Here is a 57,137-nt window from a genome sequence, read left to right on the forward strand (position 1 = left end):
GATAAGATAATCCATACCACGATCCATCCGAGTGCTCCGATAATCATGGCACCGGCTAAGTCGGTGAGGCTGAGGAGGATGCTGTCCTGCACGAGACTGAGGGATTTCCGCATCCCTAGCTCCGGACGAATGCGGATCCATTCACCGATCGTCAGGAGTATCCATACCACAATCATTCCGATGGCAAACCCCTCTTGGGTCATGCCGGAATTTTGTGTACGACGCTCAACCCTTCGGAAGGTGCCGGTCGTTGTACCAGTAACTTTGCGGATCTGCGGAGTCAGGTCGTACCCACATTCGCAAGTGGAGGCGGAGTCGAAATTGGTAAATAAACAGCGGGGGCATTCGAGCGGCATATCGAGACTCAGTGCTTTCTGCTAGAATCCATCGCCGATGCGGCTCTCGGGATGTGGGTCAAGTCCGCCATCGGAGTTCTCTCTTGCCACAAGAGCGTTCTGGAAATCTGTTCAGAGGATCTCATGATCAGTCGGTCGCTCTCTCAACGTTTTCTGGTACTGGGAACGGTCTTCGCTGGATCTGCTGTAGCCGCAGGCGCCTTTGGCGCCCATGCACTCAAGGAGATTCTTGACGCACATAGCCTGCAAGTATTCGATACCGCCACCCGGTATCAAATGTATCATGCCTTTGGGCTTTGTATAGTGTCTTGGGCAATTGATCGCTACCCGGAACAGCGGCTTGAGCAGACAGGATGGCTCTTTACCCTCGGGATTCTTCTGTTTTCAGGCAGTCTGTATGTCGTGGCCCTGGCAGGGATACGATGGATGGGAGCGGTGACCCCGATCGGCGGATTGGCGTTTTTGGCAGGTTGGGTTCTTTTGGGCTGGAGAATCTGGCGGGATGCTGGTCTCAGGAGGTCCGTAAGTTAGGGCGTACAGCCGGCGGTTCTCTTCCCGCTGATGGATCCCCAGCCTCCTTGGGAATTCACAAAGGTCCCTTCGAGCCGCTTGCCTTCTTTGCTGAATTGCAGACTATCTTCTTGGACTCGGCCATCGATTTCCCACCGTAGGTAGACGTTCTCACCCAATACGATTGTTTCCACGAGTCCCGGCACCGTCGCCTGCATATGTCCAGTTGGCGGAAAGAGCAAGGACAGCTTTTGTTCTTGATGGTGTTGCTGATGGTTATGGATAATCCATTGCCAGGTTCCGCAGAGGCGGGCTTGCCCGCGGAGCTCGCGCACTCGATCTTTCCAGCTCCGTATCCGATCCCATTCCTGATAGCTGGCTTGCATGGCGTCTACTTCCAGGCGTGTGGCTCGTTCTAAGACCGTGACCAACAGGGGCGATGCAGATTCTCCCTGATTCGCCTTGGTCCATTCCGGGGAGGTCACCACCGTAGCGAGTTGATGGAGTGCCTCATGCCAGGAGGCATTGCCTTGTTGATTGAGCCAGGCGTGAGATGCGGTGGTTCCGGATAGTCGCTCGGGTATGGTAGTCAATTGCTGTTCTTTCACAGCCTGCCGGATGGTCGCCGCAAGTTGCCAGGCTGCCAGACTGCCCATCAGTCGCTGGGCCGCTGCGGTTAAGTCCGGCATCAGCAGCTCTTTCGCGAGCTTAGCAGGCAACGTGGTGGTTCCCACTGTCCGCGCTGCATCCACCATGTGAATGGCGGGACCGATCGTCGATACAAAGAGGGTGAGGGCTCCCTTATCAGACTCCAGTTTAAGCAGTTGCTCGGAATGAGCCTGCATGATCGACGAGAAACCCGGTATGGCAGTTGGAAGAGATTCGTCTGCCTTGGCATTCAGGCATGCCCCGAATACAGAGACGAGCAGGATGGTAATGACGAAGCCGATAGGAGATTGGGCTGGTCGAATGAACGGGATATTATGACGCATGACGTTACTGTACCCTGCCTCTATAGGTAGGCTCAAGCCTGGACTCTTCAGATTGTACGAAGTGGTATTTCGCTAAAGGCCCTGGTAGCAGGTCTTGAGAAAGGCCGCGGTTGCTTCCCAGGCTTCCGCTGTCGCATCGGCACGATAGCTCTCCACACGTTGTTCATTGCAAAACGCATGGGGGGCATTGGGGTAAGTCCGGATCTCGACCCGCTTCTTATGTTCAGTTGCAGCGGCACGTAACCGATCCACATGCGAAGCCGGCGCCCACTGATCCAGCCCGGCTTGATGATAGAGCAGGGGAGGATAGAGGCTGCTGATCTCTGTTTCCGATTGTGGCACTCGCCCGTAGTAGGAGACTGCGGCTCGAAGTCGTTTCCGTAGACAGGCGAACCGGATCGCGTACGATCCACCCATGCCGTAGCCGACGACGCCATGGATATTTTGCTTAATGTGGTCGCGCGTATTGAGAAACTCACAGCAGGAATTGATATCTTGGAGGACGAGCGTCTCATTCAGCTTGCTCATCAGGGCATCTGCAACTTCTGCATTGGCCGTGACCATGCCGCCTAGCCGCCCGTACAGGTTTGGGATGATGACGCCATATCCCTCACAAGCCAATCTGGCGCCGAGATCTTTGATTTGCGCGGTCAGTCCCCATTCTTCGTGCAAGAGCACAAGCCCGGGGTAGAGTCCTTTGGGTTGAGGCCAAAACTGGACGCATTCCACATGGACATGTTTCGAGACGCGTGTCTGGATATAGGGATCGACGGCGGCATCTGTCAGCGTAGGAATGGCGATGCCGCTCGGAAAGCGTGCTGTGCCGGTACCGATTTGATCTAACGTAAAGGGGGCGATGGTGGATATCATTGCGGCAATCTCTTTTCCGTCTAAGGCCATGCTGAGTGTTGTCGTGTTGAGACGGGATTCATGCGATGCGGGCGTACTATAGGGACCAGGTTGTCGGGTTGTCAATCTTCCAGCACGGGGTGAGGGGGAGTTGACCCCGCCTGTGCGGCCGACTACTGTTTTCACAGCGATTGGGTTTGGAGGACGACGATGTCACTGAAAATTGGTCTGATTGGTGTCGGTCGGCACGGCAGTCGGTATATCCATCATCTGCTCCATGATCTGCCAGAAGCGAGCCTCGTCGCTCTCTGCCGCAAACGAACCGGAGAGGGGTTGTCGTCACTTTCGACGAATGACATTCCTCTCTATGGGGACTATCGCGTCTTGATCGCCGATCCACGGGTAGAGGCGATCGTTGTGGTGACCCCTCCGTGGCTTTCGCCTGAGGTCTGTCTCGAGGCGGTGAAAGCGGGGAAGCCGATTCTTATCGAAAAGCCGTTAGCGCCGACAGGTGATGAAGCTAGGGCAATGGTGAGGGCAGCAGAAGAGGCCGGCGTGCTGCTGATGACCGCACAGACCATGCGTTTCGACTCAACGATTCTGTTGCTGAAAGATCACTTGCCGGAGATCGGCCGGCTCCGGTACGCCACCTTCACCAGTCGGATTGAAACGAAAGCCAGTGCTCAGGTCCAGGCACCGAAAGCAGGCCAACGCGGGGCGCTCTTGGAAGTTGGAATCCACCTGTTGGATTTGGTGCCTTTTCTCACCGGCGAGACAGTGGTCCATGTCCGGTGTGAATTGGACCAGCTCCCGACGATTGGACCCGAGACGATGGCGATCGTGCAGGTTCAGACGACGAACGGTCTACGATGCGTCATGGACATTGCACGAGTGTCAGCAGGGCGGGTGGCGAGAACGGAATGGGTGGGAACCCATGGGCAGCTTAGCGCCGATTGGTGTCACCATCGAGTGACCGCGGTCATCGGTGACCGCGGTCCTCAGGAATGGGAGGTTCAACCGCAGCAGACCATTCTTGCCACGCTCCGGGCTTTCGTCCATGCTATTGAGACGAAGACTCCTCCACCGATCACCGGGCGTGATGGCTGTCGAGCTGTCGAGGTGGCCGATGCCTGCTACCGTTCGGCAGAACAGGGCGGGGCCGTCGTCGGTCTCAACACTCGTGAAGCGTGAAGCGTCGTTTGCGAACGACGCATACTCTTGGGGCTCTGCTAGGCATCGGCGACGATGTGCGTATCGGTTTCTTCTACTCCCTCGATTTGGTGAATCTTCGTGATCACGACATCCGAGAGGGCGCGTTCGTCCGCAACACTGATGAACACAATGATGTCAGGACGCCCGAAACAGGAATGGGCCTGCTCGACGCCGGGCAGGCGTTTGAGTACCTGGAGCACATCTTTCGTTCGTCCTGCTTTGACCTTGATTAGGATATAAGCTTTCGTGGCCATTCTGTCCTCCTGTTGCGGTTACTGTGCGCCGCCCGGCATCTCCCGCCGTCGTTGCGCAAAGACCTGGTGAATATGCTGCCCGCGTTGCTCGAAGGTGATACGTGCCTTTGCGACGAGCTCCATTAACCAACCGAAATCCTCCAGGCTTACATTGAATTGACGAAAGCCTGGCGTTAACCGCTCACGCTGATCGATCGCCATGACGCTCCAGCTTTGATTGAGCGCCTCCAGTACCTCTGAAGTCCAGCCTGACGAACGGAATCGTAACAGGGTTTCGGCTGTAGGGCCTTTCTCTTGTGCCTCCAACGCCTGATTCAGAAATAGATACACGTTCGGATCGGTGCTCTTCATGAACACCGATTGAAATTGAATGACCACCTTGATGACGCGATTCGCCTCGGGAGTGCCTTCAGGTGGAAGGACCTCGGCATCCTGCAAGATCGCGAGTACGGCCATCGACGCGCCAATTGGTCCGGCGGCGGTGCCGGTTCGACCAGGCGTTTGGGCTTGGACTGGACTACCTGCCCCCATGATGATGGCACCAAGGAGCACACAGACAGGGAGGGAGCCAGGCAATATGATTGGTGAAGTAGGTTTCGATAGAAGCGACTGCAGGGAGTGGGAGGGGACTGGCATAGGAGGGATTATACAGAAGGGGAGGAGGGGGTACTAGAGTCTACATTGCTGTGATGACGCGTTTGTACAAGCTCAATGGAACCATATCCCGTGGTTTCTGGCTGTTTCGGTTGAAACAGGGGAAGAGGGTTTCTATAATCCATCAGCCTTCCGTCTTGCACCGGAGTCATCCATGCTCGCTAAGGTTCTGAGTGCGGCACTCGTTGGAATCGACGCACATCTGATCGATGTGGAAGTCGATATTGCCGGAGGGCTTCCGCAATTCTCGGTCGTTGGTCTTCCAGATGCCACCGTCAGAGAGAGCCGTGATCGGGTTCGCTCCGCGCTGAAGAATACGGGCTTCCATTTTCCCGCCAAGAAAATCACCGTCAATCTCGCTCCTGCCGGCATCAAGAAGGAAGGGTCCGGGATCGACCTGGCGATTGCTATTGGGATTCTTGTTGCGGAAGAAGTGATTCCGACCGAGCATGTACGGGGCTGCGTCTGCGTCGGTGAGCTCTCGCTGGACGGACAGATCAAGGCCATTACCGGGGCCTTATCCATTGGCATCGCCTGTCGGTCTGACCATCGCCTGCTCTTGCCGGCTGAGAATAGCCAAGAGGCCGCGATGGTGCAGGGCGTCATGGCCTATCCACTCCACACGCTCCCCGAGGCCGTAGCCTTTTTGAATGGTACGGTGAGGCTGACTCCGGCCCAGGTAGACCGGGACCGTTTCTTTACCACGCGTCCTGCGGAAGATGACGACTATGGCGATGTGAAGGGGCAGGATCACGCCAAGCGTGCCCTGGAAATTGCTGCGGCTGGAGGCCACAATCTCTTGATGGTAGGGCCTCCCGGTTCCGGCAAGACGATGTTGGCCAAACGCCTCCCGACGATTCTCCCCCTCATGGAGCAAGAAGAAGCGATCGAGACGACTCGCGTCCATAGCATATCGGGACAACTGACCGCTGATCGCCCGTTATTAACGGTCCGTCCCTTTCGCGCACCACACCATAGTATTTCTGATGCTGGTCTCATCGGAGGCGGGACCATTCCACGGCCTGGAGAGGTATCGCTCGCCCATAATGGTGTGTTGTTTTTAGACGAATCTCCCGAGTTTCGACGTCCCGTTTTAGACGGATTGCGACAGCCGCTGGAAGACGGGCATGTGACTTTGACTAGGGCCAGCGGCTCGCTTCGCTACCCGGCGCATTTCATGTTGATCGCGGCGATGAATCCCTGTCCTTGCGGTTATTATGGTGATCGGACGCGTGAATGTCTTTGCAGCCCGCAGCAAATCCGCCGTTATCGAGCCAAATTGTCGGGGCCGCTCCAGGACCGTATCGACATGCATATTGAGGTTCCCCCGGTCTCTGTGCGTGACTTGCACGATCGTGGGCCTATGCCGGAAAGTTCCGCCACCATTCGATCGCGCGTCCTGGCGGCACGTGATCGGCAACTCCACCGGTATCGTCAAGATGGGATCCACACAAATGCCCAGTTGAAGCCGCGGCTCCTGAAGCGGTATTGTGGCCTGTCGGTTCCGGCTCAGGAGCTTCTGGAGCAGGCACTCACGAAGCTTGGGTTATCTGCGCGAGCCCATGGGCGTATCGTGCGTGTGGCGAGGACCATTGCCGATCTCGCGGGTTCTGATACGATTGAGCCTGTACATCTGGCCGAGGCGATTCAATATCGCAGTCTCGACCGTCGAATGGATTTTTGAGGCCTAGATGGTATTGACCCTGAAAGTGTTTCTCTGGTGGTTTCTGGTCGGCTCGACCATGGCGCTCGCCGTGATCCTCCTGCAAGGCGGCATTCGGGAGGTCATGCAGGCGCAGGGATCGGTGTGGGAGCTGAAGTTAGTCGAGCTGCTGACGACCATCATGGGAGGAGGCCTGCTCGGGGGCTGTCTCGCATTGATCCTGGATCGAATTAAAAAGTCATAACCGATTCTTACTCACATTGAAGTGAAATGAGGCCAGACATGGACGTGGAAGTAGGTTCGAACCTGTATCGCAATACCGACGGTACGATTGAAGTCGAAGGGATTCCTCAGCTTCAGATCACCTTGAAACCGACCACGGGTGCATTGCTCGTAAATTTTGCGTTGTTCGATGCGAATGGGAAAGTGATGGCCAAGCTTATCGGTAGTACCTTGATGATCAATGTGAAGCGAGCCTACGAAGTGAGCAGGACCCCGAAGAGTCTGCTGCTCACACATCTGGACTCGGAAGCCATTATCCTTAAGCTGGAGCTCAAGGCACCGGATCTGGTAGCCTTCACGAACGGGTCATTCCATACGATTAAAGGGCACCTTTTCGAAGTCTCTCCCACAGAATGGAAAATCGACAAGCTTCGCGCCACCGGCACCACCCAGGATCTGAAGGGGGGATCTGTCGTCCTCGGCTGAGACGCAGGACGGCGGACCCGCTCTTAGGCTGTAACCGTCGGCACGATCACGATGTGCTGGTCTTTCAGGTCGACGGTCGCCGTATCGCCATCGCGCAACTCGCCCTTAATCAACTGACGCGCCATCGGCGTTTCTAATTCCTGTTGGATCAAGCGCTTCAAAGGCCTCGCTCCATAGACCGGGTCGTACCCCCGCTCACCCAAATGCCGTAAGGCCGCCGGTGTGATGGTGAGGGTGATCCGCCGTTCCGCCAACCGAGCCCGTAACCGCTCCAGCTGAATCTCCGCGATCTTCGCCAGTTGTTCTGCTTCCAGCGGATGAAAGACCACCGTCTCGTCGATGCGGTTCAAGAATTCAGGACGGAAATGTTCTCGGAGTTCCACCATAACGAGGGCGCAGACCTCGTCATAGGACGCACGCCGTTGCTGTGCCTCAAGGATCTGCGGGCTGCCGATGTTCGATGTCATGATCAAGACCGTGTTCTTGAAATCGACGGTTCGGCCCTGAGAATCGGTCAATCGACCGTCGTCCAAGACTTGAAGCAGGACATTGAAGACATCGTGATGGGCCTTTTCGATCTCGTCGAACAGGATGACCGAGAAGGGATGGCGCCGAACCGCTTCCGTCAGTTGGCCTCCTTCTTCATAGCCGATATACCCGGGCGGGGCTCCGATCAGACGGGCCACCGTATGTTTTTCCATGTACTCGGACATGTCGATCCGAATGAGATTGGCGTCGTCATCGAAGAGCGTCGCGGCGAGTGCCCGCGCCAATTCTGTCTTTCCCACTCCGGTCGGACCGAGAAAGAGAAATGAACCGATAGGCCGGTTCGGGTCTTTGATGCCGGAGCGTGCGCGGAGGACCGCATCGGCCACTGCGTCCACTGCCTCATTCTGGCCGACCACACGTTGATGCAGGAGTTCTCCCAGCTTGAGGAGCTTTTCCGTTTCGCCTTCGACCAGGCGGGAGACGGGGATTCCAGTCCAGCGGCTGACGATGGCCGCAATGTCGTCTTCATCCACCTCTTCTTTGAGCAACCGGCTTTCGCCCTGTTTCTGTCCGAGCTGTTCCTGTTCTAACGCCAGTTCGCGCTCAAGGCGTGGCAGCTCTCCGTAGCGCAGCTCCGCCACACGATTCAGATCGTATGCCCGTTCGGCACGCTCCATCGATTGCTTGACCTCTTCCATGGCCTCTCGCATTTTGCGCAGGCGGGCTACCGAGGCTTTCTCCGAGTCCCAGCGCGTTCTGAGCGCCTGCCGCTCTTCTTGCTTCTCGCTCAGTTCCAGCTCCAGCGTCGCCAATCGCGCCTGGCTGGCTTGATCCTGTTCTTTCTTCAGACCCTCCCGCTCGATCTCCAACTGCATCACCTTCCGGGAGACTTCATCGAGTTCTGCCGGCAAACTATCGATTTCCGTCCGCAGGCAGGCTGCCGATTCATCGACCAGATCGATGGCTTTGTCGGGAAGGAATCGATCGGAGATGTAGCGATTCGACAGTTTTGCCGCAGCGACCAGCGCGGCGTCTTTGATGCGCACCCCATGATGCACTTCGTAACGCTCTTTTAGTCCTCGCAGAATCGAGATGGTGTCTTCCACCGTCGGCTGATCGACCAGCACCGTCTGGAAGCGCCGTTCCAATGCAGCATCTTTCTCGATATGTTTCCGGTATTCATCCAACGTCGTCGCGCCGATCAAATGCAATTCGCCGCGAGCCAGCATGGGCTTGAGCAGGTTGGCGGCGTCCATCGCCCCTTCGGCTGCGCCCGCTCCTACGACCGTATGCAGCTCATCGATGAAGAGCAGAATTTGCCCTTCCGATGTCTGCACCTCCTTGAGGACGGCTTTCAATCGTTCTTCGAATTCTCCGCGAAACTTCGCGCCGGCAACCAACGATCCCATGTCGAGGGTGATCACGCGCTTGTTCTTCAGTCCTTCAGGCACGTCCCCTTTGATGATGCGAGAGGCGAGTCCTTCGACAATCGCGGTCTTGCCGACGCCCGGTTCGCCGATGAGTACGGGATTGTTCTTGGTTCGCCGCGAGAGAATCTGTACGACTCGGCGGATTTCTTCATCGCGCCCGATCACGGGGTCCAATTTCCCTTGTCCTGCCAACCGGGTCAGGTCGCGGCCATATTTTTCCAACGCCTGGTAGGTGCCTTCCGGATCCTGACTCGTGACACGTTGCGATCCTCGTACTTGTTGCAGGGCTCCCAACAACCGTTCCTTCGTCAGCCCCAGCTTTTTGAACACGCCTCCTTCTTGGACCATGGCGAGGATGACATGCTCGACACTGACATAGTCGTCTTTCAAGGCTCGTTGTTCGTCTTCGGCTTTGCTCAACACCTGGCTAAGCCGTGATGCGACATGCAGCTGTCCTGGCGCTGCCCCGGCACCCTGGACTTGCGGCAATTTGGCGAGTGCCTGCTCGACCGCTTGGCGAACGGATTGCACCGATGATCCTGCTTGTTCAAGGAGGGAGGAGGCGAGACCGCCTTCCTGCTCCATGAGCGCAAGGAGCAGATGCTCCACATCGATGCCTTGATGACTTCGCCTCGCGGCATGGGACGATGCAGCTTGGAGGGCTTCTTGTAATTTGATCGTCATGCGGTTCATGTCCATTGAATCACTCCTCTTCGCACATCGGTGTGTACTGCTTCTTCCCACATAATCATAGGATAGTGGAAGTCAACGGTCCAGGAGGGGCGCCGCGGCTTGACCCGAGAAGTTCTCACAGACTATTGTCTCTCATGTCGCGTATTGTAGCTGAAACCATTGAGCTCTATCGAAGCGCCTTCCGCAAAACCGGAGAATCTCTTGCCCGCGGATGGATGACGATGGTGGCGGTAGTTGGATTTGGACTGCTGCTGGTTCTCGCCAGCCAAATTGCTTCACCCCTCGGCATGATCGGCGGCTTTTTGCTTGGCGCGGTGAACGCGCTATTGGTCGGCGCCACTCTGAGCTTAGTCGAACAATCGATTACCCATTCACGCGTGCTCACGCTCCACGATATTGTTGCCAGCGTCGGCCACTATTTCTGGGATGTGATCGGTATCGGGTTTGTGCTCTGGTTGCCGCTCATGGCCCTCGATATGAGCCTGCAGGCGAATCCGTTCGGGCAACTCCTGTCCTACGCCGTCCTCCTGCTCATTTTTTTGCTGCTGAACCCGGCACCGGAAATTGTCTATCAAGTGCGGCATGATTCTCCACTCGACGTCTTCAAGACCTCGTACGAGTTTGTCCTGGAGAATTGGATTGAGTGGTTTCTTCCATTTGCTCTGATCCTCATCCCGATCGTCCTCTCGCCCATGGGCCTGCAATCGTTTTTCTCGCTCTCCAGCCGAGTGGGGAGAGGGGCGGGGTTGGATTTTTTCCAACTCCTCGTGTTGCCGTTCACGATTCTCGGCAGTTGGCTGGACTATGTGGGAATTCCTTCATGGATCAGCTGGTATCTCGGCCTGCTCCTCACCCCGCCGCTTGCCGTTGCCATGTTGCTGTTTCGTGGCCATCTCTTTGCATCACTCCATGGCATGTCGCGGCGCCAGCGCCGATTTGCCTCGCCATTCAAGTAGGGACAAGCATGTGGTAGGATATTTCAGCTTCCGCCACTCCTGATTCAGATGCTGCTCAGCTATTCCTGGCCCCTTTGCCTTCGCCAGGGTACATGACACTCCAAGAATTTGTTTGCCAGATCCCTTGAGTGGCATGGGGAAATAGTGTATGGAAATACCTACAGTTCCTACAGTTATCCTCGCTCCTCAAAGCCGAGAAAGAGCGTCACTCGTGCGGTTGTCTATTTTCTGGCGAATCGTTCTCACCTCTCTTGTCATCATTGTGATGATGGCAGGCGTGAATTTATATGCCCTGTTTCAGTTGCGCCAGCTGACGGCCTTGAGTGCCAATATGGCGGCACATCATTATCCGGCGATCGAGTCGGCTAAACGCCTGCTCACCGTGCTCTATGCCCAACTCAATAGCGAAAAGAAGTATCTGGCTGTACGCGATGCCACATTCTTGCAGCATTTTGATGAAGAGGTCGACGAGTTCCATCGGGGAATCCAGGGTCTCGAAATGCAGGAACTTGCGCCTCAAGGCCTGCAGCTGCTGAAGGAGGTCACACATCTCCAGCAAGCACGGCTCGCGATCTTTCATGAGGAATTACAATCGCATCACGTCCAGGCGTCTCCTGCGGCCCTATCCGTGGACTATGAACGGCGTCGAGACGCCTTGATGGACCGCATGAGCGCGACATTGCAACAGTTTATCGATCTGCACGAAACGGGCATCAGTGTCGGGGTCAGCCGGTCGCGGGAGAGTTCGGCGCAAGCCGAGGCCGTCACGGAGCAGCTGGTGCTGCTTGCGCTTGTGTTCGGGATTGCGCTCGCCGGCTTTGCCAGCTACACGGTGCTTCGCCCACTCCGTCAATTACAGAGCCATATCAAACAAATCGGGCAGGGGGATTTTCGCACATCGCTCAACATACGAGCCCCCAGCGAGTTGCGAGACCTCGTCGATGCGGTGAATTGGATGGGGGCCAAACTGCAAGAGCTCGACGATATGAAGGGGGAGTTTCTCGCCCACGTCTCCCATGAGTTGCGCACGCCGATGGCCTCTATCCAGGAAGGTACCCATTTGCTCTTGGATGAAATTCCCGGTCCCGTAACGCAAGAACAACGCACGACCTTGCGTATTATGGCGGACAGCAGCCGCAGGCTCATCACTCTCATCTCAACGATTCTCGACCTCTCCAAGATGGATGCCGGGATGATGGAATATCGAATTGTCCCTACGGATCTCAAACGCATCACGGACATCTCCGTCAATAAAGTCCGGCTGTTGGCCGATGCCAAACATGTGCAGCTGTTGGTCGAAGGGCCGGTACAGCGTGTGTGGGTGAAGGCCGATGCTCTTCGGATTGAACAGGTTCTGGACAATTTGCTCTCAAACGCCTTGAAGTTCAGCTCGGAAGGGGGCATTGTAAAGGTCGTGATGAAGCCTGACCCGAAAGCGGGAGTGCTGGAAGTGAGTGTGTCCGATGGCGGACCAGGCATTCAGGCCGAAGACCTGCCCTATATTTTTGAACGCTTCTATCAAGGACGTACCAAGGCCAAACATGCGACGCCGGGGAGCGGTCTCGGGTTGGCCCTGGCCAAAAAAGTGGTTGAAGCACACGGAGGACGAATTTGGATCGAAAGCGAAGCCAAGAAGGGGACGACCGTACGGTTTATTCTTCGGGTTGCAAAGCCGGAAGGGTCGGTGTGAAGGCTCTCCGGCACGGATGTATGGCTGTGATTCTGTCCTGTCTCTTTCTCACGGGATGTTCGACATGGCCTTCGCCCCCGCCCATGTCGCAGCCCTATTTCCTCGTCGATGCGGGAGAGGCGAAATCCCTCCATGCGCTGGCGAAAAAGCAGGATGCGCTCGCCCCAAAATGTGTCGAGCACAACTCCTGCGATCACGTCTATTTTTTACGGGCACTTCTGGGGCTCTATGAAAGCCGGGAGAGTGCCATCAGGTACTTTGAGAAAGTGGTCGCCGCCGCGCCCAAGAGCAATGCGGCTTCCACCAGTAAGGTCTGGCTACAATTGCTTCAGCATCGTGTCGTTCCCGTTGAGCAATCTTGGGTGCAATCGGTCCTGGCGGCACCGGCTATTTCAGAGAATCAGGCGATCCTGGCCCTGGCCTCAGATCGTCTGGTGCGGGACTTGCTTGATAGGGAGTTAGCGATCCAGCAATTGCGGACGATGAAGGATGCCGATGCCCAAACTTTGGAAAGTCTCCAGCGAGAGTTAGCCGAACGCGAACGGAAGTTGGACGCCGTGAGCGGCAAAAGGGATAGCGCAAAGGGTTCGGCTGAAGCCGGTATTCTGTCATCCTTGCAAAGGCAATTGACGGATCGAGATAAGAAAATAGATGAATTGACGAGCCAGTTGGAGGCGCTAAAGCGTATCGACCAGGAAATGCGGGATAAAGTTCGTCCGATTCGTCCCCCATCGACGGTTGCACCGCCTCCGACTGCGCCCGAACAGACGATACCGTAGAAGGAATGTCATGGAAAAAGAACATATTCTCGTAGTCGATGACGAAGAGGGCCTCCTGCATCTCGTGAAGATGCGGTTGACCGCCATGGGCTTTGCCGTGACCGGCTGCACCAGTGGGCGCGACGCGATCGCGTCAGCCAAGAGCAACCGGTTCGACCTGGTCATCACCGACCTCCGCCTGGGTAACGAAGACGGGTTAGATGTGACGGAGGAATTGTTGCGAATGCAGCCAGGTCTTCCGGTCATCATCCTGACGGCCCATGGCAGCATTCCCAATGCCGTGGAGGCGATGCAGCGCGGGGCCTTTGGCTATCTCACCAAGCCGTTCGATGATAAGGAGCTCAAGGCCAAGATCGAAGAGGGGCTTTCGCCGCAACGGATGCGAGGCGAAATCCAGCGCCTGAAGTCTCTCGTCAACGAGTTGTATGGCATGGAAAACATCGTCGCACGGAGTCCTGCGATGCAGCGTTTGCTTCAACAAGTGGTGCAGGTGGCAGACTCCGATGCCACCATTCTTCTCTTTGGCGAAACGGGGACGGGGAAAGAAGTCTTCGCCCGCGTGATCCATTCGAACAGCCGACGGAATAAGGGGCCCTTCATTGCGCTCAATTGCGCGGCCATTCCGGAAGCGCTCTTCGAGTCAGAACTCTTTGGACATGTACGTGGCGCCTTTACCAGTGCTCATGGCGCTAAGCGCGGCCTCTTTCAATGTGCCAACGGCGGGACGCTGTTTCTCGATGAGATCGGCGAGATGCCGCTGTCCATGCAGGTCAAGCTCTTGCGGGCGGTGCAGGAACGGGAAGTCCGCGAAGTGGGCTCTGAAACGACGACGAAGATCGATGTGCGGATCATTGCCGCGACCAATAAAGACCTCGGCGAAGCGGTGAAGAATGGTTCATTCAGAAACGATCTTTTCTATCGTATTTCCGTCGTCCCGTTGTTTATCCCGCCGCTGCGTGACCGACGAGATGATATTCCCTTGTTGGCCCAACATTTCCTGACCGCGAGCGCCAAACGAGCCAATAAAGATTTGCGCGGGTTTACACCGGCCGCGCTCAATCGGCTGCTCACGCATCCCTGGCCCGGCAATGTCCGTGAGCTGGAGAACGTCATTGAAAAGGCCTCTGTGATGACGCGCCAGGACATGATTACTCCGGACCTCTTGCCTTCGATGGGCAGCTCACCGGACGCGCCGCTGAAGCCACTGACCGAAGCCAAGGAAGAGTTCGAGAAGACCTATCTCAAGAACGTCCTGCAACTGACCGGCGGCAATATCTCACGCGCCGCCCAATTTGCCGGTCGTTATCGGGCAGACTTTTACAAAATGCTGAAGAAATATGGCCTGCATCCCTCGACCACGAAGGCGAAAGCGGAAGCCGACCTTGAAGATCTGGAAGAGGCAGGGGATCTCACGGAAGCCGAACGGTAGGTCGATATTCCATGCGCTGAACGATTCGACGGAATCGAACCGTCCATGAGTCATCTTGCCTCGACAGCCGCGATACCGGCAACTCAGTTGTGAGTGGAATGGAGGGGGTCTGTCAGGTGGAACGCGATCGAGTCGTCGGCGGAATCTGTGGAGCTGGCGAGAGGAATTGAACCCCCAACCTGCGGTTTACAAAACCGCTGCTCTGCCATTGAGCTACGCCAGCCTGAATGTACCGGACCAAACACCAACCCCGACAGTCGTGAGCGAAAACCTAACAACTGCGTGAGCACCTGTCAAGCACAGGTGTGGTATGACGCTGTGATCTAGGTCACTCCAGCCATCGTAGAAGAATGACGGTCGACGTCATTGGCGTGCCTATTTTCATTGATGGTTTAGGCCGGGAGAGCCATTGCACGGTCCAATTACAATGTCGCGCTTGGAGGGGGAGTGGCGTCGCCGGCTGGAATAGAATCGTGAGTTGCAATGGCTTCGTCGAGGACTCGGAGCGACTCGTTCAAGAGGTCTGTCGCACAACTGAGTGTGACGTGAATTTGTTGGAGTGCCTCCTCCCAGCGTCCTTCCTGCTGAAAGGTTTGAAAACGGCGATGATGATCTTCCATGATCGCTTGCTTCGCATCCAGCATCAGGCTATCAACAGCTGTCACAGGTGCCCCCCCCATTCATGTGATGGAGACCGCACGGTAACAGACCTGTGATTCACACAACAATGATACGAACGGGTAGATAATGTTATGGTTAATCTACTGACCGTAAATACATGAAAATATGTATATATATTGTCATGTATTCACGGATAGTTCAGGGCTAACCTACTTCTATCCATGACCGACAGGCTTGCCCGCCAGGTCTTGCATCTGCTGAGATACAACGCGGCTCTCTGGCTTGACGATTCCTCGATAACAGGTTTATCGTGCCTCGTATGATTCATTTATTGAGGAGGAGCTGATGCGTAAGACGTCAACCTGGATCCTGGTCGCGGCAGGATTCCTACTCACTGCTTGCGCCTCAACCGAATGGGTTCACCCCAACAAACCTTCGTCAGAATACACCAACGATTACAATAAATGCGGGATAGCTGTATCTCGCGATCCCAAGCTCCAGCAGGGCAGTCAGCTCCTCGTCATCAACGCCACCGAACGCTGCATCCAAAAAGAAGGCTGGCGGTTGATCGAGAAATAGAAGCCGTATCTCCCTCTCGTTCCCCTCCTCATCAAGGATCTTCTACTCAGACTTCTGTGTGTCTTCTGCCGACCATTACCACTCCGGCGTAAGCCGGAGTGGTAATGGTACGCGACCTCCTGAATAACCCACTGGCTCCTTTCACGACAGAGTTTACAGAGACGTTACGAGGAATTCACAGGACTGGAATGTCCCAGGGGTAAGGTAGAGCCACGTGATGATGCAGCGTGACACATACACCACCATGGAGCAGATCATGAAAAACACAGAAGCCTATTTGTTCGTGCTCACGATCTCTCTCTTGCTGGCCGTTCCGATCGTTCGGGCCATTCAAACATTATTGGCCATGCATGCACGAGTCATCTTCCCTGTGCTTCGGATGCAGACAGGGCAGAGCTTCAGCACGTTGATGATGTCCGTCAGAAGCATGGAGGTGGTCGTCTGCCCCCACTGCGCCTCGTCCTTTGATCGCCCTGTCGACTCGCGCCATATCGCATGGACACAACCAAGGGAGGCCCTATGATCACCGTCGATCGGCTCATGACTCGCAAAATGGTTAATATCGAAGCAGGCACCTCGGCGATTGAGGCGGCGAAGCTCATGACCACTCACAAAATAGGAAGTCTGTTCGTGACAAAGCAAGGCCGCATCGTCGGCATCGTGACCGAGCCGGACATTGTCAGGAAAGTCGTCGGGGCTGAGCGGGTGCCCTATTACATCCCCGTGGAAGAGATCATGAGCAGTCCGGTCATTGGCATTGACGGCCGCCGGTCCGTGACCGACGCCGCAGATCTCATGGAGCAGCATGGCACGCGTCATTTAGCCGTGCTCAAGGACGCGTCGATCGTGGGGATATTATCGGTGCGCGATCTACTCCATCCCGTTTCAATAGATGAGTTTTAAGCGTTCGCAGTTCCGGTCAGAAGGAAGGGGGAGTTACGACATGCCACTGGATCTCTTCACCCCACTCTTTGCAATGGGCATGCGCTGTGCGCTCGTCCTCGGTTTTATGCTCTTCATCATTGCGCTCGGACGGGATGCCTGGAACGGTTTCGCCAAACACGAATAGGACTATGACGCAAACCACCATGGAACAGACTCTGGACACAACCTGGCCTCGACGGTTCGTCACGACCTTGACGGCCTATGACATGACACGAGTTTGGGAAGCCGGCACGCGATTCATCCTGAGCCTGCTCACCCTGACGATTCTTCTTGGTCTCGCAGGCGGCGTGGTGAAAACGTTTCTCGACTTGCGGCTTCTCCTGACCGCCGATCTTGAGGTCGCGCTCCGGCATATTATTGTCGATGCACTCACGTTACTCGCCGTTGTGGAAGTGTTGCGAACCACGCTGACCTACTGCTCAGACGGACGAGTGCGCGTCACTTTTATCGTGGACACCGTGCTTGTCGTCATGCTGACGGAGATCATCTCTCGATGGTTTACAGGCGGGGAATGGCATCAATTCGCGATATTAGGCGGCATCGTCATCACCTTGGGGCTCATGCGTATTGTGGCGATCCAATACAGCCCGTCGCCAACGGGCGGTACGCAGCAGACCGGTCAATCAGGGCCATCATGTTCACAATCTCACTAGGAGGTGCCTATGTCGATCAGTGTTCTTCTTGAAGCAGATCTTGCCATCCATCCGCTGCGCGGAGCGCGGCACGATGCCGATGCGCTCACGGCAACCATTCTCGACCATCTGAGTGAGCAGACCGTGATCAGTCTGGACACGCTCATCTGTCTCATGCCTGAATATACCTGGAATCAAATCTTCCACTGCGTCGACCAACTCGCCAGATGTAACAGGGTCGTCCTGCGCCGACACCGATTCGTCTACACGCTCTTCTCGACAGACTTCTTGGCCTAGCCACACCGTTCACGGGCGAACACCTGCCAGCAGGCCTCATTCACATCACCGCGCAAGACACACCTCCCTCTCGCCTTTCTCTCATGCCTCGCCCTACGGTCCAAGCAAGGGTGCGGACCATTCTTGCGTTGTTCCTATGTGTATTGGGGGGCAACAATCACCGGGACTTGGCTCGGCAAGAAAAAAGTAAGATATATTACTGCTGTGAGAGGCCGTTGGTGGAAGGTGCTGGTGGGGTGGTGTGGCGAATAATTTTCCCTTCGACGAGATAGACCACCAGTTCAGCGATATTGGTGGCATGGTCGGCCATCCGTTCAAGGTATTTGGCGATGAAGCTCAAGCGAATGGCACGTGACGTCGTGTGAGGATTTTCGAGCATGAACGACAGCAGTTCACGGAATAGTTGCTCCATGAGATCGTCGACGAAGTCATCGTCCGTCAGCACTTTCCGAGCGAGGGTGGCATCGTCCTTCACGAACGCATCGATACTTTCTTTCACCATCGTTCGCGCCCACCGTGCCATACGCGGGATGTCGATATAGGGCTTCAGTTGCGGCTCTTCGTTCAGCTCGATCGCACGCTCGCAGACATTTTCTGCCAGGTCGCTGATGCGCTCGAGTTCGGTGGCGATTTTCATCGCGGTGGTGATCAGCCGCAAGTCTCGCGCGGCAGGCTGATGCAGGGCCAGCAGGCGAATGCAATCTTCGTCGATCTCCACATCCAAGGCGTTGACCTGGTGGTCCCGCTCGATCACCTGTCTGGCCAGGGCTGAGTCGCGGTTCACCAATGCGGTGAGCGCCTTATCGATCTGATCTTCGGCCAGACCGGCCATGCGCAGGAGCTTGGTTTTCAACTCGACGAGTTCTTCGTCAAAATGGCGTTGTCTCATAGGGTTCAACCAAATCGTCCGGTGATGTAGTCCTCGGTCTGTTTTTGGGAAGGTGTCGTAAAGAGCTGTTTGGTGAGGCCAAACTCCACCAATTCGCCGAGGTACATGAAGGCCGTCCAGTCGGACACCCGAGCCGCCTGCTGCATATTGTGTGTCACGATCAGGATTGTCACACGACGTTTTAAGTCGAGCAACAATTCTTCAATGCTGGCCGTCGCGATCGGATCGAGCGCCGACGTCGGCTCATCCAACAACAACAGTTCGGGATCGGTCGCCAACGCTCGGGCGATACAGAGCCGTTGCTGCTGGCCGCCGGAGAGCGAGGTCGCCCGAGCCGTCAATCGGTCCTTCACCTCTTCCCACAGGGCGGCGTTTCGCAGGGCCTGTTCGACCTTTTCATCCAAGAGCTGCCGTTCACTGGTCCCTCGTACTCTTAATCCGTAGGCGACGTTGTCATAAATGGACTTGGGAAAGGGGTTCGGCTTTTGAAAGACCATGGCGATCCGCATCCGCACTTCGATCGGATCGACCTCGCGCGCGAGAATATTGCGTTGATCCGGGTACAGGAGAATTTCACCTTCATAACGGTTTCCCGCATAGAGGTCGTGCATCCGATTAAAGCAGCGGAGAAAGGTGGATTTCCCGCAGCCAGATGGCCCGATCAAGGCCGTGATCTGATATTCGGCGATGGGGAGCGACAGGTTCTTCAGCGCCAAGCGGTTTCCATAGGAGAAACTGAGGGCACGGGTCTCCGCCTTGAGGGGTGTGGGCCATTCCTGAGGGTACGTCGAGTCGGCGACATCCATGTTACCAGCTCACCTGCTTTCGCATTCGGTATCGCAAGTAGATCGCCAGGCCGTTCATTGTCAAGGTCATCCCGACCAACAGCACCCCGGCTGCTGCGGCGTTGCCGGCGAAGTCCTCGCCTGGCCTCGACACCCACCCGAACATTTGAATGGGCATGATCGTAAAGGGAGAAAAGAGCCAGTCGAAGGAGATATATGGCGGTTGTGTCGTGAACGGAGCCGGAGGCAGAAAGGCAATAAACGTCAGAGCACCGATGGTGACGATGGGGGCGGTCTCACCGATAGCCCGGCTCAACGCCAGGATAATGCCCGTCAGGATGCCGGCCGCCGAATAGGGGAGGACGTGATGCGAGACCGTCTGCCATTTGGTGGCGCCCAATCCATAAGCCGCCTCCCGGATCTCGACCGGGATTGCGCGAATCGCTTCACGCGTGGTGACGATGACGACCGGCAGAATCAAGAGTGCCAACGTGAGGCCGGCTACCAGGATACTTTCGCCCAGTCCCAGGATGTAGACGAACAACCCGAGCGCCAGCAAGCCATAAATGATCGAGGGTACGCCGGCCAGGTTCGTGACCGTGACCTCGATCAATTCGGTCATCCATGTCTTCCGTGCGTACTCCTCCAAGTAGATGGCGGCTGCAACGCCTAACGGGATGCCCACGACCGCCGTGACCAGCATGATCAAGGTCGAGCCGACCCAGGCCGGTAGAATGCCGGCTTGCGCGGCGTGACGAGAGGGAAATGACATGAGGAACTGCCAGTCGATCTGACGGGCACCTTGGTACAGCAGCGCCCCGAATAAGAGGGCGAGGGTTCCGACTGCGATGGTTAATGAGCCAAGTCCCACGATTTTGAATAGGGCCTCGGCAAACTTGCGCCGTGCGATGGAAGGGGACGAATGGGACAGCGACTGTGTCGACATCAGTAGACCTCCCGAAATCGCTTCCGCAGAACATGTCCGAGAATGTTGAAGGCAAAGGTCATCACGGCCAGCACGAGTCCGGCGGCAAAAATACTCTGATAGCCAATGCTGCCGTGGGGAAGATCGCCGAGCGCCACTTGCACGATGTAGGCGGTAATGGTCGCGGCCGGCTCCAGGGGGTTCCAGGTTAAATTCGGATTCTGCCCCGCTGCGATCGCCACGACCATGGTTTCGCCGACCGCTCGCGAAATTCCGAGGACATAGGCGGCCACGAGGCCGGAGGTTGCCGCCGGCACGACGACACGCCAGGCAGTCTGGAGTCGAGTCGCGCCGATCGCGTAGGAGCCTTCCCGCAGCACCATCGGTACGGCGCGCATCGCATCCTCGCTGAGCGAGATCACGAAGGGCATGATCATAATCCCGATGACGATACCGGGACCGAGCATGTTAAATCCCGGGAGGTCTGGCCAGAGTCGTTGAAGCGCCGGGGTCACGACGAGCAACGCAAAGTACCCGTACACGACGGTCGGAACGGCACCCAGAAGCTCTAGCGCGGGCTTCATGATTTCCCGTACACGCGACGAGGAAAATTCAGAAAGATAGATGGCTGCCACCGTTCCGAGTGGAATGGCCACGAGTAACCCAACCGCACTGGTGACGAGGGTACCGGCCAGCAGTGGCAAGATCCCATAGTGAGGATTGGCAAAGAGGGGGGTCCAGAGTGTATCGGTAAAAAAGTCCGTAAGCGGGACCGTTTTGAAAAACCCGATCGATTCAGACAACAGCACCGCGATAATCATCACCGTCGCCGCAACGGATGTCAGAGCGGCAAGAAAGAGCCCGCCCTCGATCACTCGCTCGCGTCGCTGGCGCGCATGGCGACGGGCAGCCGCTTCCTCGAAGGCATTCGGCTTACTGATATGCATCGCCTCCTGCTCTGCCATGCTGGATGTGTTCATCAGTAGACTGCGCCTTTCCTCTAGCAGGATGCTGAAAAAGTCCGCCAGCGGCGTTCTCGCTTCACGAAGAGGCTCAACGTACCACAAGGGTACGACTCGCCTCTTCGCTCGCTGCGGCCTTGCTGGACGGCCTTTTTGAGCATCCTGTGGATGTTCTGACCGCGGTGCCACTCCGAGTATTTTGGCCGTTATTTCGCATGCACCGAGGTTTTCCGCAGCCTGCTAGAGAGAACCTCAAGCCAGAGCCTGCACGAACACCTCATGAGCGCTACCGTTTCGGAGGACGGCTCATGATTGCTTCAACCGCCAGTCCTACTTCAGGCACACCACCGAAACCGGTACCCAGTACACCTTGTTTGAAGCGCTCACGGGCCATGCCATAGGCTGGTTCCGGTAAAGGGATATAGCGGACTTCTGCGATCAGCTTCGGCCCTTCCGTCAGGTAATACTCCACGAAGTCTTTGACCTCTTGGCGCTTTGCCGCCGCCTCACTGACGTAAATGAAGAGGGGCCTCGATAGAGGCTGATAACTGCCCTTGATGACGTTTTCAGCACTAGGCAGCACCGGGCCATTTTTACCGACAATAGCGACCGCTTTTAGCTTCTTCATCTGAGCGGCATAATAGGCAAAGGGGATATAGCCCAGCGCGTTCTTGTTATTCTCGATCCCCTGCACGAGCACGTTATCGTCTTCACTGGCGGTGTAATCGCCTCGGCTGGCTTTAGCCTTTCCCACGATGGCATCGGTAAAGTAATCGAAGGTGCCGGAATCGGAGCCGGCGCCAAAGAGCACAATTGGGGCATCCGGCCAGTCGGAATGGATCTGGTTCCATTTGGTAATTTTACTCTGGGCTGCCGGTTCCCAGATTGTCTTCAGCTCTTCGACCGTCATGGACGTAATCCAGGTGTTTTTCGGACTCACCGCCACCGTCAAGGCATCGAAGGCGATGGGCAGTTCGTAATAGGCAATGCCGTTCTTCCGGCAGAGGTCCATTTCTTCTTTGAGGATCGGCCGGGAGGCATCCGCAATGTCCGTCTCACCCCGGCAGAACTTCTTGAATCCACCGCCTGTGCCGGCGATGCCCACGGTCACTCTGATGCGGCCCCGGTTCGCTTTCTGAAATTCTTCCGCCACCGCCTCCGTGAGGGGATAGACCGTGCTCGATCCGTCGACTTTGATGAGAGCTGTTGGGGTGCCCTGTGCCAGAGGAGTCCCTGAGTCGAAGACTCCGAGAAACCCGGCCATCGCCATACAGGATACCAACCGGACAACTAGCATGCGCGCTCCTCTCATCCTCAATGAATCTGTCTGCCTCTCATGGCCCTGTGACACACCATCTTGACGCAGCTCTAGTGCAGGCCGTTTCTTCATGGATCCTGAGGCTACAGCATGTCCATTCCGGTACTGTCACAGATGTGTAAGTCTTTTGTTAACTCGGAAGGACAGTGGCAGCCTCGTAGGAAAAAGTTTTCCTTTTAAACCGTCTCAGATTAGGGGGAGCTGACGGCAATCACTGTTCTGGAATTGGAGTTTGCAGTTTCTTTTCCCGTGCCAGTTGAACAAGATCTATGACCACCACACGGCCTGGGTCGATGTAAGGCCAAGGCCATTGTTCATCCTCCGGTACGATAGACGTCGCAGGTACAAAGGTCGCGCGGAAACTTGTCCGGCTGATCGGGAGGAGCGGGTTCTCGATAGGATCGATCTCTGACACGATACTCTGGCTCATGCCTTCGGAGGGCGAAGTACGGTCATTTGCCAGAATGAAATATAGATGCTGACCATGGACAAAGAGACCGCCCGACGTGATGGCCAACCCGATGGCTGAAGTCGAAACGCGTCGATAAAACGTCACCAGTTCTCCAGGCGTCGCCTCTGGCAACGCCTGACTGAGATGGCGAGCCAAGAGGACCTGTTCCTCTTTGGAGAATGCTGCAACGAGGGATGCTTCTCCGCTGAGGATGGAGGGAATGAACGAGTTCCGTGACTGTATCCTGATCCCCGCGAGAATGTACCGTAGCTCATCGAGACTAACCTTGGCCGGATGACTGTGGCCTATACCTGCCTTGCTATCCAGCTGTAGGCTGATGGCCGTCGCAGTGTCATGATATAGAGCGCGCGGAGGCGGAGCAGTTGTGCATCCGACGCTGAGAGAAACGACGACTCCTAACGCACAAACCACCCAACCCTGCATGTTATTCCCTCTCATGACGCCGAGGCTATCCATACTTCGATTCATCTTCAAACGATAGCAGAACAGAGGGAAGATTTCAGCGCACGTCGTTTTGTGCCGTCACTAGACTGTGCCCCAAAATTTCAAAATTCTTGGAGATCTGCGCGGCGGTCAACGGATAAAGACTCGCTCGGGCCACGGTCTCCTGCCCTTGGCGGCTATTCACAAACTTCACAAACTCCCATACCACGGGATCGAGTTTTTCTTTCTGATTTTTGTTCACATAGAGATAGAGCGGTCTGGCCAGTGGGTATTGTCCATTGGCCACGCTCTCAGCGCTGGGTAGGACCGCCGCCCCATCGGCCTCATTTGTAAGGGGGATAATTCTGACCATGGAACCTTGGAATCCTACGCCGGCATAGCCGACTGCGAGAGGGTCTTGAGCGATGGCGAGAATCTCCGATGCCGACCCAGGTTGCTCCTGCACGTCGTCACGGAGCTCCCCATCTATCAATGCCACATGCTTAAAGAATTCGCGGGTCCCGGACTTTTTGTTTCGTCCATACAGGTGAATGGGCTGTTGGCTCCATTGATCTTTAAGTCCCACCTGGCCCCAGGTTGTGAGGCGTCCTCCCTTGCTTCGCTTCAAGCTGGAGCTAAAGAGGCCGTCGACTTGTTCGAGTGTGAGGTGTTCGATTGGGTTGTCGTTGTGCACATAAATAGCAACGGCATCCATCGCGATCGGAATGCCGATTGGTTCGTACCCATGATGGCTGACAAACCCCTTTCGTTCTTGGTCGGTCAGCGGACGTGACGAAGCCAATAAATCGGAACTACTGGCACCTTGTGTGCCTTTGCCGCCTGACTTGTCCCCGCGGTGCTGGAGGGAAAGGCCCAGCATGAATTCGCGTATGGCCTCGCTGGATCCCTGCCCCTCGACACCGAATTTCGTGTTGGGTTGAAACGATCTGAACGCGGCGGCGAGCTTCGCCATGAGGGGCTGCATCGTATCAGACCCGACAATGGTGACTCGACCGCTGATGCCTTGAGCAGGCTGGTATTGTTCTGCGATCGAGTCATTGCCTGATTGGACTAAGATATTGGCCTGTTCTGCAGTAGCCTTCTCGTCCCACAGGCACCAGGAAGTGAGAGCGAGTACAAGGGCAAGACATTGTGCTGGACGGACAGAGCAGATCCGCTGTTGTACATTATGTGTCATCATCATTTCCTTTCTTCTCGAGTAAGACGGTTCTTCTAATTAAAGAAGAATTGGGCCTGGAATCGCAACAGGGAGGCATCAAATTGATCCTGCACCTGATTGCGCACCAGAGTCTCGTTGAGTCCGTCCTTCAACATGAGTTCAGTGACAAACCTCCAGTGAGTATCCGGTTCCCAGACTAGACCGAAGTTCCAGGTTCGCGATTGGCCATCTGGTGCACCGCTGATCGATTTGATCCCACCATAATATTCACCGAAGCGCACATAGGGCGTGAGCTGGCCGACATCCGAGTATTGCCAGGTATAGTACCCCTGCACATAACCGCCTCGAAGCGACGACTCTTCAATGGTGTTATTGCTCGCGTTCCGCTTCGCATTACGTCCAATCGTGCCCTCGGCAAGTAGTCCCCAGGGTTGCGGTGGCGTCCAGAGGTAGGCCGTGAGGCGCTGATCGTTGACGTCGCAGCCGCCTTCCTTATTCAAGGCGTCGTAACACTTCGCCGCCGAACTGGTGCTGGTGGGGGATCCGGCGCCGGTGACTGAGTAGATCCCGCGAAAGGCCATCACGCCGGTTTCCAGGAGTCGCCCGTTCGGCAACTCAAACGGATAGGCCAATCGTACGCCGACATGCTTGTCGCCGTTCAATTCCGCCTTGTTGCGGCCTTGGCCATTGTAAACCATGACGCCGAAGACGCCATAATCGCCCGGTCCGTTGTGATAAGCCGCTAATTGGGAAAACCGATCTTGGGCGATTTTGGGGCTCCAATAATAGGCTATGCCGAGGTCTCGTTCCCCCGGCGCCCCGCTTTGAACCGATTCGTGCCGGTCGAGTTCTTGCCGATTAGTGCTTGATCGGTAGGTATCGAAGGAGTTTGGCGCTCTGTGTAGGCCGAATCGAAGCCGGTTAACCTTGTCTTTTGTCAGGTAGTAGTCGCCGTACGCATCAATAATTTCCTTATTGAACATATTTTGTGTTCCTTGATCGCCTTCGAAGGCGCCCTGAAGGAAGAAGGCGAGCCGTTCTGAAACCTGCCCTTGGAACACGAGGCGGATGCGCCGCATGTAGAATTCACGTGGCTGGTGGGTCGCATTGCTATCGCCTAGAGGGATGCTCATCTTGCCGTCGGTGGGTCCGGCAGAGATACGAAACTGGGTGTACCCGCTGATCCGGATGCGCTCATACCAGCGGGGATTGCCAGCCATCTGCATCTCCGGCGTCTGCTCGAAGACGCGGCGTTCTTCTTCCGCTTTCAGGCGAATCCAATCATCCTGGGTGATGAGTCCCTTTTCCAATAGGAGACTTTCGAGATTGGTGCTTTCTATGGTGAGGCGCTGACCGACACTTGCCCGTTGGCTTGGGTCGGCAACAGGAGTGGCGGTCAAACCAGATTGAGGACCGATGATGTCTGGTTCTGCCGCAACTGCGGCCAGGGTGCTGTTAATGCCCAAGGTGAGAACCAGGCACAGGACAAAGGCTCGTAGTAAAATTACACGTAAAAACGTCGTGCTCTCATCTTTCGATTGTTGCGGAAGTGGCCAGATCTGCACGCTTCGTCCCCCCTTGTTGTCTGGCCTGTGCAGGCCAGTGAGTCCACAGTGTTGTCAGAAGGGAGTATCCTGGATTCACATAAAGAATCCGTAACGGCGCTGTTACAGAATTGTTAAATTTTGATGGGGGGCATGTTTATGTCGGTGTAATCAGGAGGCTATGGGGCGGGTCGAGAGATGGAAGATCACACGATGAGGCACGATTCACACATCACAACACACGGTAATACAGCACCGAGCTCACTCCGGTATTGGCATCGCGCCGGAGTACCACGGTCCCATTCCTGGTCACCTCGTTGACGCTCACGATCAGACGGGCCAAGAACAGATCGCTTTTGATGTCGTACAGGTTTTGGAGCCGGAGTTCCTTCCCAACTTCTTCGAAGCTACTGACGCGATCGAGGTCCTGAATGGTCTTGAAAGGACGCGCCTGGATAATATCTGACGCCACGCCTTGCGAGATACGAGGATCGAGGGCTTGAAGGACAAGGGGATTAGCCGTGTTGACGTTCACCCGGCTTTCTCCTTCTTGAGGATAGACGGTTACCACCTTCGAGAGCTTCTCGATGAGGTCGGGTGTCATCCCTTTGATCAGGCGTAATTCTAAGAGCGTCTGCAAGGGAGCATTGGCCGCGCGATAGGAGGGGCGCAAGGTTTGGTAGTAGGGGCTTTCTGCGCCGGAGGCTTCCGGCACCTCGTCCTGATCCACCCAATCGACGATGGCGTCCACCAGATCAGGATTGACCTGCACGAGTTCGAAGAGTCTCTTGAACCGCAGGACCTTGGCCTTTTTGGCGATGGGATCTCCGCCGGCCGCTAATTCGTTCAGGTTGAGTTTGCCCCGTTCGTCTTCGATTTTCGCGCTCAGTACGCCATCACCGATGGCATAGTTGGAGATGGGAAAGGCCCAGATGTCGGTGGGGGCATCGAAAAACTGTCCCGTTTTTTTGTCCTTGATGAAATCCTGCTGCAACACGCCACGGGCGGCCTGTACCGCCGCACGTGCGAGCACGGTCGCTTTAAAATTGTCGCGGAACGCTGCGGCGTCGCGGTATTCCCGCCTCGCTTCGACATCGAATTCGAGAATCAGCGCAACCAGGAGGGTGAGAACCAGGAGGGTTAGAAGAAGGGCAATGCCGCGCTCATCAGACCTTGGCATAGGTCACGATTTTCAGCGTCGCGTCGAGATTGACCGGGTTGTCGTATTTCGGTTTCATTTGGAGATGGTGCACCTGCACGTCGTAGGGGGCCTGTTCAATGGCCATCAGCAATGCGAGGAGCTGGGGAAGCGTGACGCCGTCGAGCCGTAGGTCGACCGAGGTTTCCTGATAGCCCTGGACGACGAGGGGAGCCTGTGGCTGCATGCCGCCGATACGATCGCGAATTTGCGCCGTCGTCGTCGCTTCTTCCATGAACGCCAGTAGGGAGAACTGCGCCGGCGGCTTCGGCATCCGTTGCTCGAGTTTGGCGATCCGCGCCTGCTTGGTGATATATTCCTGTGCCACCAGTGCCAACTCCTGGCTGTCTTTCGCTTTCCGGCTTGCCTGCCGGTCGAGTTTGTCGATCGACGCGGTGAGCGGATCGATGATCAGCAGAAACACGAGGACTGCCGCGATGACCGCTCCGCCGGTGGTCACGATGATCCGTTCACGTTGCGAGAAATGGTGCCACCGTTCTTTCAGCATCTGTTTCATGGCCGTTGCACCATGTAGGTCAGCCGAAATACGACTTGGTTCGGGACAGCCCCGACACGGGTGTCGCTAATAGACACGTCCTGCAGTGTTTCGACTGCCGCGAAGGCCTGCTTGATCTTCTCGACGGCATCGAAGGTTGTGGTTTCTCCCTCCAGATGGATGCTGGCTCCGTCCATCGTCAGCTCTCGTACTTTCAGCGGCACCCCTGGCGGGACATGTTTCACCAGTTCCGCGAGGCTGGCCAGCACGTTATAGCGACTCCCGTCGACCACCGAGAGCCCTTTCTCTATTTGCGATACTCGGTAGCGGGCTTGATCCAACTCTTCTCCGGGGCTCGCGCCAGGACCAAATGTTTGCTCGTATTGAGTTTGGAGTCCCCGCTTGAGGTCCTTGACCGTCGAATCCTTCAGCATCACGCGTGTGGAGAGATCTACCAGACCCAGAACGGCCAGGATGAGTCCGCCCCACAACGCCAATCGGCGATCGTGTTTCGAGGCATCTCCTGTGGCCGATGCATCCTGGCTACCGGCTTTAAAGTCCAGGACGAGACCAGATCCGGCCAATCTCGACTTCCAGCGGGGCCGCACGATATTCGGATGGATGGACAGTCCGAATGCGATGGAAAAGGCGCGAGGGCAGCTCGCTCCGAATCCTTGCCGAGGACCGACCGGCTTCAAGCCCAGCTGGTTCGCCATATATCCGCTGAGCTCTTTCAATTTTGAGCCACCGCCCGATACCCAGCAATGGGTCAACCGTTGATGGACACTGCCTTCGTAGGCATGGAGCGAGACGCGCAATTCTTTGAGGACTGGTTCCAGCCAGGCGTCGATCTCTTTCACGGCCAGGGTTCGCTTCCGTCGTTCTGCTTCAGCGAAGCTGCAGGCATGACGGACGGCGAGCGCATGGGTGAGATGATTTCCTCCCCATTGCACGGTCCGCAACAGTACCGGACGACCTTCATGGATCAGACACAAGGTCGTCTTCGAGGCCCCGACATCGATAATCGCCATATCGCCAGGAACTTGCGCCCCTTCCTCCTTGAGGAATTGGCTGACCGAAAATAAGGCCATGCCGTCAATGGTGATCGCAGAGGGGTTGAGATCGACGGAGGCCATAAACCGGATATGTTCAGCGATTTTTTCGTTGGGCGCTGCAGTGACGAGGACGTCGGACCCTTTGGCTTTTGCGGTTCCTTCCTGGGATTCGCGAGCCGGTAACAACAGACTGCCGACGGTGACGTCCTCCAAGGGCATCGGAATCAGGTTTTCCATTTCGAAGGGAACCACCTGCGCCAGTTTGGAGGCATCGCGAAAGGGAAAGGAGAGGGTTCTGACAAATACGTCTTGGCAGGGGAGTGCCGTGACGATTTCTCCACTGCCGTACAAGCCATGCTGCCAGAGGAAATCTCTGAGCATGCCTGCGCGATGAGCGGGCTCCATCTGTTCCGGTCGCCCATAGGGAACGGGCAGGTGGAAATATTCGACCGATTCACGCCCGCTCAGACGGCGACGGAACCGCACGGCCTTGAAGGCCGTCTGTCCGATATCAAGTCCGACACATTCAGCAATCATCGACAACTACCTGTACTCCTCAATGTCGTCACCACGTGCGTATATCTACCTGTACTATCCGTACTGTACCAGGCTCTGGGAGAGGAGAGAAGAACTACTTCTCTGGGTGATTACAGTGCCACTCTCGCATTGATGATCGGCCCGGCCAGCTTAAACGTTAACGGGGTACCGGGCTGAAACGGTGGTAATGACAGGCTTGCCGCTTTCTGCGCAAACCCAGGGCCGGGAATGACCGTAACCGTCAGCTCCAAAAGGCTTTGCTGAAGCGGCTGTCGCAACGTGACCTGCCCCTGAGCGGTAAACGATCCATCGACACCGTCACCCTTTAATTCCGTCACCTCGCAGACGCCATCATGGCAGGCGATCGACGCTTGTATGCGTCCGAGCGCTAGCGAGGGCAGTGCAGCAGAGCCGGCAGCGACGCGATCAACGACAAGATCCTTGATCTCCACCGTTAGGGTCCCGTCACCCTTGAGGCCCGCCGCGGCGTCTTGTGTGTTATCCCATCGATGCATGAAATCTCCCTGCGCGGTGCCTCGGCTGACGTAGGGTTTCAAGACCGTCGTCAGATCCATTTGCTGGAGATGGCCTTTGACGGAAACTGGACCGCGTAAGCCCCACGAGGCCGCTGTTAGAGATCCGGTGGCTCGCCCAGCGCCCACTTGGACTGCTCCTGGTAATTGCACGGCATAGTCTATCACCATGCGGCCGAACAATGCCTGAAAGACTCCTATTGTTGTCCGTACGGCTTCAAGCGGAATGGCTCCGTTAGTGGGGCCAGCGAGGACAACATCACGCCACTCAATGGACGCGGGAAACCCGACCGACCAATCCGCAGCCCGGATCTCCCATCCACTCATCCGGTGAAACTCAGCCAGTAGACGATTCTGGAGTGGGCCATAGGGAAAGGTCAGGAGCAGCGAGAGGATGAAGCCGGCTAGCGTCGCCAGTCCCCAGCCTAGGGGGCCTTTGAGTCTCGGTGTTTCCGGCCAGGTGATGGGCCATGCCGTCATGATGCCCCCACCGCAACCCATTGGCGGACGGTCTGGAGTTCGGCATTGTCTTGCAGTAACGTCAGTTCGATCAACAAGGCTTTCGGAGTCCCTGATCGTCCACGACCATCCCACTCGTCCACCCAGAGGTTGGTCTTGCTGTCGTAGAAGCGCACGTTGAAGGCTTTGACCTTGCTGGCAAGTTCGACTTGCTCGATAGACTCGTCGGTCAGCCCGTAGAGGTTTCTCCGCACAAAGCGAAGGAGCCGTTCGCCTTCTCTGGTGTATACGATGCGAACCAATTCGGTATCTTTCGTTGACTCCGCCCCTCGAAATTGGCCCATGGTGAGAAAGGCGATCGAATCGGCCGGTTGACCATCCTGCTGGCCGTTGATTCCCATCCAAGGACCAGACGGCAGACTCACGCCGACCGACAATTCATCGGTCATCACGCGTAACGTGCTTCGAACAATCTGCTCATTGGCCGAGCTGGCCCTTGCGGCATCGATCGCACTGGTCGTGACATAGAGCGATCCAAAGACTAGGGTCGCCATCATGGCGACGAGAGACACGGCCAGCAGCACTTCAATGAGCGTGAAACCGCCCTCACTACTGGGGGGTGTTTGCCGAAAACACATAGGTACTGACCTCGACCATTTCTTCCGTGGCGCCTCGTGGCCACAGCACCTGGATCTTCACTTCCTGTACGATCGGCAATGGCGTGGGTGCGACAATTCGTTTCCACCGATAATTGGCCGGTCGATTCGTGGTCTCGGCAGTGGCTTGCGATCCCAGAGGGATCGATTGAAACTCTCCACCCGTCTCACCGAGGGGCAACAGCATCCCCAACTCCGTCTCGATCAACTTTTCCTGCGCGAGGACCGTGGCGGTCGTCAGTTCCTTGGCCCTTGCATGGAGATCGAGGTCCCAATTGCGGAGCCCCAGCAAGATCGGCAGCGCCAACGCCAGAATGCCGAGCGCAATCAGCACTTCTAATAGCGTAAACCCCCGTTCGTTTCCCATAAACGCATCCTACGTGCGACCGGTCGTCCTCACCGTCGTCTCATTACCTGCCTGCCACCGTGGTTTGAAGCAACGGTCTCACACGGTCGGGAATGGTGAGGGGCTTTGAGGGCTCGATCCGTTCATCGCTCATGCGGATCGCTCCTGTAACCGGCTCAATAGCAATGGCCAGGATGTTGTTGTTCTTATCCGCCAGATGCATCGTCATCGGATCGATCCTTCCGGTAGGATAAAAGAACAGATCGACTCGGCCGGTTTCTTTTTTTCCCTGACTTGCCAGTATGTCTGAGAAGCGAATGGTGTCGGGGAGGTTCAACGGCGTGGCCCAGGTCGCGTCGGTCGGCACCTTTTCTTGATTGCCATCCAGGATTACCGGCCAATAGATCCCTCGATCCAGATCAACGTACAGGTGGACCGTTTTCTGGGTCAACATGGCCATGCCTTGAAGGGATCGCACGGTCCCGACCATCCGCCGGCCCACTGAGCCGAGATTCTCCTCCAGCGATATCCGGGGCAACACGATGCCCAGCAGGCCGACTAGCAAAAAGAGTACAAGGATGATTTCGAGGATGGTAAATCCTGCCGTAGCCAGGCAGGTATGAGGCACGTGGCGTGAGGCGAGGGGAGACAACAGATGCTTCTCCCAGATCCCTCGCCCCATGCCCCTCGCCTCTTGCCACATCTTCTAGTCCTTATCGAGATTCCAATTGGTAATATCCGCATTGATTCCTTCGCCGCCTGCTTCACCATCGGTCGCGAGGGAGGTGATCTCGTAATCGCCTTTTGGACTGGGACTTAAATATTTGTATGGATTTTGCCAGGAGTCTTCCGGCAACTTCGGAAGATAGCCTCCGAGCTTCCACTTTTTCGGAACTACCCCGACCGAAGGTTTTTCGACCAAGGCCTTTAAGCCTTGTTCTGTTGAGGGATAGATCCCGTTGTCGAGTTTGTAGAGCTGTAAAGCTCCTTCGATATTGCGAATCTGCACTTTGGTGGCTGTGCGCTTGGCATCATCCGTTCGTCCCATGATGCGAGGAACGACTAAGGCGGCAAGAATTGCGAGAATGGCCACGACGACCATGATCTCGATGAACGTGAAGCCACGTTCGCTTTGGAGGATGTGGCGTGATAGGTGAGGACCAGGTAACCGGTGCCTGTTGTTCCACGTCATCTGCGCGCGCTCGAACCGTTCCGTACCTCTCATCGAACACCTCCCATTTGACCCATCACGCATCACTCTTCACTGAGCACGGTCGTCAACGGACCATTTGTCCCATCTCAAAAATTGGTAACAGGATAGCCACCACAATAAAAAACACTAACACACCCATAACGAGAATCATGATGGGTTCCAGTAGCGATGTAAACCGTGTAATGACCCGGTCCACTTCCCCATCGTAAATTTGCCCGATTCGACGCAGCATCTCCTCCATTTCACCGCTCCGCTCACCGACTGCAATCATGTGGGTGACCAGGGCGGGAAATTCTCCGCTGCGCTTCAACGGTTCGGCAATCGTTTCCCCTTCGCGAATATTTTGTCGGGCCCCCTCAACGGCATGTTCCAGCACGCGATTATTCATGACACGTTTTGCGACATCCATGGCATCCAGTAATTGCACACCGCTGGCCAACATCGTGGCCAATGTACTCGTGAGGCGTGAGATGGCGACCATCCTGGCCACTTCGCCGATGAGTGGGATTTTGAGGAGCCATCGGTCGGACTTGAGCTTCCCCGCTTCCGTGTGCATGGCTCGACGCACCGACCAGACGATGAACACCACCACAGCAAGAATGAATATCCAGTAGTCAGCCAGGAAATGACTCATGCTCATCAAGACGACGGTCGGCCAGGGGAGGGCCTGTTTCAAACTCGTAAAGACCGCGGTGATTTTCGGCACGACAAAGGTCATGAGGAAAAAGAGTACCGACACCCCGACAATCAACATCAGGGCTGGATAGAGGATGGCATTGGTGACTTTGTGCTTGAGCGCCAACTGCTTTTCCAGAAATTCTGCGAGGCGGAATAATATTTGATCTAATGCTCCGCTGGCTTCACCGGCTCGGACCATGTGTACGTAAATCTGGGAAAATTCGCGCGGATAACCTTCCAACACCGCGCTATAGGATTTGCCTCCACGGATTCCTTCTCGGATATCGGCCATCAGGCTTTTCACGGGTTTCTTTTCGGATTGATCGACCATCACCCCGAGCGCTTCGACCAGCGGCAGACCTGCTACCAGTAATGTCGCCAGCTGTCTGGTCATCATCGCGACATCCGTCGTGCTGAGGGCAGGGGAGCGACCGATCACCGAGGACGAGGCACCGGGAGTGTCTGTGCTCGACGCAGTGCCTTGCTCCACCATATCGGTCGGAAATACGCCGACCTTCCGTAATTTGACACGAGCGACCTTTTGGCTTTCGGCATCGATGATGCCGGTGGCAGACCCTCCGTCGTTCTTATACCCCTTGTAGTGGTAGACAGGCATCCGGCTAGATCTCGACTTCCTGCTGGGTAATTCGCATCAATTCTTCGGTCGTCGTGAGCCCGAGAAACACTTTTTCCGCGCCTTCATCTTTCAACGTCACCATGCCCTTTGCCATCGCCGCTTGGCGAATCGAAGCCGAATCCGCTTTGTTGCCGATGAGGCGACGGATTTCCTCGTCGAGGACGAGGAGTTCGAATATGCCGGTTCGACCTCGATAACCGGTCTGGGAACAGGCAGGGCACCCGGCTCCACGATAGAAGGTGGGGCGCACCCTTGGGGGGACGATGCCGAGACGAATCAGTTCTTCGTCAGCCGGCTGATAGGGCTGCTTGCAGTCCGAACAGAGTTGCCGCAGCAACCGTTGAGCTAAGACGGCAACCACTGAGGAGGCGACGAGAAACGGTTCAATGCCCATATCGATCAATCGAGTGGCCGCGCTCGCGGCATCGTTGGTATGCAATGTGGAAAAGACCAAATGCCCCGTGAGCGAGGCATGAATAGCAATTTCAGCGGTTTCACGATCTCGGATTTCCCCGATCATAATGACATCGGGATCTTGCCTGAGAATCGATCGCAGTCCCGCGGCAAACGTCAGGTTGATCTTGGGATTCACCTGCATCTGCCCCACACCGACGAGCTGATATTCGACGGGGTCCTCAACGGTAATGATGTTCTTGTCCGGTGCATTGATCTGAGTCAACGCGGCGTACAGCGTCGTGGTCTTCCCACTTCCGGTCGGGCCCGTCACGAGAATGATGCCATGTGACAAGTGAATCAGTTGTTGGATGATCCCCAGCCGATCCTGCGAAAATCCCATTTCTGAGAGATTCAGGAGACGGTTCTCTTTCTCCAGGAGACGCAGAACGACGCGTTCTCCATGGGAGGTTGGCAGTACGGAGACACGTAGGTCGACATCCTTCCCAGCCGTCCGGATTCGAAACCGGCCATCTTGGGGTAAACGTTTTTCTGCAATGTTCAGACCGGCCATGATTTTTAATCGCGCGATAATACTTGCCTGTAGATGTTTGGGCGGGGTAAGGACGGGATAGAGTACCCCGTCAATGCGGTACCGCACGACCAGTCCCCGTTCGAACGATTCGAAATGAATATCGCTTGCCCGTTGTCTCACCGCTTGGAAGAGGACGGAATTCACTAAGCGGATGATGGGGGCTTCGTCTGTTGCGTCGAGCAGGTCTGTCGGCTCATCTAGCTCATGGGCAATTTGATCGAGGCTTTCACTGGCGGCGATATCCTCCATGACTTGCTCTGCGCCTGCAGGACTCGCCGCGTCGTCATAGACACGATTCAGGCAGGCGAGGAGCGAAAGGCTGGTCGTCAGTATCGGTTTGATCGGAAGCCCGAGCAACAGACGAAGGTCGTCCAAGGCAGCCGTTTCCATGGGGTCGGTTGTTGCCACCAGTACCGCGCCATCCTCTGTTTTAATGGGAAGGACGTGATAACGGCGCGCGAAGTGAATTGGAACCTTCTTGACCCATTCGTGGTCGACCTGGCTGACATCAAGGTGCGGGAGCCATGGCAGTTCGAACTGAATCGCGAGCGCTTGTAACAGGACATCTTCGGTTATCGTCCTGAGGCGGATCAAGATTTCGCCGAGACGTCCCCCTTTGGTCCCTTGAATATTAATCGCCTCAAGCAATTTGGACTCGAGCACGCCGAATCGGTCCTCGAGTATTGCCCCTAGCAGCGGTCGACTACTGTGTTCGTCGTTCATTCAGAATATCCATGATGAGATTGTTCGTCTCTGGAAGGGTCACAGGCCTTGGAGCAAGACCACAGACCCTTGCGACGCAGATGGAGCGTTTCTGCTCGATATCGCTGACGAGGTCATGACGGCCATTCTCTCTCGCCTTTCAACGGGAGTTGTGTCTGCTCCTACGCTCACAAAGGCTCCAGCGTGACAGCGAACTGTCGAAAGCAGAAAGGAGCTGAAGTAAATGAAGATACAGCAGGCTCAGCGAATGTCGAACGTCATCGCGGTTCGCTGATTGTTACGTAGCACGTCAAGTTTCACCGTCTTCTCGTTACGAAGCTGTTGGAAGAGCGTAAGCATGGTGCCAGGATCACGAATATTCACACCATTGACCTGCTGGAGGACATCTCCGTACTTCAACCCAATCTTTTCATAAAAGCTTGAGGGGGCAATGTAATCCAGTCGGAATCCATCCATGGCTCCATTCACCAGGTACGGTACGGCTCTCGCCTGAGACAATAACTTTGGTAAATCGCCCATCGCTTGCTCGACATCTCTCCGGTCGAGGACGGTACGCAGAGGACTCCCAGGCACTGGCGCTACGGCGGATCCCGCGGTGACGGGGGGAGCCGGGGGTTTTTCAACCTGCGAGGCAGTGAGTTCAAGCAACTCTTGCTGATCGCCCTGCCGAATGACCATCCCATCCCGACGAATTTCGCTGATCTCACCTACATCGGGTATGAAATCGTGCAACCGGAAGAATAGTTGTCGTTTACTGGAAAGTTCTTCGACGATGACTGAGACCCCTCCATGATCGCCGATCACCACTCCGAGCAGCTTAAGCTTCGCCGCGAGATTTAACGAAACTCGTGGGATGACTGCGCCAGGCCCTGCGATGACGCTCATATTGAGGGGATCTGAGGGGAGGGGGAAAAGTCCGCTCGTCCGAATATGCTCGACCATCGCGGGCACTGAGGTTCGCACCTCAGTCTCCTGGTCGGAAACCGGTGCTGGCCGTACCAGCCCTCCTGGAACAGACAACGCCTCCGCAATCACTGCATTGATGATATGCGCCACCAGCAAAGTGCCGCACACAATATAAGCGAATATGATTCCCCTGCGCATACTCATAGGCTTCGAAACAGACGGTAAACCATTCCTCTTAGTTACGTACATATTCTAGTGCGAAGCAAAGGCCCCGTGCAAGAAGAACCCGCTTCCCTTCTGACGCGAGTCGGGCATTTGTGGTAGCGCAGCAGTATGTTACATGAATAGATGTAAGGCCACAGTGCGCTATCGCAGGTAGACAACATCATGTAATTGAGACATACTTCAGGCTTGCCTTGTGCAAACGAAGGAGTGGTCTTGTGAAAAAAGCATTGATTAGTGGCATTACAGGTCAAGATGGATCGTATCTGGCGGAGTTCCTTCTCGGGAAGGGCTATGAGGTCTACGGCATTATCCGGAGATCAAGCTCGTTCAATACGGGACGAATCGATCCCATTTATGAAGACCCCCATGTTCCCCATCGACGTCTCCATCTTGTGTATGGAGACCTTAACGATGCGAGTTCATTGAATCGCATCATCCGAACGGTCCAGCCAGATGAAATTTATAACCTAGGGGCGCAAAGCCACGTGCGTGTGAGTTTCGATATTCCTGAGTATACGGGAGAGATTACCGGACTCGGAACGATCCGCCTTCTGGAAGCCATTCGGGAAGCAGGGTTGAAGCCGAAGTTTTATCAAGCCTCATCCAGTGAGATGTTCGGTAAAGTGCAGGATGTCCCCCAGCGCGAGACCACACCGTTTTATCCTCGTAGTCCCTATGGTGCGGCCAAAGTTTACTCCTACTGGATTACGGTTAATTATCGAGAGGCCTACGACCTCTTTGCCTGTAACGGCATTTTATTCAACCATGAATCTCCCAGACGGGGAGAGACCTTCGTGACGCGCAAGATCACGAAGGCGGCGGCGCGAATCAAGCTCGGTGTTCAGAAAGATCTCTTTCTTGGGAATCTGGATGCGAAACGAGACTGGGGATTTGCGGGAGACTATGTGCAGGCCATGTGGATGATGCTGCAAGCCCCAAAGCCTGAGGACTACGTCATCGCGACGGGAGAAACACATACGGTACGTGAGTTCTTGGAGCTGGCCTTTGATCGGCTTCAACTGGATTGGGAAAAATATGTGAAGATCGATCCTGCCTACTATCGTCCCACGGAGGTGGATCTTCTGATCGGCGATGCGAGCAAGGCCAAACAAGATTTGGGATGGGAGCCGAAGGTTCGGTTCAGGGAGCTGGCCCATATGATGGTGGACGCGGATCTTGCCCTAGAGCAAGAACGGCTCGAAGGAACCCATGGGAAAAAGTAATGATGTCTTTCTGGTCAGATAAGCGGGTCGTCGTCACAGGCGGAGCAGGCTTTCTTGGATCCTTCGTGGTTGAGCAGCTTCAAACCAAAGGATGCCACGATATTGTCGTTCCTCGAAGCAACGACTATGACCTCGTTCAGATGGACGCGGTCCAACAGCTCTACAGCGATAGCATTCCCGATATAGTCATTCATCTGGCTGCACGCGTCGGGGGAATTGGAGCGAACCAAGCCAATCCCGGGAAGTTTTTTTACGATAACCTGATGATGGGTGCTCAGCTTATCGAAGTCGGGCGTCAGCGTGGACTGAAGAAATTCGTGGCGCTGGGGACCATCTGCGCCTATCCCAAGTTTGCCCCCATTCCATTTAAGGAAGACGATATCTGGAACGGCTACCCTGAAGAGACCAATGCGCCCTATGGTCTGGCTAAAAAAATGATGCTGGTTCAGTCCCAGGCCTATCGTGATCAGTACGGGTTTAACTCAATTGTGCTGTTTCCGGTGAACCTCTACGGCCCTCGCGATAACTTCGATCTGGAAACGTCTCACGTGATCCCGGCCTTGATACGCAAATGTATGACGGCGCAAGAAGCCGGGCAGGCCACGCTTACATTGTGGGGGGATGGATCTCCGACTCGTGAGTTTTTGTATGTGGAGGATGCAGCAGCAGGCATCCTGCTCGCAGCTGAACATTATGAAGGCCGTCTTCCCGTTAATCTGGGAACAGGGGAGGAGGTCACGATTCGTAATCTTGCCACTATGATTGCTGCGGAGGCCAATTTTACGGGCCAGATCGTCTGGGACACCAGCAAACCCAATGGTCAGCCCAGACGGTGCCTGGATGTCAGTCGAGCGAAGCAACTCTTTGGCTTTCAAGCGAAGTATGCACTCCGGGATGGGCTCAAGAAGACGTGGCAATGGTTTGTTACCAATCGTCACAATCTCCGCCAAATCAGCTTTTGAGAACTGCCCTCATCTCCTGACCGTCGCTATGACTAGTGATCCCGAGAAGTCCGAGAGCACTTTTGAACGAACTGCCAGGGCCTGCCCATCGGTGCTTGATCAGCCGTGAAAAAAATAGGTGTAAAGCCCTTGAAAGTTAAAGTGTTTGTGAATTGATGTGAATGGCCTAATACTTGCTCGGGTACAGCCATTTGGTGTCTTGCCCCTCAGGAAGTTTGCATATGAAAGAATTCGATCCGTCACCCCTGAAACAGGAACAGAGTCCTGCCTCTTTCCCGATCCTATCGGGCACTGACAGCCTCGTCACGATGCCAGGAATCTCCAATCAGAGCGTCGAAGCCGCGGATTCAATAGACCCGTCGGACGGGCACGAATCGTACGAACGAGGAACAGCGCTCAAGAATGTTGGTTTATTCAGACAGGCAGCAGAACATTATGAGAAAGCCGCACAGCATCCACGATATGCACTGAAGGGCTTTGCCCAAATGGGTTTGTGCTTGAAAAAAAGCGGGAAACAGGACGATGCCGTTGAGGCCTTTCGACGGGCCCTCCAAGTGCCATCGACATCGTTGAAGGAGCGAGTTCAGATTCTTTATCTCTTAGGGAGAACATTGGAATCACTCGGGCGTATTCCAGAGTCAATGGAGACCTATCGCTGGCTCCGGCGTGAAGCGCCCCAATATCGGGATGTGGCCATGCGAATCGAGTCGTTAAGCACTAGACGAATGCCCGCCAACAACCGCTTAACCTAAGGGACAGTCGCAGAGCCATACAGACATTGAAACTGTGGTGGGGCCCTTCTGCAAAACGGAACGTCACGCCTCATCTAAGACGTTTGTTAGTTGTGGAACCCAAATAAATCAGTTAGGTTTTCTCCAGCAGGGCTCGCATTCTCACAATTCTGGCAGGTAGAGTCTCACCCGTTGCGGTCTCTCTAGAAGCGAAGGAGCGAGTCACCTGGTGGCAGGGCAATGGAAATAATCGCGATCCCTCGAAATGTGGTGGAGAACTGCTCGTGGCATCAATGTTTCTGTGGAGGGTTTGCATGAAGCTCGGCCGCTATTCCAGGATCAGTCATTAGGCCTGAGTAGTGGTGGGGTTCGACAATCACGCCAAGCTTGTTTCAGCTTTATTTGTGGTCCAGGCAGGTGATGTATCGGGTGGCCGTTCTTTCATCATAACCAGCTCAGACCGCCGAGGCAGACAGTGACCCACCGGTGAGTCGATATCCAGATCTCATTTGCGCCATCCACTGAGTGAATAATCCGTTCCTAACGCATGCGATCTGTGCAGAAGTAGCCAGAATGACACGATGACGGTTAAACGCCGCGTACTCAAGAATGCTGCCATGGCCATCGCTCAGGTGGTGGTCATTGGTCTTGCCTTCTTTGTGCTGTTCCGGTTCCTCCTGGAAACAATCGGCATCGAACGCGTGGGGATTTGGTCTCTGGTGTTGGCCACCACGAACGTGACTCGCATCAGCGAACTAGGCTTTGCGAACAGCGTGCTTCAATTTGTTTCGCGCTACCTTGCCAAGGGGGAACCGTTGCGGGCGGCACGGGTTATCGAGACTGCCATCATCACCGTGGCAGGATTCGGCGGTCTCGCGCTGTTTCTGTTGTACCCGATTCTTGAGTGGGCCGTTGCGCGATTGATTCCGCCCGCGCTATTGCCGGAGGCCATAGGCCTTCTGCCATTCACCGTTGGGTCGCTGTGGTGCAGTATGATGGCCTCAACTGTTCACTCAGGGCTGGACGGAATCCAGAGAACGGACTTGAGAAGTGTCGTGCTCATGTCGAGCCAACTGATTTTTGTAGGAACTGTGTTCTATCTCGTTCCTGCCAATGGCCTTGAAGGGGTGGCTCAAGCGCAACTGATCCAATCGTTCTGGAGCTTACTCGTGAGCTGGATGGTGCTCAAAGTCAGCCTCGATGGGCTGAGCATCATGCCCTATCGTTGGTCCGCCACCGTATTCCGTGAGATGTTCGGCTATGCGGCCAATTTTCAAGTGAACGGGATCGCACAGCTCTTCTTCGAGCCGACAACTAAAGCATTGTTGAGTAAATGGGGCACGCTTTCGGATGTGGGCTACTTTGAAATGGCCAGCCGTATGATTATGCAAATTCGCAGCCTCCTGGTCGCGGCCAATCAGGTCATGGTGCCTGTGATCACGACTCAGCAAGAACGCGCACCTACCCATATCCCGGACACATACAAGCGCTGCTATGACATCATGCTCTATCTGTCCATCCCTATCTTTTCCTTTCTCTTTGTGGTCACTCCGCTCATCTCCGAGGCGTGGATCGGGAGGTATGAGGCAGTGTTCGTCGTGTTCGCATTCCTGCTCATTGCAAGCTGGGCGCTGAACACCACTACTGTACCGGCGTACCTTGCCTTTGTCGGTACCGGACAGCTCCGCTGGAATACATGGTCTCATCTGCTCATGGGCGTCACCAATCTACTCCTAGGCTACATCCTCGGGTATATGATGGGCAGTATCGGCGTTGTTGTGGGCACGTGTCTCGCCATTGTGGCCGGTAGCGTGATGACGCTCCTCACGTTTCATGCAGAGCACCACGTTGACCTTCACGGCCTCGTCTCACGGGGATCGAAAGGATTGGCACTGTGGTGCATGTCGGGGGTCGTCGGGGGACTGCTCCTGTACTATTTTCTGCGCGATACGCTCGCGCTCTGGACCGTTGCGGTATTGGTCTGTGCCATTTTTGGTGCCTTGGTTGCCCCCTCAATGTGGCACCATCGCATACGAACATTCCTTCTTGACGGTCTAGCCGAGCTATGCGGCCTCAAAAAAACGCATCAGGAAAAACATTGAATATGACGTTCCAGGACCCTCGCGGCGAATGTGTGAATATGCGCAGCAATAAGGCAGGCATTCCGTTATGAACGTGCTGATCATCGAACCGTTTGTCCAGGGTCACCATGGTGCATATCTTCGTTGGATTATTCGAGCCATCCTGTCTCGCGGCCACTCGGTTCAGCTCGCCACGTTTGAACCAAGTTTGGCGCATCCCTCCATGCAGGATTTGCTGTCTACTTCTGGAGAACGACTCACCGTCATCAGCAGGCCGGCTCGCGCCTTTGGGACATTCGACGGAAATCTCATTCGGATGACCGCTGACATGATGGCGTTTCGACAATTATTGGGACATTTCTATGCTCTGGCTTCGAACCGCTGCCGAGTCGACTTTGTCTTCTTGCCCTATCTCGACTATTGCACCTATGCATTGGCGGTCGCAGGTTCACCGTTCGGAATAACCCCATGGGGGGGAATTATCATGAGGGCGGCATTTCATTACTCAGCCATGGGTGTCAAAGCTCCCACCGGTAAGGTTGAGTCCGTCAAGAAATGGCTGTTTGGCCGGCTCATGCGCGATCCACATCTTCGCGTATTATTCACGATAGATGAAACGCTTTACGAATACGCCTGCGAATGGCCCCAAGAGACCCGTTCACGTCTGGTCTATCTTCCGGATCTTGCTGTCACCAAACAGTCAATCGATCGACCCAGTGCGCGCGAGCGCCTGCGACTCGGACAAGATGCGTTGATCATCTTGATGTACGGATCGCTCGCCAAAAGAAAAGGGATCGAAGCATTGTTGCTGGCCAGCCAACATCCGGACTTTCCTTCCCGCTGCCAGTTGCTCCTGGCTGGAAAACAGGCACCAGATGCGATACCTATTCTTCAGTCGCCTCAAGCGATGCGCTTACGGCAAACGGGTCGATTGCACGAACTCACGCATTACCTCAGTGAAGATGAAGAAAATACGGTGTTCTCAGCTGCCGACGCTGTGTGGCTTGGCTACCTGGGTCACTATCAAATGAGCGGGGTCCTTGTGCAAGCGGGAATGATGGGTCTCCCGAATATCGCGTGTGAGGAAGGGCTGATAGGCTGGCTCACCAGGCGGCATCAATCCGGTGTGGTGGTCCCCATATCCGACCCTGCGATCGTGGCGAGAGAGATCAAATCTTTGTTCGAAACTCCCGGTCGTGCACATGAATTCGGCAGCAATGGACGAAAGGCCTATGCTTCACACACTGAAGCTGAAGCAGCAAGGATTCTTCTGCAGGCGATTGGTTGCTGAGATATGTGTACCTGTCCAATTATCATCGGGATCTGTGTCACGCTCCTTCTCGGGAGCCCGCTGATGGCCGAGACTTCCGGCCTGACGTATTATGTGTCATCAAGCGCCGGGAGCGACCGTAATCCCGGCACGCACGCCAAACCCTTCTTGACCATCGAACGGGCCCGCAATGAGATCCGGGAACTCAAAGTACGCGGGACACTCGGCACAGCCGGAGTCACCGTGTATGTCAGAGGAGGGGACTACCCGCTGACAGAGACATTTACACTGAGCGAACAAGATTCCGGCCTGTCTGATGCCCCCATCGTCTATGCAGCCTATCAGCATGAGGAAGTGAGATTGTCCGGAAGCATCAAGATACCGGTCGGGGCCTTTCAGCCGGTTACGCAGGCGGAAGAGGTGAAGCGGCTGGCTTCTTCCGCCATGCCTCACGTCCGTCGAGCCGATCTGAAAGCGCTAGGATTGGCCAACGCTCAGGACACGCGCTGGAATAGAAGCGCCCCTGGACAGCCTGAAAGGCCGAGTCCCGAAGAGATTTTTGTCAATGATGAGGTGATGCAGGTGGCTCGCTGGCCGAACAAGGGATGGGCTGTGGTTGCCTCTGTCACGGATGCCGGGAAAGCCGGCAACAATATTGAAGGCCGTCCAGGGGCTTTCCGACTTGACGATCCCCGCATCTCGCAATGGGGCAATACGAACGTTTGGCTCAAAGGTTATTGGTATTGGGATTGGTACGATGAAACCATCGCTGTTCGATCGATCGATCCTGTCAGCCGTACGGTCGCGCTGGCAACGCCCTCGGTCTATGGACTGAAGGCCGGGGCAAGGTACTTCGCGTTCAATGTCCTGTCAGAGCTTGACCAGGAGGGCGAATACTACATCGATCGTGAGACGTCTGTCGCATACTTCTGGTTTCCTGCGTCGCTGGCGGGAAACCGTGTGACTGTCTCGCGGCTCTTGACCCCGCTTGTTGCGTTACGGGACGCCGCCTTCGTCACCCTCCAGGGGCTCATCATCGAAGAGGGGCGCGACGATGGTATTCAGATAAGTGGGGGGCAGGGGAACCAGATTCGCGATTGCATCATCCGTAATGTTGGCAAAGACGGGGTTGTGATTCAGGGGGGATGGCAACAAGTAATTACAGGCTCCCATGTCTATAACGTCGGCACACGCGGTATCGTGGCGACGGGTGGGGACCGAAAGACCCTTAAAGCCGCCGAGCACAAGATATTCGGCAACCATGTGCATCACTATGGCCGTCGCATTGCTACCACCAAAGCCGGGATCGATATCGATGGGGTAGGGATAGAGGTGTCGCATAATCATGTTCACGATGCCCCTCATGTGGGTATTCTCTTTGCGGGCAATGAGCACCTCATCCAATTTAATGAGATTCACCACGTGTGCGAGGAGACTTCCGATGCAGGCGCAATCTACGTGGGGCGGGATTGGACGGCGCGTGGAAATGCAATTCGATACAACTTCATCCACGACCTGTACGGCAAGAACCAGAAAAATGATGTGACGGCGATCTATCTCGACGATCTTGTAAGCGGCGTAGATATTTTTAGCAATGTGGTCACTGACGTTCATCGAGCGATACTTGTCGGAGGGGGCCGCGACAACAGGGTTGCCAACAACGTATTTGCCAATTGTGACATTGCGATTTCCTTGGATGCACGAGGGGTGACTGGCGCACTCTCGATCATGTCGCAAAACAGTGTGTATATGAAGCGGCTTCGGGCCATGCCATTCGGAAGTCCCCCTTGGAGCACGCGGTATCCGCAGCTCGCGACGTTGCTTCAGGACGAGCCGATCATTCCAAAAAATAATGTGTTGCAGCGGAACGTTTCCTACCGCTGCAAGCAATCAACGATCAATCCACTCGCGCGGCCATACGGTTCTATTGAACTCCCGCAGGATTCGGATTCCGACCTGGGATTGCCAGCTCGGGCCATTCAACATTCCCCAGCCAGACCACGCACTCCGATTCGAACCATGCTTCCTGGCTGGGAGGCTGTGCCTTTTCCCGATATGGGTTTACCGAAGTAACCCCATCAGGTGGCGCGAGATATCTGAGAACGAATATGGCGAACATGCCCGACGACGCACATGAGCTGACTTCATCATGAATCTTGGCATCTACATCGGACTTCTTCTCGCCCTCCTCCTTGGCACGCTCTACCGTCCGGCGATTGGTCTTGCGAGCCTGGTCTGTATCCAGGTGCTGGATTTTTGGGGACAGTTGTCGTCACCGTGGTTAGCTGAAAACGGGAAGTTCACAAATCTCTATGTGGTCGGCCTGGTCGCCATCGGCTTACTGCGCGCGCAACAGACTTCGTGCGAAAAATTACGCGGTATTCCGTGGGTACAGGTGGTGGTCGTTTGTTTGTGGCTTGAGGCCGGAATCTCCTTGTATTGGTCGCCGGCATTCACGCAAGGACTTGGGGAATGGGGTAAGTATTGGCCGTATATGTTGCTTCATGCCGGTCTCGTTCCGCTCCTCATCAGACGTCCCATCGATTTGCAGCATGGGCTGAGCGCCGTCTTAGTTCTCGGTGCGGTGTTGGCCATTCTCGTGGATGCATTCGTCCGTTGGGACCAACGGTTCATCGTGTCGTTCTATAACCCGAACGAGAGATTTTGGAATGCCTTGGCCTTCGCGCAAATGGCTGGCTATGTCACGATCGCCGCAGTGCTTCTGAACCATCAAAGAAGCTGGTTCTGGACGCTCCTCAAAGGAGTGGCTATCGCGAGCAGCGTGGTCTTGGTCGTGAAATCAGGAACACGAGGGCAATTCGTACTCATGGCGACGTTGCCCATCATATTCTTGCCCATAAGCCGAACGCTCACGAGTATGAAAACGTATGTGTCGGGCGTTCTGTTGGTGGCATGTCTGGCCTCCGTAACGATCTTTGCCTACGATTCCCTCACGCACCAGGACGAGCGCTGGTCCTCCGGCAAGTTCCAATCAGACTGGAACCTCCGAGTGAACAATATCGACAAGCTTCTCCATCACTGGCTGAAGGCGTCGAATGGTGACCCAGCGGTTCTTGTTCTCGGACTCGGAAACTCCGCGTCGTTTTCGCCACGCATCATTGGGTTTTACCCGCATATGATGCTTCCGGAGGTGTTGGGGGAAGAAGGCTTGCTGGGGGTGGGCCTCTTGGGTTTGGCCGTCTGGGTGTCCATCCGCTCCACGCGGAGGGCCTACCATCTTGCGAAGGACGATGAAGTCCAGCGCGGCATCCTGGCCACTCTGTCGGCATGTTTCGCGTTCGCATTTTTGTTGTCTTTTAAGCAAGGTTCCCTGGTAGGGTTTTCGGCAGAAATATTTTCGTTTGCAATATTGATTGAACGGCAGGGTCGGCTGCTCGTGTCGTCACAACGCATCCAGATCGATGATGCATCGATCGAGCCCACCTTGCCCGATTCGGTTGCCAGTGCTTCGGGACCGGCATGATATCTATGCAGTTATAGATGGTTGTCCGATGTGTGCGCGTCACGGCGCATTATGTCGAGGCCCTGGATGGTGGTGGGACAGTCGACGGAGGCGCCGTTGGGAGGTGCCGCTGAGCATTTCACCGCGACTATCCATCGTTTCAGGCACGATTCTAATTGGTAAGAATAAGCAGGCTTAGCCATGTCCAAGGTTACGATCATTCAGCGGATTGTTCCCCACTATCGCGTTCCGTTTTTTGAATCGCTGTATCATGAGCTGGCCCATGCCGGCATCGAACTGCAGTTGATTTATGGACAGGAATACCCTGGAACTGTGCCACGCTCAGAGCTGCTGGAACATCCCTGGGCCGTCAGAATCGAAAACCGATATCTCAACACACCCTTCGGGCGACTCGTGTGGCAATCCTGCTTGGGCCGCCTGCAGGATTCCGATCTCATCGTGTTTGAACAGACGAATTCCTTGCTGCTGAATTATTGGCTATTGCTACGTCGGCGACTGGGGAAGCATCGATTGGCCTTTTGGGGACATGGACGCAACTTTCAAGCAGGCTCAGGGCATTCGTTAAAAGAGGAGTTGAAGAAACTATTCATCAATCAAGTCGATTGGTGGTTTGCATATACGGAAGCCAGCGGTTCGGTCGTCCGGGAATCTGGGTTCTCCCAGGATAGAATCACCATCGTGCAGAATGCGATTGATACCAATGAACTGGGATCCGCGCTCGCGGCTGTGACGCAAGACGACCTGAGTGCTTTGCGCGCTTATTTAGGCTTACCGAAGGAGCATGTCGCCTTATATTGCGGCGGTATGTATGCAGGCAAGCGACTGAGTTTTCTGCTCGAAGCATGCAAGATGATCCGTGAGAGAATCCACGATTTCCACGTGGTCCTCATCGGCGACGGCCCAGAACAGGAGACCGTCGAACGGGCAGCCCTGGAGTACGACTGGATTCACTACGTTGGCCCCAAATTTGGAGGGGATAGGGCAGTGTATTTTAGAGCCAGCCGCGCCCTACTGATGCCGGGCTTGGTAGGATTGGCCATCGTGGATAGTTTTGTCGCCGGGACACCGTTGTTCACGACAGACCTCCGGTCGCATAGCCCTGAAATTTCATACCTGGAGCATGGAGTAAACGGGGTCATGACCCCCTGTCATGTGCACCTCTATGCAGATGCCGTGGTGAGGTTTTTTGAGTCGGAGGAACAACAGCAACGACTTCAGTCGGGATGCCGGCGCAGCGCTGACCTCTGTACCCTAGATCATATGGTGTCTAGTTTCTCGATGGGTATTAGGTCTTGCCTTGGCCTTGAAAGATGACGGGGATGCCGTGGGTAAGGAGCCTTAATAGGACGCATGGAGCTTGCGCATTCCGGGCTTAGGGGGTACGTAGCGTCCATGGGAAAAGCATCACCGGTTCAAGTCACGCAGCCCCGTTGTACGACATTTCAATAGAGCTTCAATACTTGCTAGAGGTCTATGACTACTGCATCGATGAGAGAGCGCCCGGAGTGATGGGCAGGTTGTTACGATGAAACGAATTTCCCCTCTGCGCAGGTCTGCATCGGCTATTGGGCAGGATCCGCTGGTTTGTTCGGTGGACGGCAGAATCTGAATAACGGTATGCGGCAATAGGTCTCCATGAAAGTCTTGCTGGCTCACAACTTTTACCGCTCGTCTGCTCCCAGTGGAGAGGATGCCGTGTACCGCAATGAGCGAGCACTCTTGGAGCGCCATTGTGAGGTGGTGCCGTATGAGCGCTTCAACGACAACATCGACGAATCGACGTTGACACGAAAGTTTCAACTGGCGTTGGAGGGGGCATGGTCAACGCGCACCTATCGAGAGTTGTCGGCACTGATCCGGCAGCATCGGCCGGACATCGCCCATTTCCATAATACGTTTCCCCTCATTTCCCCCAGTGCCTATGCTGCCTGTCGAGACAACGATGTTCCTGTTGTGCAAACCCTTCACAATTTCAGGTTGATCTGCCCTGGTGGCCTCTTGCTTCGTGAGGGCCGCCCCTGTGAAGACTGCGTTGGAACAACGCTGCTCCCCGCGTTGCGTCACCGCTGCTACAGAGGATCACTTCCAGCGACAGGAGCATTGGTTTGGATGCTGTTGCAGAACCGCTGGCGTGGAACCTACCAGACCCTCGTCAGTCGGTATATCGCGCTGACTGAATTCGCCGCGAGCCGATTAATTGAAGGGGGCCTCCCGAGAGAACGTATTACCGTGAAATCCAACTTCGTGGGTGATATCCCGAACCCCGGTGCGGGAGACGGTGGTTATGCCGTCTATGTGGGGCGTTTGAGTGAAGAGAAGGGCCTTCGCACCCTCATTTCTGCATGGAAGTTCCTTCCGCGGGTACCGCTGAAGATTTTAGGTGATGGTCCACTACGCCAAGAGTTGATCGATCTTGCTATTCAACAGAACCTGCCCGTGGAATTTCTGGGATTCTGCGATCGTTCGACAATTATCGACACCATAGGACGAGCAGTGCTGCAAGTCGTTCCATCTGAATGTTATGAAGGTTTTCCGATGGTGGTCCTGGAGGCCTATGCGTGTGGTACGCCAGTTGTCTGCTCCCGAATCGGCAGCCTCAATGAGATTGTCGAAGAAGGTGTGACGGGTGTGAAGTTTGATCCCGGCAATCCGCGAGATCTGGCGGCAAAGATTCAGCTGCTTTGGGATGACGCTGGACGGCGGCGGTCTATGCGTGGAATAGCTCGAGCCACATTTGATAATAAGTTTACGGCTTCAAGCAACCTCGCCGCCATCATGGCGATTTACGAAACGACGATCCGGACCCACACGCACATTACGAGGTGACCGATGGCCGCTCGCGAGGCAGGGTTTCTCCTAAACATTCCGATTGACCGTATAGCCCTGCCAGCAGCCGCGCAGGAGGCGCTTCGTGCCGTAGAGGGGAAACGATTGCCGGTCATTTTTGCTTGCGCCAATCCTCACTCGTTAGTGGTGGCCCAGCGAGACCCCAGTTTCCATTCAGCTCTGACGCGGGCCAACCTCGTTGTTGCCGATGGGGTCGGGGTGTCGATTATGGCACGATTGCTCGGCGTGACGATCGGTCCTCGGATTACGGGGAGCGACTACTTCTTTGCCGTCTTGAATATTCTCCAGCAGCGTGGTCGGGGACGCGTCTTCTTCTTTGGGTCGTCGCAGAGAGTCCTTGATCGTATCGCCAGTCGTTTCGCCACTGACTTCCCTTCCCTCACACTATGCGGCACGCTGTCTCCGCCATTCGGTTCGTGGAACGACGAAGAGAATCGTCGAATGGTGCAGATCATTCGTGACGCGAAGCCCGACGTGCTTTGGGTCGGTATGACTGCGCCCAAGCAAGAGAAGTGGGTAGAGGCGAATCGTGGGCTCGTGAATACGCCGGTGATCGGATCGATCGGTGCGGTGTTTGATTTTTATGCAGGCACCTACGCAAGAGCGCCGGAATGGATTTGCCGGGTTGGTCTCGAATGGGCCTACCGATTCGTACTGGAGCCGAAGCGGATGTGGCAGCGAAACGCTGTTTCAGCTCCGACGTTCGTCTGGCTGGTGCTCAGACAGCATCTACTGGGGAGAGTGCCTGGGAGATAGGTTGTGGTGAGACGGAGGGGTTTAATCAGAGATCCCACATACGCGGGGAATGATGAATCATCTCTACCCTCCGTCTGAACTTCGCATAAACCTGCTACTACTGTTTGGAGTCCACCAAGAAGGTGACGGTTACTGAGTTCCGATCTCGCCGAGGGTTCGCCTCACACCATACTCCCTCGATTACACCTATCGGTTTCGAAGTATGATACTGCCTTTCTCTAGCATAGGTCTCCTAATTACGGTAGAATGTAGCGGTCGGTACAGAAGAGAGCTGGTTTCCTTCCAGTAGGGTCTTCGGCTACTTCATCAGACAGCGGTATATTACTGAGGCTTCGTCATGTGAGGCTCTGGTAAGGCATCGGAGTGGAGTCAGTAGACTTCTCCACTTCTATGTTTTGCCGAGGCCGGATTGTTCTCCAACTAGGCACAGGCATCATGAGCAGCATGTCCCCGTACGGAGGCGTGAGGGAGATGCAGTATGACGGACTCACGGACGAGGCCATTGTGTCTCTTCTCTGAGGCCTCGTTGATTGCGAGCGGGATATGCACGACGCGGTTCGTCGGATGAAGTACTCAAACTGAGCAATTGTGAACAGATTGCCGACTGCTTGTTAGATAGACTCGACCAGAACGTGCACATGCTTAGGCATTCGCCTATCCACGCTGCTTCTGATCCGACTCTCGGCAACTCCTCTACCGGAGTTCTTCTAAGGAGTCTGTCTTATTACGCTGGTGGGGCGTAATGCCGGACGTTGATAGGGAGGTTGCGTAATTTACTGTAGGCGGAATGATACGGTCACCCATGAGACTCAGTCCTCCGCATGGTTTTGGTTGTGCGCTGTTATCCGAATCGCATCAATAAACAGGAAACAGTTTGTGGCAACGTCCTCCAGTAGTGATCCACCACTGTAGGGTTCTGCAGACAGTGCCGGTGCTCTATCTTTTATCTCTTATATGTTTTCAACGAGATAGGAGATGCTTTTACGGTCTGTTTTTTGCGTGTTAACAGGTTATCGCGGATAAGCTAAGTCTACGAGGAGAGTTTGCTATGCAGAGGTCAATCAAGGGTGTTGTTTTTCAGGCGATTATGTTGAGTTCCGTTCTCCTGTCCTTGGAGACAGCTGAGGCAGCGTTGGTGGCCTATTCCTTTACGGAGGGCATCAGCACTATCAGTCTGGCATCACTGCCCAGCACGACCCCCCTGGGTTCATCCGCGCCTGGTTCGATTAAGTTCGCTCACGTCTCTGGAAGCCGGGGCCACAATCAATCAAGCGCCGCCACAGGGATACCAGTGGTAATTGGGAGCTACAGGCCTTCCAATGCGTACGGAGCGAACGCGGTGAGGATTTCTGAATATGGAAAAGAGGGAGACGGATTCAAGCAAGACGGGTGGAGGCTGGTGAGTGAGGCCATGGGTATTCTTCCCAATGTCTCTGCCTCACCCAAGGATGATGTTCAGCCGGATCGCGACGGCGGGAGCATTTTGCGGCTTGCCAGCTTGGAGCACCCGCCAAGCCTTGCATCCCTCACAGCGCACAGGTGGCGGCTGGTTTTTGCCAATCCTGATGGGGATGTGCTCACGATCCGTGGGGCCTTGAATAGCTTCACGACGGCGCCGTTGTCGGCAGCGGCTCTCTTGTTCGGAGCCGGACTTATCTCGCTCGTTGGGCTTGGCGCGGGAGGATTGAGAAATCTCAGGGTGACTCAAGCGTAGACGGAGGTATCCGTCTTCTCACTGTGATCCGGTAAATCCGGGAGTCTGTTTTTCTGTGACCGACAACCACATGTCAACTGAGGATAGAATTCTATCTGCCTACTTCACGCGTGGGAAACAGATTGCAATCCAAGCAAGTACGAAAGTAACAGGGCTTTAATGCAATACCGTAGGGTCTATCCTCGCAAGCCGCAATCCGATATCTGTGCAGATATTCTCTACAGGGTTATCCTGCGCTAGGCTCCTTTTACCTACATCTGGCCTATTCGTATGAGGAGAAATCCTTTCCCTGGCGTCAGCGCACTCATGGAAAGTCTCACAACGGGATATCTGTCAGCCGGCCGCCTCGTCTGTCTGTTCGGCTGCTTGATCGGGAGTAGAGATTGTCATGTGGGATGTCCGTGCCGTTATTTCGCCTATGCTTGATAAGGTAGGTATACCCGCTCGATCGTTCGCTTATTGTGCCTGGTGGAGCCAGGAATATCGTCGACCGAAGATTTGCGCCGTTGGAATGCGAAATGAGTGGTGAGCGGCTGAAGGCAGAGAGCGAATGAAGTTGGTCGGGTTCCAGTTGGAGCCAAGAAGGTGGAGGGGAGCCCGGGGCGATGAATAGTGCGCTTTTTTTCAGCTTTATGACGTCGCTATTTATCTGCGTGGCGCTGATTCCGCCTTTGCGTCTCTTGGCTGATCGATTCCAAATCATGGACCATCCTGGCGAACGAAAAGTGCATCAATACCCTGTTCCCCGGGTAGGCGGCATTGCGTTCGCGGTAGGCGCCTATGCCAGCATCCTCTGGTGGGCTGTCCCAGACAGCACCACGCTGTTAGTTCTCTGTGGCGGATCAATTATTTTGGGATTCGGCGTATGGGACGATCGGGCGAATCTCAGCTACCGGATCAAAGTACTTGGGCAGTTGGCGGCGGCGCTTGTGGTTGTTGCGTTTGGTGGGATTCGTTTCGAAAGCGTCCCATTCCTGCTTGATGCGGAACTGCCGATTTGGGTTGGAGCTCCCGTCACAGTTCTCTTTCTAGTCGCCGCCTCAAATGCGGTAAACCTGGCAGACGGGCTTGACGGACTTGCCGGCGGCCTTTCATTTTTGACGCTTGCCGGCACGGCATACCTCGCCCATCTCTCGAACAACTCGACGGTATTGATCCTCGCCATCCCCTTCTTGGGGGGACTTTTGGGTTTTTTGCGGTACAACACATATCCGGCTCGAATTTTCATGGGCGACGGTGGCAGTCAATTGCTTGGATTTATCATTGGCGTGCTGGCCATTCACTTAACCGACTCGACCCATGGTCCATTCAGTCCGATCCTGACGCTCTTTCTGTTGGGATTGCCGTTCCTGGATACAGTCGGGGTCTTCGGACAACGACTCGTGGAGGGCCGATCTCCTTTTGTCGGTGACCGCACACATATTCATCATAAATTACTCGCCGTGGGACTCTCGCACTATGAGGCTGTGACGGTGATTTATGCCTTTCAGGCAGGTATGGTGGCGTTGGCCTATCTCCTTCGCTGGCAATCCGATTCGTTGATTATGTTGCTCTATCTCCTTCTGTCCGGCGCCGTCCTGGCTCTTTTTGTCGCTGCCGGGAGAGGATTAATTCCTGCTGCGGAACCGGATCATCCGCGGGTCCGATCGGAGAGATGGCTTTCAGATGTTTTCAGTCGCTCATGGGTACGAGATCTACCGATTCGGTTCTTGGCCGCTGTGGTTCCTCTCTTTCTCGTTGCGACGGTATTTCTTCCTGCCTACGTTCCTGATGATGTGGGCTATATGTCAGTCGTCCTGTTTTGCGTCGTGCTCCTCGGCCTCTCGCTACTGCCACAGTTGGCTCCTTACTTTGTCCGGGGGGGGCTCTACATGGGGAGTACATTCCTGTTGTATGTGAGTGATGCGTCATGGATGCAGGCAGGTCCTCCGATCCCATTTACCTACCATATGTTATTTGGCGCAATGGCTGTGATGGTTTTACTGTGCATGCGGTTCGACAGTCAGAGCAGGTTTCAGACGACGCCACTGGACTACCTCATGGTGTGCCTCGCCGTGATCGTCCCGTTCCTTCCAGAGATACATACGGACATCTCGGCATTTGGTCTTTTTGCGGCGAAGCTCATCGTGTTGTTTTTTTCGTTCGAGTTGCTGCTACACGCATTCTCGGATCGCGTGAAACAACTCGGACTCGTATCCTTGTGGGTGTTGTTTGGGTTGGGCATCCGGATGTGGCTCTAGTAGGAGAGGGGAACGTCGGAACCGTCGTCGAAGAATGGTTGATTGATAACCGTTCGACGGGTGCAGTTGTTTTCAGGCCGGCGACTAGGCTCACACCATGAATAACCAGTTCATCATCATAGTAGGTGTCGCTCTTACACTCGTGGCCTGCGGCGGGCCAGCGGAACGGAAGACCAAGTATCTCGCGCGCGCGCAGGGATACCTTGAAGCGGGAAACTTTCCAAAAGCTCGGGTGGCTCTGCAGAATGTGCTCATCGTCGATTCGAAATATGTCGCCGCCTACTATCTCCTCGCGCAGGTCGAGGAAAAGGAAAAGAATTGGCGAAACGCAGTCGGGCTGTATCAGCAGGTGGTGCAGCTTGCTCCTGATCATACCGACGCGTTAATCAGGCTGGCCAAATATTACCTGGAGGCACGTCTGACCGACCTGGTCGTCGTGACGGCCGACAAGGTACTCGCGATGGACCCACTGGATTCTCGAGCGAACGCTCTCAAGATTGCCGTGTTGGCTTTAGCCGGACAACAGTCTCAGGCAATAGCACAAGCCGAGGCGCTTCGGTCGCAGTTTCCAGCTGAACCAGACGTGGCGATCTTACTGGCCACTCTCTACGGCAAACAGCAGCATTATCGCGATGCGGAGACTATCTTGCGCCATGCGCTGGAAGCTCACCCAAAAGATATAGATCTCTTGAATAATCTGAGTACGATCCTGGTTCAGGCGAAGGATATGGATGGTGCGGAGAGGGTAGCCCAGCAGATGATTGAGGCAGAACCGGCAATTTTTGGTCATCGGATCAGGTTGGCCCGATTCTTCGACGAGCAAGGGGCGCATGAGAAGGCAGAGGGGATCTTACGCGAGGCCAGCGCACTTGATCCACAAAGTGAAGAACGGCATCTCGTATTAGCCGACTTCCTCGGCATCAGGAAGGCCCCTGGTGCTGCTGAATTGGTACTCCTTGAGGCGGCAACCTTGTTGCCCGATTCGACAAAGATTCAATTCGCGCTCGCGACGATCTATCAAGCAGGAGGAAAGATTGCCAAGGCGCGTGAGCAATATGTCAAGGTGGTCGTAGGCAATACACAGAAGCCGGCCGGCCTCGAAGCCAAGATCAAACTGGCTGAGATGGATCTTATCTCAGGCAATCAGGCAGAGGCAGCACGACAGGTTCAAGAGATCTTGAAGGAGAGCCCTCATTCGGCTGACGGACTGATACTCTCTGGCAGGCTCGCCTTAACCAGGGGAAATGGCAACGATGCCGCTCAGACGTTTCGCACCGTCTTGCGAGGCCAGCCAGAATCTGCAGCGCTGCATTTTCTACTCGGCCAGGCCTACCGACTGACCGGAGAGACCGATCTTGCAAAGGGAAGCTTCGAGCGCGCGGTGGCATTGTATCCCGGACAAGTCGAAGCCCGGCACTTGCTTGCGGCCTTAGAGAGCCAGGGCGGTCGTCACCGGGAGGCCCGCGTCCGACTCGAGGACCTCCTGAAGCAACGGCCCGACGACGTGGACGCACTTGAGCTGCTGTTGAACCTCGACCTGGTCACAAAGAACTGGGACGAAGCGGAACGCATGTTGACTCGTCTCAAAGCCCTCTCGAAAGATCCTGTCGTCCCCCTCATGGCGGAGGGACGACTGCGTCAGGCGCAAGGCCGACTCGACAAGGCCGGTGCGGCGTATGAGCGTGCGACGGTTCTTGCCCCGAACGATCCTGAGCCGTTGATGAATCTGGTGAAACTGGATATGGTGCAACAAGATGGCGGTCGTGCACGGACTCGCCTCGATGCCGTGCTCGCCGCACAACCGGACCATCTGTTCGCCCATGGGCTCATGGGCGAGGTGCTCGCCCTCACCGGTTATCCTCAGGACGCCGAGATCCAGTTTCAAGAGGCGGTCCGGTTGAACCAAAAATGGATTACGCCGTGGCTCGACCGGGGAGAATTATGGCTGTCACAGAAACAGCCGGACCGGGCGGTTCAAGTGATTCAGGCTGGCCTCAAGGTCAACCCGGACAGCGAGGAGTTGCACATGCTTCTCGCATCGGCCTATTCGACTCAAGGCCTGATCGATCTTGCCATCGACGCGTATGATGGAGCGTTGCGCCTGAATGCTCGCAACGTGCTGGCTGCAAATAACGTGGCGGTCATGTTGGTTGATTACAAGGGGGATCCACAGAGTGTACAGAAAGCCTTTGCGCTCAGTCAGGATTTCGAGAAAGATGCACCGCATCCGCTATTTCTGGATACGCTGGGTTGGGTACGGTTCAAAATGGGGCAACAGGAAGAGGGACTTCGTCTCATGAGGAAAGCGGTTGCTGAATCGCCTGAAGTCCCCATTCTGAATTATCATCTCGGGGTTGCGTACCATCAATCCGGGAAAACAGCAGAGGCTCGACGGTACCTCTCGAAAGCGCTGAAGAGTGCTGAGGCGTTTCATGGGCGTCATGAAGCAGAGCGGATCATGTCACAAATGAGGGGGTAATAAAGAGGTCATGTCTGGTTATTATCACGAGATGTTTCGCCGCATAGAATTGCGAATCCTGTTTCTCGTCATGCTGGCGATCGGTGGCGTCCCCTATGGGTCTGATGCCCTGGGATCCTCCCCCATCGCACCCGATGTCGATCCTGGCTATCGTCTTGGAGCTGAAGATGTCATGCTGATTTCTGTATGGAAAGATGAGCAGCTGACCAGAGAGATCGTGGTGCGGCCGGACGGAATGTTTTCATTTCCACTTGTGGGGGATATCCAGGCCGAAGATCGAACGGTTGAGGATATTCGTCTCGACCTCGTGAAGCGCTTGTCCAAATACATTCCGAATGCGAATGTCTCGGTAGCCGTCACGAAGGTGCTCAGCTACAAAGTCTATGTGGTAGGGCGAGTCAATAAGCCCGGCGAATACTTGATCGGCCATTATACCGACGTGCTTCAGGCCTTAAGCTTAGCCG

Annotated in this window: 55 protein-coding genes and 1 tRNA gene (2 of these 56 only partly in view); 29 read left to right on the forward strand and 27 right to left on the reverse strand. The window is 55.3% G+C overall.

Annotated elements, in window-relative coordinates:
* Positions 1–356 carry the 5' portion of a hypothetical protein gene (locus tag Q8N00_00870; GenBank protein MDP2381335.1) on the reverse strand. 199 nt of this gene lie to the left of the window's left edge, so the window shows 356 of its 555 coding nt (coding positions 1–356); it begins with the start codon at positions 354–356; the stop codon falls past the left edge of the window.
* 123 nt (positions 357–479) lie between these two features.
* On the opposite strand from Q8N00_00870, the gene Q8N00_00875 reads away from it, so the two are divergent.
* A complete protein-coding gene (locus Q8N00_00875) occupies positions 480–887 on the forward strand; it encodes a DUF423 domain-containing protein (GenBank protein MDP2381336.1) in 408 nt (135 codons plus the stop codon).
* Here Q8N00_00875 and Q8N00_00880 read toward each other — a convergent pair.
* Both Q8N00_00880 and Q8N00_00885 read right to left on the reverse strand, forming a co-directional pair.
* Positions 884–1,858 carry a hypothetical protein gene (locus tag Q8N00_00880; GenBank protein MDP2381337.1) on the reverse strand — a complete coding sequence of 325 codons (975 nt, stop codon included), beginning with the start codon at positions 1,856–1,858 and terminating at the stop codon, positions 884–886. The genes Q8N00_00875 and Q8N00_00880 overlap by 4 nt on opposite strands.
* Before the next feature lie 72 nt (positions 1,859–1,930).
* Positions 1,931–2,728 (reverse strand): dienelactone hydrolase family protein, encoded by a 798-nt coding sequence (locus tag Q8N00_00885; protein MDP2381338.1) that lies wholly within the window; start codon positions 2,726–2,728, stop codon positions 1,931–1,933.
* Positions 2,729–2,917: 189 nt separating this feature from the next.
* On the opposite strand from Q8N00_00885, the gene Q8N00_00890 reads away from it, so the two are divergent.
* Positions 2,918–3,898 carry a Gfo/Idh/MocA family oxidoreductase gene (locus Q8N00_00890; GenBank protein ID MDP2381339.1) on the forward strand — a complete coding sequence of 327 codons (981 nt, stop codon included), beginning with the start codon at positions 2,918–2,920 and terminating at the stop codon, positions 3,896–3,898.
* Between the two features lie 38 nt (positions 3,899–3,936).
* On the opposite strand, the gene Q8N00_00895 is transcribed toward Q8N00_00890, so the two are convergent.
* Together Q8N00_00895 and Q8N00_00900 are read right to left on the reverse strand one after the other, a co-directional pair.
* Positions 3,937–4,173: an Lrp/AsnC ligand binding domain-containing protein gene (locus Q8N00_00895; protein MDP2381340.1), complete on the reverse strand. Its 237-nt coding sequence runs from the start codon at positions 4,171–4,173 to the stop codon at positions 3,937–3,939.
* Between the two features lie 18 nt (positions 4,174–4,191).
* Entirely contained in the window at positions 4,192–4,704 is a 513-nt protein-coding gene (locus Q8N00_00900) for a hypothetical protein (GenBank protein MDP2381341.1), read from the reverse strand.
* Between the two features lie 277 nt (positions 4,705–4,981).
* Between Q8N00_00900 and Q8N00_00905 the strand changes: the two genes are divergently transcribed.
* The 3 genes from Q8N00_00905 to Q8N00_00915 are packed head-to-tail and all read left to right on the forward strand — an operon-like array spanning position 4,982 to position 7,198.
* Positions 4,982–6,511, forward strand: coding sequence for a YifB family Mg chelatase-like AAA ATPase (locus Q8N00_00905; protein MDP2381342.1), 1,530 nt, complete (start codon positions 4,982–4,984; stop codon positions 6,509–6,511).
* 7 nt (positions 6,512–6,518) lie between these two features.
* On the forward strand, positions 6,519–6,734 hold the full coding sequence (locus tag Q8N00_00910; protein ID MDP2381343.1) for a hypothetical protein: 216 nt from the start codon (positions 6,519–6,521) through the stop codon (positions 6,732–6,734).
* 38 nt (positions 6,735–6,772) lie between these two features.
* Complete coding sequence (locus Q8N00_00915; GenBank protein ID MDP2381344.1) at positions 6,773–7,198, forward strand: hypothetical protein; 426 nt, start codon at positions 6,773–6,775, stop codon at positions 7,196–7,198.
* A gap of 23 nt (positions 7,199–7,221) precedes the next feature.
* Here Q8N00_00915 and clpB read toward each other — a convergent pair whose 3' ends face one another.
* On the reverse strand, positions 7,222–9,816 hold the full coding sequence (clpB, locus tag Q8N00_00920; protein MDP2381345.1) for an ATP-dependent chaperone ClpB: 2,595 nt from the start codon (positions 9,814–9,816) through the stop codon (positions 7,222–7,224).
* A 128-nt stretch (positions 9,817–9,944) separates the two neighbouring features.
* Here clpB and Q8N00_00925 point away from each other — a divergent pair, with 128 nt between their 5' ends.
* From Q8N00_00925 to Q8N00_00940, 4 genes are all read left to right on the forward strand, one after another.
* Positions 9,945–10,766: a hypothetical protein gene (locus Q8N00_00925; GenBank protein MDP2381346.1), complete on the forward strand. Its 822-nt coding sequence runs from the start codon at positions 9,945–9,947 to the stop codon at positions 10,764–10,766.
* Positions 10,767–10,977: 211 nt separating this feature from the next.
* Positions 10,978–12,456: an ATP-binding protein gene (locus Q8N00_00930; protein MDP2381347.1), complete on the forward strand. Its 1,479-nt coding sequence runs from the start codon at positions 10,978–10,980 to the stop codon at positions 12,454–12,456.
* 20 nt (positions 12,457–12,476) lie between these two features.
* Entirely contained in the window at positions 12,477–13,235 is a 759-nt protein-coding gene (locus Q8N00_00935; protein MDP2381348.1) for a hypothetical protein, read from the forward strand.
* A 10-nt stretch (positions 13,236–13,245) separates the two neighbouring features.
* Positions 13,246–14,664 (forward strand): sigma-54 dependent transcriptional regulator, encoded by a 1,419-nt coding sequence (locus tag Q8N00_00940; protein ID MDP2381349.1) that lies wholly within the window; start codon positions 13,246–13,248, stop codon positions 14,662–14,664.
* 148 nt (positions 14,665–14,812) lie between these two features.
* Here the strand turns inward: Q8N00_00940 and Q8N00_00945 are convergent.
* Together Q8N00_00945 and Q8N00_00950 are read right to left on the reverse strand one after the other, a co-directional pair.
* Positions 14,813–14,887, reverse strand: a tRNA-Thr gene (locus Q8N00_00945).
* A gap of 199 nt (positions 14,888–15,086) precedes the next feature.
* The gene (locus Q8N00_00950; protein MDP2381350.1) at positions 15,087–15,329 is read right to left on the reverse strand and encodes a hypothetical protein; all 243 of its coding nucleotides are present in this window, start codon (positions 15,327–15,329) and stop codon (positions 15,087–15,089) included.
* Positions 15,330–15,630: 301 nt separating this feature from the next.
* On the opposite strand from Q8N00_00950, the gene Q8N00_00955 reads away from it, so the two are divergent.
* From Q8N00_00955 to Q8N00_00980, 6 genes are all read left to right on the forward strand, one after another.
* On the forward strand, positions 15,631–15,864 hold the full coding sequence (locus Q8N00_00955; protein ID MDP2381351.1) for a hypothetical protein: 234 nt from the start codon (positions 15,631–15,633) through the stop codon (positions 15,862–15,864).
* Between the two features lie 256 nt (positions 15,865–16,120).
* Positions 16,121–16,387, forward strand: a complete 267-nt coding sequence (locus tag Q8N00_00960) for a hypothetical protein (GenBank protein MDP2381352.1) — start codon at positions 16,121–16,123, stop codon at positions 16,385–16,387.
* Positions 16,384–16,767, forward strand: coding sequence for a CBS domain-containing protein (locus Q8N00_00965; GenBank protein ID MDP2381353.1), 384 nt, complete (start codon positions 16,384–16,386; stop codon positions 16,765–16,767). The genes Q8N00_00960 and Q8N00_00965 overlap by 4 nt, the downstream gene beginning before the upstream one ends.
* A 40-nt stretch (positions 16,768–16,807) precedes the next feature.
* Entirely contained in the window at positions 16,808–16,933 is a 126-nt protein-coding gene (locus Q8N00_00970; protein MDP2381354.1) for a hypothetical protein, read from the forward strand.
* A gap of 4 nt (positions 16,934–16,937) precedes the next feature.
* The gene (locus Q8N00_00975) at positions 16,938–17,462 is read left to right on the forward strand and encodes a phosphate-starvation-inducible PsiE family protein (GenBank protein ID MDP2381355.1); all 525 of its coding nucleotides are present in this window, start codon (positions 16,938–16,940) and stop codon (positions 17,460–17,462) included.
* 9 nt (positions 17,463–17,471) lie between these two features.
* Positions 17,472–17,738, forward strand: a complete 267-nt coding sequence (locus Q8N00_00980) for a hypothetical protein (protein ID MDP2381356.1) — start codon at positions 17,472–17,474, stop codon at positions 17,736–17,738.
* 196 nt (positions 17,739–17,934) lie between these two features.
* On the opposite strand, the gene phoU is transcribed toward Q8N00_00980, so the two are convergent.
* From phoU to Q8N00_01075, 19 genes are all read right to left on the reverse strand, one after another.
* The gene (phoU, locus tag Q8N00_00985) at positions 17,935–18,627 is read right to left on the reverse strand and encodes a phosphate signaling complex protein PhoU (protein MDP2381357.1); all 693 of its coding nucleotides are present in this window, start codon (positions 18,625–18,627) and stop codon (positions 17,935–17,937) included.
* Positions 18,628–18,632: 5 nt separating this feature from the next.
* Positions 18,633–19,433, reverse strand: coding sequence for a phosphate ABC transporter ATP-binding protein PstB (pstB, locus tag Q8N00_00990; GenBank protein ID MDP2381358.1), 801 nt, complete (start codon positions 19,431–19,433; stop codon positions 18,633–18,635).
* Between the two features lies 1 nt (position 19,434).
* Entirely contained in the window at positions 19,435–20,358 is a 924-nt protein-coding gene (pstA, locus tag Q8N00_00995; GenBank protein MDP2381359.1) for a phosphate ABC transporter permease PstA, read from the reverse strand.
* A complete protein-coding gene (gene pstC, locus Q8N00_01000) occupies positions 20,358–21,317 on the reverse strand; it encodes a phosphate ABC transporter permease subunit PstC (protein ID MDP2381360.1) in 960 nt (319 codons plus the stop codon). Before pstC ends, pstA begins: the two co-directional genes overlap by 1 nt.
* A 268-nt stretch (positions 21,318–21,585) precedes the next feature.
* On the reverse strand, positions 21,586–22,596 hold the full coding sequence (locus Q8N00_01005; GenBank protein ID MDP2381361.1) for a PstS family phosphate ABC transporter substrate-binding protein: 1,011 nt from the start codon (positions 22,594–22,596) through the stop codon (positions 21,586–21,588).
* A gap of 232 nt (positions 22,597–22,828) precedes the next feature.
* Positions 22,829–23,224 carry a hypothetical protein gene (locus Q8N00_01010; GenBank protein MDP2381362.1) on the reverse strand — a complete coding sequence of 132 codons (396 nt, stop codon included), beginning with the start codon at positions 23,222–23,224 and terminating at the stop codon, positions 22,829–22,831.
* 364 nt (positions 23,225–23,588) lie between these two features.
* Entirely contained in the window at positions 23,589–24,716 is a 1,128-nt protein-coding gene (locus tag Q8N00_01015) for a PstS family phosphate ABC transporter substrate-binding protein (GenBank protein ID MDP2381363.1), read from the reverse strand.
* Between the two features lie 29 nt (positions 24,717–24,745).
* On the reverse strand, positions 24,746–26,257 hold the full coding sequence (locus tag Q8N00_01020; protein MDP2381364.1) for a porin: 1,512 nt from the start codon (positions 26,255–26,257) through the stop codon (positions 24,746–24,748).
* Between the two features lie 211 nt (positions 26,258–26,468).
* Complete coding sequence (gene gspK, locus Q8N00_01025; protein ID MDP2381365.1) at positions 26,469–27,416, reverse strand: type II secretion system minor pseudopilin GspK; 948 nt, start codon at positions 27,414–27,416, stop codon at positions 26,469–26,471.
* Positions 27,403–27,951, reverse strand: coding sequence for a type II secretion system protein GspM (gene gspM / locus Q8N00_01030; GenBank protein ID MDP2381366.1), 549 nt, complete (start codon positions 27,949–27,951; stop codon positions 27,403–27,405). The genes gspK and gspM overlap by 14 nt, the downstream gene beginning before the upstream one ends.
* Positions 27,948–29,522, reverse strand: coding sequence for a pilus assembly protein PilM (gene pilM, locus Q8N00_01035; protein MDP2381367.1), 1,575 nt, complete (start codon positions 29,520–29,522; stop codon positions 27,948–27,950). Before pilM ends, gspM begins: the two co-directional genes overlap by 4 nt.
* 110 nt (positions 29,523–29,632) lie before the next feature.
* Entirely contained in the window at positions 29,633–30,535 is a 903-nt protein-coding gene (gspN, locus tag Q8N00_01040; protein ID MDP2381368.1) for a type II secretion system protein GspN, read from the reverse strand.
* Positions 30,532–31,152, reverse strand: a complete 621-nt coding sequence (locus tag Q8N00_01045) for a type II secretion system protein GspJ (protein MDP2381369.1) — start codon at positions 31,150–31,152, stop codon at positions 30,532–30,534. The genes gspN and Q8N00_01045 overlap by 4 nt, the downstream gene beginning before the upstream one ends.
* Positions 31,124–31,537, reverse strand: a complete 414-nt coding sequence (locus Q8N00_01050; GenBank protein ID MDP2381370.1) for a prepilin-type N-terminal cleavage/methylation domain-containing protein — start codon at positions 31,535–31,537, stop codon at positions 31,124–31,126. Before Q8N00_01050 ends, Q8N00_01045 begins: the two co-directional genes overlap by 29 nt.
* Before the next feature lie 43 nt (positions 31,538–31,580).
* Positions 31,581–32,219 (reverse strand): hypothetical protein, encoded by a 639-nt coding sequence (locus tag Q8N00_01055; protein ID MDP2381371.1) that lies wholly within the window; start codon positions 32,217–32,219, stop codon positions 31,581–31,583.
* A 3-nt stretch (positions 32,220–32,222) separates the two neighbouring features.
* The gene (gene gspG / locus Q8N00_01060) at positions 32,223–32,708 is read right to left on the reverse strand and encodes a type II secretion system major pseudopilin GspG (protein MDP2381372.1); all 486 of its coding nucleotides are present in this window, start codon (positions 32,706–32,708) and stop codon (positions 32,223–32,225) included.
* Between the two features lie 85 nt (positions 32,709–32,793).
* Entirely contained in the window at positions 32,794–34,023 is a 1,230-nt protein-coding gene (gspF, locus tag Q8N00_01065; GenBank protein ID MDP2381373.1) for a type II secretion system inner membrane protein GspF, read from the reverse strand.
* 4 nt (positions 34,024–34,027) lie between these two features.
* Positions 34,028–35,755, reverse strand: coding sequence for a type II secretion system ATPase GspE (gene gspE, locus Q8N00_01070; GenBank protein MDP2381374.1), 1,728 nt, complete (start codon positions 35,753–35,755; stop codon positions 34,028–34,030).
* A 240-nt stretch (positions 35,756–35,995) separates the two neighbouring features.
* Positions 35,996–36,718: a hypothetical protein gene (locus Q8N00_01075; protein ID MDP2381375.1), complete on the reverse strand. Its 723-nt coding sequence runs from the start codon at positions 36,716–36,718 to the stop codon at positions 35,996–35,998.
* Positions 36,719–37,101: 383 nt separating this feature from the next.
* Here Q8N00_01075 and gmd point away from each other — a divergent pair, with 383 nt between their 5' ends.
* The 14 genes from gmd to Q8N00_01145 form a co-directional block, all read left to right on the forward strand.
* Positions 37,102–38,109 carry a GDP-mannose 4,6-dehydratase gene (gmd, locus tag Q8N00_01080; protein ID MDP2381376.1) on the forward strand — a complete coding sequence of 336 codons (1,008 nt, stop codon included), beginning with the start codon at positions 37,102–37,104 and terminating at the stop codon, positions 38,107–38,109.
* Positions 38,110–38,111: 2 nt separating this feature from the next.
* Complete coding sequence (locus Q8N00_01085; protein MDP2381377.1) at positions 38,112–39,071, forward strand: GDP-L-fucose synthase; 960 nt, start codon at positions 38,112–38,114, stop codon at positions 39,069–39,071.
* A 221-nt stretch (positions 39,072–39,292) separates the two neighbouring features.
* Complete coding sequence (locus tag Q8N00_01090) at positions 39,293–39,823, forward strand: tetratricopeptide repeat protein (GenBank protein ID MDP2381378.1); 531 nt, start codon at positions 39,293–39,295, stop codon at positions 39,821–39,823.
* A gap of 560 nt (positions 39,824–40,383) precedes the next feature.
* Positions 40,384–41,904: a lipopolysaccharide biosynthesis protein gene (locus Q8N00_01095; protein MDP2381379.1), complete on the forward strand. Its 1,521-nt coding sequence runs from the start codon at positions 40,384–40,386 to the stop codon at positions 41,902–41,904.
* A gap of 67 nt (positions 41,905–41,971) precedes the next feature.
* On the forward strand, positions 41,972–43,174 hold the full coding sequence (locus Q8N00_01100; protein ID MDP2381380.1) for a hypothetical protein: 1,203 nt from the start codon (positions 41,972–41,974) through the stop codon (positions 43,172–43,174).
* Positions 43,175–43,237: 63 nt separating this feature from the next.
* A complete protein-coding gene (locus Q8N00_01105) occupies positions 43,238–45,226 on the forward strand; it encodes a right-handed parallel beta-helix repeat-containing protein (GenBank protein ID MDP2381381.1) in 1,989 nt (662 codons plus the stop codon).
* A gap of 76 nt (positions 45,227–45,302) precedes the next feature.
* Positions 45,303–46,637: a hypothetical protein gene (locus Q8N00_01110; GenBank protein MDP2381382.1), complete on the forward strand. Its 1,335-nt coding sequence runs from the start codon at positions 45,303–45,305 to the stop codon at positions 46,635–46,637.
* A 180-nt stretch (positions 46,638–46,817) separates the two neighbouring features.
* The gene (locus tag Q8N00_01115) at positions 46,818–47,951 is read left to right on the forward strand and encodes a glycosyltransferase family 4 protein (GenBank protein ID MDP2381383.1); all 1,134 of its coding nucleotides are present in this window, start codon (positions 46,818–46,820) and stop codon (positions 47,949–47,951) included.
* A gap of 321 nt (positions 47,952–48,272) precedes the next feature.
* Positions 48,273–49,463 (forward strand): glycosyltransferase family 4 protein, encoded by a 1,191-nt coding sequence (locus tag Q8N00_01120; protein MDP2381384.1) that lies wholly within the window; start codon positions 48,273–48,275, stop codon positions 49,461–49,463.
* 3 nt (positions 49,464–49,466) lie between these two features.
* Positions 49,467–50,240, forward strand: coding sequence for a WecB/TagA/CpsF family glycosyltransferase (locus Q8N00_01125; GenBank protein MDP2381385.1), 774 nt, complete (start codon positions 49,467–49,469; stop codon positions 50,238–50,240).
* Positions 50,241–51,288: 1,048 nt separating this feature from the next.
* Positions 51,289–51,954, forward strand: a complete 666-nt coding sequence (locus tag Q8N00_01130; protein ID MDP2381386.1) for a hypothetical protein — start codon at positions 51,289–51,291, stop codon at positions 51,952–51,954.
* 605 nt (positions 51,955–52,559) lie between these two features.
* Entirely contained in the window at positions 52,560–54,194 is a 1,635-nt protein-coding gene (locus Q8N00_01135) for an MraY family glycosyltransferase (protein ID MDP2381387.1), read from the forward strand.
* Between the two features lie 97 nt (positions 54,195–54,291).
* The gene (locus Q8N00_01140) at positions 54,292–56,673 is read left to right on the forward strand and encodes a tetratricopeptide repeat protein (protein ID MDP2381388.1); all 2,382 of its coding nucleotides are present in this window, start codon (positions 54,292–54,294) and stop codon (positions 56,671–56,673) included.
* Between the two features lie 10 nt (positions 56,674–56,683).
* Positions 56,684–57,137: the 5' portion of a polysaccharide biosynthesis/export family protein gene (locus Q8N00_01145; protein MDP2381389.1), read on the forward strand. The gene runs 161 nt beyond the window's last position; only the first 454 of its 615 coding nucleotides appear in the window; the start codon lies at positions 56,684–56,686; the stop codon falls past the right edge of the window.

The organism is Nitrospirota bacterium (assembly GCA_030684575.1).
In the GTDB taxonomy this organism is placed as follows: domain Bacteria; phylum Nitrospirota; class Nitrospiria; order Nitrospirales; family Nitrospiraceae; genus Palsa-1315.

What these genes read in the sequence shown, in the direction of transcription:
- Q8N00_01005 (MDP2381361.1), bottom strand. Translation starts at nt 22,596, where the DNA reads ATGCTAGTTGTCCGGTTGGTATCCTGTATGGCGATGGCCGGGTTTCTC.
- Q8N00_00880 (MDP2381337.1), bottom strand. Translation starts at nt 1,858, where the DNA reads ATGCGTCATAATATCCCGTTCATTCGACCAGCCCAATCTCCTATCGGC.
- Q8N00_01050 (MDP2381370.1), bottom strand. Translation starts at nt 31,537, where the DNA reads ATGGGAAACGAACGGGGGTTTACGCTATTAGAAGTGCTGATTGCGCTC.
- Q8N00_01055 (MDP2381371.1), bottom strand. Translation starts at nt 32,219, where the DNA reads ATGTGGCAAGAGGCGAGGGGCATGGGGCGAGGGATCTGGGAGAAGCAT.
- Q8N00_00970 (MDP2381354.1), top strand. Translation starts at nt 16,808, where the DNA reads ATGCCACTGGATCTCTTCACCCCACTCTTTGCAATGGGCATGCGCTGT.
- Q8N00_01095 (MDP2381379.1), top strand. Translation starts at nt 40,384, where the DNA reads ATGACGGTTAAACGCCGCGTACTCAAGAATGCTGCCATGGCCATCGCT.
- Q8N00_00965 (MDP2381353.1), top strand. Translation starts at nt 16,384, where the DNA reads ATGATCACCGTCGATCGGCTCATGACTCGCAAAATGGTTAATATCGAA.
- gspN (MDP2381368.1), bottom strand. Translation starts at nt 30,535, where the DNA reads ATGACGGCATGGCCCATCACCTGGCCGGAAACACCGAGACTCAAAGGC.
- Q8N00_00955 (MDP2381351.1), top strand. Translation starts at nt 15,631, where the DNA reads ATGCGTAAGACGTCAACCTGGATCCTGGTCGCGGCAGGATTCCTACTC.
- Q8N00_00925 (MDP2381346.1), top strand. Translation starts at nt 9,945, where the DNA reads ATGTCGCGTATTGTAGCTGAAACCATTGAGCTCTATCGAAGCGCCTTC.
- gspE (MDP2381374.1), bottom strand. Translation starts at nt 35,755, where the DNA reads ATGAACGACGAACACAGTAGTCGACCGCTGCTAGGGGCAATACTCGAG.
- pstC (MDP2381360.1), bottom strand. Translation starts at nt 21,317, where the DNA reads ATGAACACATCCAGCATGGCAGAGCAGGAGGCGATGCATATCAGTAAG.
- Q8N00_01135 (MDP2381387.1), top strand. Translation starts at nt 52,560, where the DNA reads ATGAATAGTGCGCTTTTTTTCAGCTTTATGACGTCGCTATTTATCTGC.
- pilM (MDP2381367.1), bottom strand. Translation starts at nt 29,522, where the DNA reads ATGATTGCTGAATGTGTCGGACTTGATATCGGACAGACGGCCTTCAAG.
- Q8N00_01125 (MDP2381385.1), top strand. Translation starts at nt 49,467, where the DNA reads ATGGCCGCTCGCGAGGCAGGGTTTCTCCTAAACATTCCGATTGACCGT.
- Q8N00_01120 (MDP2381384.1), top strand. Translation starts at nt 48,273, where the DNA reads ATGAAAGTCTTGCTGGCTCACAACTTTTACCGCTCGTCTGCTCCCAGT.
- Q8N00_00885 (MDP2381338.1), bottom strand. Translation starts at nt 2,728, where the DNA reads ATGATATCCACCATCGCCCCCTTTACGTTAGATCAAATCGGTACCGGC.
- Q8N00_00895 (MDP2381340.1), bottom strand. Translation starts at nt 4,173, where the DNA reads ATGGCCACGAAAGCTTATATCCTAATCAAGGTCAAAGCAGGACGAACG.
- Q8N00_00910 (MDP2381343.1), top strand. Translation starts at nt 6,519, where the DNA reads ATGGTATTGACCCTGAAAGTGTTTCTCTGGTGGTTTCTGGTCGGCTCG.
- gspK (MDP2381365.1), bottom strand. Translation starts at nt 27,416, where the DNA reads ATGCCAAGGTCTGATGAGCGCGGCATTGCCCTTCTTCTAACCCTCCTG.
- gspF (MDP2381373.1), bottom strand. Translation starts at nt 34,023, where the DNA reads ATGCCTGTCTACCACTACAAGGGGTATAAGAACGACGGAGGGTCTGCC.
- Q8N00_00905 (MDP2381342.1), top strand. Translation starts at nt 4,982, where the DNA reads ATGCTCGCTAAGGTTCTGAGTGCGGCACTCGTTGGAATCGACGCACAT.
- Q8N00_01110 (MDP2381382.1), top strand. Translation starts at nt 45,303, where the DNA reads ATGAATCTTGGCATCTACATCGGACTTCTTCTCGCCCTCCTCCTTGGC.
- Q8N00_00915 (MDP2381344.1), top strand. Translation starts at nt 6,773, where the DNA reads ATGGACGTGGAAGTAGGTTCGAACCTGTATCGCAATACCGACGGTACG.
- Q8N00_01105 (MDP2381381.1), top strand. Translation starts at nt 43,238, where the DNA reads ATGGCCGAGACTTCCGGCCTGACGTATTATGTGTCATCAAGCGCCGGG.
- Q8N00_00980 (MDP2381356.1), top strand. Translation starts at nt 17,472, where the DNA reads ATGTCGATCAGTGTTCTTCTTGAAGCAGATCTTGCCATCCATCCGCTG.
- gspM (MDP2381366.1), bottom strand. Translation starts at nt 27,951, where the DNA reads ATGAAACAGATGCTGAAAGAACGGTGGCACCATTTCTCGCAACGTGAA.
- Q8N00_01100 (MDP2381380.1), top strand. Translation starts at nt 41,972, where the DNA reads ATGAACGTGCTGATCATCGAACCGTTTGTCCAGGGTCACCATGGTGCA.
- Q8N00_00875 (MDP2381336.1), top strand. Translation starts at nt 480, where the DNA reads ATGATCAGTCGGTCGCTCTCTCAACGTTTTCTGGTACTGGGAACGGTC.
- Q8N00_00960 (MDP2381352.1), top strand. Translation starts at nt 16,121, where the DNA reads ATGAAAAACACAGAAGCCTATTTGTTCGTGCTCACGATCTCTCTCTTG.
- Q8N00_01090 (MDP2381378.1), top strand. Translation starts at nt 39,293, where the DNA reads ATGAAAGAATTCGATCCGTCACCCCTGAAACAGGAACAGAGTCCTGCC.
- Q8N00_01085 (MDP2381377.1), top strand. Translation starts at nt 38,112, where the DNA reads ATGTCTTTCTGGTCAGATAAGCGGGTCGTCGTCACAGGCGGAGCAGGC.
- Q8N00_00940 (MDP2381349.1), top strand. Translation starts at nt 13,246, where the DNA reads ATGGAAAAAGAACATATTCTCGTAGTCGATGACGAAGAGGGCCTCCTG.
- phoU (MDP2381357.1), bottom strand. Translation starts at nt 18,627, where the DNA reads ATGAGACAACGCCATTTTGACGAAGAACTCGTCGAGTTGAAAACCAAG.
- pstA (MDP2381359.1), bottom strand. Translation starts at nt 20,358, where the DNA reads ATGTCGACACAGTCGCTGTCCCATTCGTCCCCTTCCATCGCACGGCGC.
- clpB (MDP2381345.1), bottom strand. Translation starts at nt 9,816, where the DNA reads ATGGACATGAACCGCATGACGATCAAATTACAAGAAGCCCTCCAAGCT.
- Q8N00_01130 (MDP2381386.1), top strand. Translation starts at nt 51,289, where the DNA reads ATGCAGAGGTCAATCAAGGGTGTTGTTTTTCAGGCGATTATGTTGAGT.
- Q8N00_00975 (MDP2381355.1), top strand. Translation starts at nt 16,938, where the DNA reads ATGACGCAAACCACCATGGAACAGACTCTGGACACAACCTGGCCTCGA.
- pstB (MDP2381358.1), bottom strand. Translation starts at nt 19,433, where the DNA reads ATGGATGTCGCCGACTCGACGTACCCTCAGGAATGGCCCACACCCCTC.
- Q8N00_01140 (MDP2381388.1), top strand. Translation starts at nt 54,292, where the DNA reads ATGAATAACCAGTTCATCATCATAGTAGGTGTCGCTCTTACACTCGTG.
- Q8N00_00900 (MDP2381341.1), bottom strand. Translation starts at nt 4,704, where the DNA reads ATGGGGGCAGGTAGTCCAGTCCAAGCCCAAACGCCTGGTCGAACCGGC.
- Q8N00_00935 (MDP2381348.1), top strand. Translation starts at nt 12,477, where the DNA reads ATGGCTGTGATTCTGTCCTGTCTCTTTCTCACGGGATGTTCGACATGG.
- Q8N00_01115 (MDP2381383.1), top strand. Translation starts at nt 46,818, where the DNA reads ATGTCCAAGGTTACGATCATTCAGCGGATTGTTCCCCACTATCGCGTT.
- gspG (MDP2381372.1), bottom strand. Translation starts at nt 32,708, where the DNA reads ATGACGTGGAACAACAGGCACCGGTTACCTGGTCCTCACCTATCACGC.
- Q8N00_01045 (MDP2381369.1), bottom strand. Translation starts at nt 31,152, where the DNA reads ATGTGTTTTCGGCAAACACCCCCCAGTAGTGAGGGCGGTTTCACGCTC.
- Q8N00_00890 (MDP2381339.1), top strand. Translation starts at nt 2,918, where the DNA reads ATGTCACTGAAAATTGGTCTGATTGGTGTCGGTCGGCACGGCAGTCGG.
- Q8N00_01015 (MDP2381363.1), bottom strand. Translation starts at nt 24,716, where the DNA reads ATGATGATGACACATAATGTACAACAGCGGATCTGCTCTGTCCGTCCA.